Source organism: Streptomyces lusitanus (assembly GCF_042647945.1).
Classification (GTDB): Bacteria; Actinomycetota; Actinomycetes; order Streptomycetales; family Streptomycetaceae; genus Streptomyces; species Streptomyces pseudogriseolus.
Genome location: NZ_JBHRWL010000007.1, coordinates 1 through 55,919 on the forward strand (window position 1 = coordinate 1; position 55,919 = coordinate 55,919).

Sequence of the window (55,919 nt, forward strand, 5' to 3'; positions counted from 1 at the left end):
CGATCGGCGACGTCCGGTGGGTCGAGATCGACAACCACGACGACCTCGCCCGCGGACGGGAGATCGCGTGCCAGTACTGACCCGGCTCATCCCCTCGCCGGTCGTCGTCGACATCCGCCCCGGCGCCCTCGACGACCTGGCCTGCGTCCTGGCCGACGAGCGCATCTCGCAGTCCGGCCGGCTCGCCATCGCCGTCAGCGGCGGCTCCGGCGCCCGGCTGCGCGACCGCGTCGCGCCCTCGCTGCCCGGCGCCGACTGGTTCGAGGTCGGCGGCGGCACCATCGACGACGCGGTCCGGCTGGCCGGCGCCATCCAGGGCGGCCGCTACGACGCGGTGGTCGGCCTCGGCGGCGGGAAGATCATCGACTGCGCCAAGTTCGCCTCGGCGCGCGTCGGCCTGCCCCTCGTCGCGGTCGCCACCAACCTGGCCCACGACGGCCTGTGCTCGCCGGTCGCCACCCTCGACAACGACGCGGGCCGCGGCTCCTACGGCGTGCCCAACCCGATCGCGGTCGTGATCGACCTCAACGTCATCCGCGAGGCCCCGGTCCGGTACGTCCGCTCCGGCATCGGCGACGTCGTCTCCAACATCTCCGCCGTCGCGGACTGGGAGCTGTCCCACCGCGTCACCGGCGAGAAGGTCGACGGCCTCGCCGCCGCCATGGCCCGGCAGGCCGGCGAGGCCGTGCTCCGGCACCCGGGCGGCGTCGGCGACGACGGCTTCCTCCAGGTGCTGGCCGAGGCCCTGGTCCTCACCGGCATCTCGATGTCCGTCTCCGGCGACTCCCGGCCCTCCTCCGGCGCCTGCCACGAGATCAACCACGCCTTCGACCTGCTCCACCCGCAGCGCGCCGCCGCCCACGGCGAGCAGTGCGGCCTGGGCGCCGCCTTCGCGATGTACCTGCGCGGCGCGCACGAGGAGTCGGCGGCCATGGCCGAGGTGCTGCGCAGGCACGGGCTGCCGGTGCTGCCCGAGGAGATCGGGTTCACCGTCGACGAGTTCGTCCGCGTCGTCGAGTACGCCCCCGAGACCCGCCCCGGCCGCTTCACCATCCTCGAACACCTCGCCCTGACCCCCGAACAGATCAAGGACGTCTACGCCGACTATGTCAAGGCCATCGGTAGCTGAACTCCGTCCGGTCGTGCACCCCGCGGGGGTCAAGGACCGGCGCAGCGGTGAGCACTGGATGGGACGCCTCTACATGCGCGAGGTGTCCCTGCGGGTCGACCGCTACCTGGTGAACACCCGGGTCACCCCCAACCAGCTCACGTATCTGATGACCCTCTGCGGTGTCCTCGCCGCCCCCGCCCTCCTGGTGCCCGGCATCACGGGGGCGGTCCTCGGGGTGGTCGCGGTCCAGCTGTACCTGCTGCTCGACTGCGTCGACGGCGAGATCGCCCGCTGGCGCAAGCAGTACTCCCTCGGCGGCGTCTACATGGACCGCGTCGGCGCCTACCTGACCGACGCCGCCGTGCTGGTCGGCCTCGGCCTGCGCGCCGCCGACCTGTGGGGCACCGGCCGCATCGACTGGCTGTGGGCCTTCCTCGGCACCCTCGCCGCGCTGGGCGCGATACTCATCAAGGCGGAGACCGACCTGGTCGGCGTCGCCCGCCACCAGAACGGCCTGCCGCCGGTGAAGGAGTCCGCCTCCGAGCCGCGCTCCTCCGGCATGGCGCTGGCCCGCCGGGCCGCCGCCGCCCTGAAGTTCCACCGGCTGATCCTGGGCATAGAGGCGTCCCTGCTGATCCTCCTCCTCGCGATCCTGGACAACGCCCGCGGCGACCTGTTCTTCACCCGGCTCGGCACCGCCGTCCTGGCCGGCATCGCGCTGCTCCAGACCCTGCTGCACCTCGTGTCCGTCCTCGTCTCCAGCAGGCTGAAGTGAGCGCGGGCATGAAGGTCGGCGCGGTGATCATCACCATGGGCAACCGCCCCGACGAACTGCGGGCCCTGCTCGACTCGGTCGCCAAGCAGGACGGCGACCCCGTCCAGGTCGTGGTCGTCGGCAACGGCTCGCCCGTGCCGGACGTCCCCGACGGCGTGAAGACCGTCGAGCTGCCCGAGAACCTCGGCATCCCCGGCGGGCGCAACGTCGGCATCGAGGCGTTCGGGCCCGGCGGCCGGGACGTCGACATCCTGCTGTTCCTCGACGACGACGGCCTGCTCGCGCACACCGACACCGCCGAGCTGTGCCGTAAGGCGTTCGCCGAGGACCCCGCGCTCGGCATCATCAGCTTCCGCATCGCCGACCCGGACACCGGCGTCACCCAGCGCCGGCACGTGCCCCGGCTGCGCGCCTCCGACCCGATGCGCTCCTCCCGTGTCACCACCTTCCTCGGCGGCGCCAACGCGGTGCGCACCCGGGTCTTCGCCGAGGTCGGCGGGCTGCCGGACGAGTTCTTCTACGCCCACGAGGAGACCGACCTGGCCTGGCGCGCCCTCGACGCCGGCTGGATGATCGACTACCGGTCCGACATGGTGCTGTACCACCCGACGACCGCCCCCTCACGGCACGCGGTGTACCACCGCATGGTGGCCCGCAACCGCGTCTGGCTCGCCCGGCGCAACCTGCCCGCCCTGCTCGTGCCGGTGTACCTGGGCGTCTGGCTGCTCCTCACCCTCCTGCGCCGTCCCTCGGGCCCCGCGCTCAAGGCGTGGTTCGGGGGCTTCAAGGAGGGCTGGAGCTCGCCCTGCGGCCCCCGCCGTCCCATGAAGTGGCGTACGGTGTGGCGGCTGACCCGGCTGGGCCGGCCCCCGGTGATCTGACAAGCTTCGAGTCCGGGGACCCGGCGTCGCCCGGTCCCCGGCTCCGGCAGGCCCGCGCGGGCCACGCACATCGAGGACGAAAGTTATCCACCCGTGAGTGAGACAACGCACGACGGCACGGTCGCGGTCGGCGCGCCCGCGTCGCCCGACGAGGGCCTCCCGGCGGCCGAGCTGGCCGCCAAGTACGGGCTGTCCGTGAGCGGCGCCCGCCCGTCCCTCGGCGCGTACGTCCGCCAGCTGTGGGGGCGGCGCCACTTCATCCTGGCCTTCTCGCAGGCCAAGCTGACCGCCCAGTACAGCAAGGCGAAGCTGGGCCAGCTGTGGCAGGTGGCGACGCCGCTGCTGAACGCGGCGGTGTACTTCTTCATCTTCGGGCTGCTGCTGGGCGCCCGGCGCGGGATCCCGAGCGATGTGTACGTGCCGTTCCTGGTGACGGGCGTGTTCGTGTTCACCTTCACGCAGAGCTCGGTGCTGGCGGGCGTGCGGGCGATCTCGGGGAATTTGGGGCTGGTGCGGGCGCTGCACTTCCCGCGGGCGTCGCTGCCGGTCTCGTTCGCGCTCCAGCAGCTCCAGCAGCTGCTGTTCTCGATGATCGTGCTGGTCGTGATCATGGTGGCGTTCCGGAGCTATCCGGACCTGTCGTGGCTGCTGGTGCTGCCGGCGCTGACGCTCCAGTTCGTGTTCAACACCGGGCTCGCGCTGATCTTCGCGCGGATGGGCAGCAAGACGCCCGACCTGGCGCAGCTGATGCCGTTCGTGCTGCGGACCTGGATGTACGCGTCCGGCGTGATGTTCTCCATCCCGGCGATGCTGGCGGACAAGAACGTGCCGTCCTGGGTGGCGGACGTCCTCCAGTGGAACCCGGCGGCGATCTACATGGACCTGGTGCGCTTCGCGCTGATCGACGGGTACGGCTCGTCGTACCTGCCGCCGCACGTCTGGGCGTTCGCCCTGGGCTGGGCGGTGCTCGCCGGCGTGGTCGGCTTCGTCTACTTCTGGAAGGCAGAGGAGAGGTACGGCCGTGGCTGACGACACGACGGGCGCACGGGTGCCCACCGTCATCGCGGACGACCTGCACATCGTCTACCGCGTCAACGGCGCCCGGACCGGCAGAGGCAGCGCCACGGCGGCGCTCAGCCGGATCCTCAAGCGCGGCGAGGAGCGGGGCGTGCGCACGGTGCACGCCGTGCGCGGGGTGTCCTTCGTGGCCTACCGCGGCGAGGCCATCGGCCTGATCGGGTCCAACGGCTCCGGCAAGTCGACCCTGCTGCGGGCCATCGCCGGGCTGCTGCCCGCCGAGCGGGGCAAGGTCTACACCGACGGCCAGCCGTCCCTGCTCGGCGTCAACGCGGCCCTGATGAACGATCTCACCGGTGAGCGGAACATCATCCTCGGCGGGCTCGCGATGGGCATGTCCCGCGAGGAGATCAAGGAGCGCTACCAGGAGATCGTCGACTTCTCCGGCATCAACGAGAAGGGCGACTTCATCACCCTGCCGATGCGCACCTACTCCTCCGGCATGGCGGCCCGCCTGCGGTTCTCCATCGCCGCCGCCAAGGACCACGACGTGCTGATGATCGACGAGGCGCTGGCCACCGGCGACCGCTCCTTCCAGAAGCGCTCCGAGGCCCGTATCCGCGAGCTGCGCAAGCACGCCGGCACGGTGTTCCTGGTCAGCCACAACAACAAGTCCATCCGTGACACCTGCGACCGCGTGCTGTGGCTGGAGCGCGGTGAGCTGCGCATGGACGGGCCGACCGACGAGGTGCTCCGCGAGTACGAGAAGTTCACGGGCAAGTAGCCCGCTGAGCCCAGGGCCCCGCCGGAACGGTCCGGCGGGGCCCGGCGTCTGCAAAAGATGTGTCAACTCCTCGTGCACGGCGGAATCTTGACGCCGGGGGATGTGTTGTCGTGGTGCCCGGAAGACCCCCGTCGAGGAACGGCGCGTTGTACGACGTAAGCTGTACCGGTCCCGAAAGGCGGCAATCAGGGCCATAATGCCCGACACCATTCCTCGGCGCCGTCGGGTCGACGCCTGGGCGGCGTGTCCGAAATAGTGTGAATTGGGTCAGCAGTGTAGAACGGGAGATGTGACGGCAATGGCTTCGGAGACTCCCCGGCTGAACTCAGCATGCGCCGTCCTCTTCCCGGGCAGTCCGCGATGACGGCCGCCGGTCCGGCGCGCCCCGCCGACCTCGAACGGGCCACCCTCGACAAGGCCGCCGCCGAGAACTTCCCGGTGGCGCCCTTCTTCCTGCCCAGGGCCTGGCGCGACGACCTCATGGCCGTCTACGGCTTCGCCCGACTGGTCGACGACATCGGCGACGGCGACCTGGCCCCCGGCGGCGCCGACGCCCGCGCCCTCGGAGTCCCCGACGATGAGACGGACGACCGCCTCGCCCTGCTCGACGCCCTGGAAGCCGATCTCCACCGGGTGTTCGACCCGGCGGGACCGAGCCCCCGTCACCCCCTGCTGCGCCGCCTGGAGCCCACGGTCCGCCGCCGCGCGCTGACCCCCGCACCGTTTCTCGGCCTGATCGCCGCCAACCGCCAGGACCAGCTGGTCAAGCGCTACGAGACCTACGACGACCTGCTCGCCTACTGTGAGCTGTCGGCCAACCCGGTCGGCCGCCTCGTGCTCGCCGTCACCGGGACCGCCACCCCTGAGCGCATCCGCCGCTCCGACGCCATCTGTACCGCCCTCCAGATCGTCGAACACCTCCAGGACGTCGCCGAGGACCTCGGCCGCGACCGCATCTATCTGCCCGCCGCGGACATGAAACGCTTCCACGTCCAGGAGGCCGACCTCGCCGCGCCCACCGCCGGCGCCTCGGTGCGCGCACTCGTCGCGTTCCAGGCGCAGCGCGCCCTCGACCTGCTGGACGAGGGCGCGCCCCTGGTGGGCAGCGTCCGGGGCAGGCTCAGACTCCTGCTCGCGGGGTTCGTGGCGGGAGGAAGGGCGGCCGTCCGCGCGATCGCGGCCGCCGACCACGACGTACTTCCCGGCCCGCCCAAGCCCGGCACACCGCAGCTGCTGCGCGAGGCGGGCGTGACTCTGCGAGGAAAGGGGTGATCCGGACCGTGGAGTCGCAACCTTCCGCGTCCGCACCGGTACTCGCCGCCTACAGCTACTGCGAGACCGTCACCGGACAGCAGGCGCGCAACTTCGCCTACGGCATCCGGCTGCTGCCGACGCCCAAGCGGCGCGCCATGTCGGCCCTGTACGCGTTCTCCCGGCGCGTCGACGACATCGGCGACGGTCCGCTCGCCGACGACGTCAAGGTCGCCCGCCTCGACGACACCCGCGCGCTGCTCACCCGGATCCGCGAGGGCGCGGTCGAGGAGGACGACACCGACCCGGTCGCGGTCGCCCTCGCCCACGCCGCCGCGCACTTCCCGATCCCCCTCGGCGGTCTGGACGAACTGATCGACGGCGTCCAGATGGACGTACGCGGCGAGACGTACGAGACCTGGGACGACCTGAAGGTGTACTGCCGCTGTGTCGCGGGCGCCATCGGGCGGCTCTCGCTGGGCGTGTTCGGCACCGAGCCGGGCGCGCGCGGCGTCGAACGCGCCTCCGAGTACGCCGACACGCTGGGCCTGGCGCTCCAACTCACCAACATCCTGCGCGACGTCCGCGAGGACGCGGAGAACGGGCGCACCTACCTGCCCGCCGACGACCTCGCCAAGTTCGGCTGCTCCGCCGGCTTCGCCGGGCCGACACCGCCGGAGGGCGCGGACTTCGCGGGCCTGGTGCACTTCGAGGTGCGCAGGGCCCGTGCCCTGTTCGCCGAGGGCTACCGGCTGCTCCCGCTGCTCGACCGGCGCAGCGGCGCCTGCGTCGCCGCCATGGCCGGCATCTACCGCCGCCTCCTGGACCGCATCGAGCGCGACCCCGGCGCCGTGCTGCGCGGCCGGGTGTCCCTGCCCGGACGCGAGAAGGCGTACGTGGCGGTGCGCGGCCTGTCCGGTCTCGACACCCGGCACGTCGCCCGGCGCACCGTCGGGAGGCGCGCCTGATGGACACCCCGCACCCCAAGTCCCCGGACGAGAAGCGGCGGGCAACCCTCCGCCGCGCCGCCGCGTCCCTCACCGAGACGGCCGGCCGCGCGCTTCTCGCGCGGCCCGGCCGGGCAGGGGAGGGCGCATGAGCCACGGCACACGCGACGAGGGGGCCCCGCGCACGGACGGCCCGGTCCCGCCGGGCCGCCACGCCGTCGTGGTCGGCGGCGGACTGGCCGGCACCACCGCCGCCCTCGCCCTCGCCGACGCCGGGGTGCGCGTCACCCTGCTCGAGGGGCGGCCACGCCTCGGCGGACTCGCCTTCTCCTTCCGGCGCGGCGACCTGACCGTCGACAACGGCCAGCACGTCTACCTGCGCTGCTGCACCGCGTACCGCTGGTTCCTCGACCGCATCGGAGGAGCGGACCTGGCGCCGTTGCAGAACCGGCTCGACGTGCCCGTGGTCGACGCCGGGCGCCCCGAGGGGCGGCGGCTGGGCCGGCTGCGGCGCGACCCGCTGCCGGTGCCCCTGCACCTGGGCCGCAGCCTCGCCACCTACCCCCACCTCTCCCTCGCCGACCGGGCCAGGGTGGGCCGGGCCGCCCTCGCGCTCAAGGGCCTCGACCTTGACGACCCCGCCCTGGACGAGCGGGACTTCGGCAGCTGGCTCGCCGCCCACGGCCAGTCGCCGCGCGCCGTCGAGGCCCTGTGGGACCTGGTCGGGGTCGCCACCCTCAACGCCGTCGCGGGCGACTCCTCGCTGGCGCTCGCCGCGATGGTGTTCAAGACCGGCCTGCTCTCCGACCCCGGCGCCGCCGACATCGGCTGGGCCCGCGTACCGCTCGGCGACCTGCACGACCGGCTCGCCCGTAAGGCCCTCGACGCCGCCGGCGTACGCACCGGGACCCGCACCCGCGTCACGTCCGTCCGGGCCGGCGACGACGGCGGCTGGACGGTCGACGTCCCCGGCGAGACGCTCCACGCCGACGCCGTCGTCCTCGCCGTGCCCCAGCGCGAGGCGTACGACCTGCTGCCGGCGGGCGCGCTCGACGACCCCGAGCGGCTGCTCGGCATCAACACCGCCCCCATCCTCAACGTCCACGTCGTCTACGACCGCACGGTCCTCACCCGGCCCTTCTTCGCCGCCCTCGGCACCCCCGTGCAGTGGGTCTTCGACCGCACCGGCGCCTCCGGGCTGCGCCGCGGCCAGTACCTGGCGCTGTCCCAGTCGGTCGCCCACGACGACATCGACGCGCCCGTCGCCGCCCTGCGCGAGCGGTACCTGCCCGAACTGGAGCGGCTGTTGCCGCGCACCCGCGACGCCGAGGTCCTGGACTTCTTCGTCACCCGGGAGCGCACCGCCACCTTCGCTCCCGCCCCCGGCGTCGGACGCCTCAGGCCCGGCGCCCGCACCAAGGCACCCGGCCTGTACCTGGCCGGAGCGTGGACCGCCACCGGGTGGCCCGCGACCATGGAGAGTGCGGTCCGCAGCGGCGTCGGCGCGGCGGACGCCGCGCTGGGCGCCCTCGGCCGGCCCCGCCCGCGCCACCTCTTCGCCCTCGAGGAGGCGGCCTGATGCTGCAGCAGAGCGGCGCGGCAGGTCCCCGCACCCCCGGTACCGCAACAAGAGGAGAGACTGTGCCCACTGTGCCCCCGGCCTCGCAGGCCGCTCGAAGGACCGCGGTGGACGTGTCCGCGCTCCTGGAGCGCGGCCGGACCCTGGCCACGCCGGTACTGCGGGCGGCCGTCGACCGCCTGGCGCCTCCCATGGACACGGTCGCCGCCTACCACTTCGGCTGGATCGACGCCCAGGGCCGGCCCGCGGACGGCGACGGCGGCAAGGCCGTGCGCCCCGCCCTCGCCGTGCTGTCCGCCGAGGTCACCGGCGCCGCCCCGCAGACCGGCGTACCGGGCGCGGTCGCCGTCGAGCTGGTCCACAACTTCTCGCTGCTGCACGACGACCTGATGGACGGCGACGAGCAGCGCCGGCACCGCGACACCGTCTGGAAGGTGCACGGCCCCGCCCAGGCCATCCTGGTCGGCGACGCCCTGTTCGCCCTGGCCAACGAGGTGCTGCTGGAACTCGGCACCGTCGAGGCCGGCCGCGCCACCCGCCGCCTCACCCGGGCCAGCCGCGCCCTCATCGACGGGCAGGCCCAGGACATCTCCTACGAGCACCGCGACCGGGTCAGCGTCGAGGAGTGCCTGGAGATGGAGGGCAACAAGACCGGCGCCCTGCTCGCCTGCGCCAGCTCCATCGGCGCGGTCCTCGGCGGCGCGGACGAGCGCACCGCCGACGCCCTGGAGCGCTACGGCCACCATCTGGGCCTGGCCTTCCAGGCGGTCGACGACCTGCTCGGCATCTGGGGCGACCCGGAGTCCACCGGCAAGCAGACCTGGAGCGACCTGCGCCAGCGCAAGAAGTCCCTCCCGGTCGTGGCCGCGCTCGCCGCGGACGGCCCCGCCGCCGCCCGGCTCGGCGAGATCCTCGCCGCCGACGCCAAGAGCAGCGACTTCGCGAACTTCTCCGAGGAGGAGTTCGCGGCCCGTGCCGCCCTCATCGAGGAGGCCGGCGGTCGCGACTGGACCGCCGAGGAGGCACGACGTCAGCACACCATCGCCATCGAGGCCCTCGACCTCGTGGACATGCCCGACCGGGTGCGGGAACAGTTCACGGCGCTCGCGGACTTCGTCGTCGTACGGAAGAGATGATCACTATCGGTCGAATAGCCCTCGCGTAGTCGCCGGCCGGTGGGACGGGAGTACCCACCGGCCGACGGCGGACCCACAGCAGACGCACCACTTGCAGGACTGCACGAAGGGGAAGCCATGACAGCGACGACCGACGGAAGCACCGGGGCGGCCTCGCCGTCCCGGCTCACCGCGGCCAGCGAACACGACACCGACATCCCCGAGGCGGCCGGGGTACCCGACATCGCCGCCCGCGCCGTGCGGCGCGCCACCGACTTCCTGTTGTCCCGTCAGAGCGACGAGGGCTGGTGGAAGGGCGACCTCGAGACCAACGTCACGATGGACGCCGAGGACCTCCTGCTGCGTCAGTTCCTCGGCATCCGCGACGAGGACACCACCCGCGCCGCCGCCCTGTTCATCCGCGGGGAGCAGCGCGAGGACGGCACCTGGGCCACCTTCCACGGCGGCCCCGGCGACCTCTCCGCCACCGTCGAGGCGTACGTCGCGCTGCGACTGGCCGGCGACGCCCCCGACGCCCCGCACATGGCGAAGGCGTCGGCCTGGGTCCGTGAGCAGGGCGGCATCGCGGCGTCGCGGGTCTTCACCCGCATCTGGCTGGCCCTGTTCGGCTGGTGGAAGTGGGAGGACCTGCCCGAACTGCCGCCCGAGCTGATCTGGTTCCCCACCTGGGTGCCGCTCAACATCTACGACTTCGGCTGCTGGGCGCGGCAGACCATCGTGCCGCTCACCATCGTCTCCGCCAAGCGGCCGGTGCGGCCCGCCCCGTTCCCGCTGGACGAGCTGCACACCGACCCGGCCGACCCCAACCCCGCCCGGCCGCTCGCCCCGGCCCACACCTGGGACGGCGCCTTCCAGCGGCTGGACAAGGGCCTGCACGCGCTGCGCCGGGCCGTCCCGCGCCGGCTGCGCCGGGCCGCGATGAACACCGCCGCCCGCTGGATCATCGAACGGCAGGAGAACGACGGCTGCTGGGGCGGCATCCAGCCCCCGGCCGTGTACTCCGTCATCGCCCTGCACCTGCTCGGCTACGACCTCAACCACCCGGTGATGCGCGCCGGTCTGGAGTCCCTGGACCGGTTCGCCGTGTGGCGCGAGGACGGCGCCCGGATGATCGAGGCCTGCCAGTCCCCGGTGTGGGACACCTGCCTGGCCACCATCGCGCTGGCCGACGCGGGCGTGCCCGCCGACCACCCCCAACTGGTCAAGGCCGCCGACTGGATGCTCGGCGAGCAGGTGGTGCGGCCCGGCGACTGGTCCGTGCGCCGGCCCCATCTCCCGCCGGGCGGCTGGGCGTTCGAGTTCCACAACGACAACTACCCCGACATCGACGACACCGCCGAGGTGGTCCTCGCGCTGCGCCGGGTCAAGCACCACGACCCGGAGCGGGTGGACAACGCCGTCGGACGCGGGGTGCGCTGGAACCTCGGCATGCAGTCCAGGAACGGCGCCTGGGGCGCCTTCGACGTGGACAACACCAGCCCGTTCCCCAACCGGCTGCCGTTCTGCGACTTCGGCGAGGTCATCGACCCGCCGTCCGCCGACGTCACCGCGCACGTCGTGGAGATGCTGGCCGTCGAGGGCCTCGCCCACGACCCGCGCACCCGGCGCGGCGTGCAGTGGCTGCTCGCCGAACAGGAGCCGGACGGCTCGTGGTTCGGACGCTGGGGCGTCAACTACGTCTACGGCACCGGGTCCGTGGTCCCCGCCCTGACCGCGGCCGGCATCCCCACGTCCCACCCGGCGATCCGGCGGGCCGTCGCCTGGCTGGAGAAGGTGCAGAACGACGACGGCGGCTGGGGCGAGGACCTGCGCTCCTACCGCTACGCCAAGGAGTGGAGCGGGCGGGGCGCCTCCACCGCCTCGCAGACCGCCTGGGCGCTGATGGCGCTGCTCGCGGCGGGGGAGCGGGACTCCGAGGCCGTCGAACGCGGTGTCGTCTGGCTGGCGAACACCCAGCGGGAGGACGGCTCCTGGGACGAGCCGTACTTCACCGGCACCGGCTTCCCCTGGGACTTCTCCATCAACTACCACCTCTACCGTCAGGTGTTCCCGCTCACCGCGCTCGGCCGGTACGTCCACGGCGAGCCGTTCGCCACGAAGCCGGCCGGGGCGGCGGCCGCCTCCGGGCAGGCGCTCGCCGAGGCGAAGGGCAGCTGATGAGAAGCCGGCCCGCCCCCGCCCCGCTGCTGATCGCCTGCGCGCTCGGCATCGAACAGTTCGCGCTGCGCAGGGGCGAGCGCACCACCCCGGGCGGGCCGGTCACCGTGCTGCGCACCGGCATGGGGCCGGCGGCGGCCGAGCGGTCCGTCACCCGGGTGCTCGCCGACCCGGCGCTGCACGGGGCCGCCGTCCTCGCCACCGGCTTCTGCGCGGGCCTCGCCCCCGGCATGCACCCCGGCGACCTGGTCGTCGCCGAGGAGACCCGGGACCCGCGCGGCAGCGTGCCGTGCGTCGGCACCGAACTGCTGGTGAAGGAGCTGGTGCGCACGGTGCCCGGACGCACCGTGCACACCGGTCCCCTCACCGGCTCCGACCACGTCGTCCGCGGCCACGAACGCTCCGACCTGCTCGCGACCGGCGCGATCGCGGTGGACATGGAGTCGGCGGCCACGCTCCTGAGCGCCGTCCGCACGGCCGAGCGCCCGGTTGCGGCCGTCCGGGTGGTCGTGGACGCTCCTGAACACGAACTCGTCCGCATCGGCACGGTCCGCGGTGGAATATCGGCTTTCCGTGTCCTTCGTTCCGTACTTCCGGCTTTCTATGAATGGCACCGTTCCTTGCTGCTCCCCAGGAGGTGAGCCAGATGGCCATGCCGCTGCGTCAGTCCATCAAGGTCGCTACATACTTGGCCGAACAGAAGCTCCGCCGGCGGGACAAGTTCCCGCTCATCGTCGAACTGGAGCCGCTTTTCGCCTGCAACCTCAAGTGCGAGGGGTGCGGCAAGATCCAGCACCCGGCCGGTGTGCTCAAGCAGCGCATGCCCGTCGCGCAGGCCGTCGGCGCCGTCCTGGAGTCCGGGGCGCCGATGGTGTCGATCGCCGGCGGCGAGCCCCTGATGCACCCCCAGATCGACGAGATCGTGCGCCAGCTGGTGGCCCGCCGGAAGTACGTCTTCCTGTGCACCAACGCCATGCTGCTGCGCAAGAAGATGGACAAGTTCACGCCCTCGCCGTACTTCGCGTTCGCCGTGCACATCGACGGGCTGCGCGAGCGGCACGACGAGTCCGTCGCCAAGGAGGGCGTGTTCGACGAGGCCGTGGCGGCCATCAAGGAGGCCAAGCGGCGCGGCTTCCGGGTCACCACCAACTCGACCTTCTTCAACACCGACACCCCGCAGACGATCGTCGAGGTGCTCAACTACCTCAACGACGACCTCAAGGTCGACGAGATGATGATCTCGCCCGCCTACGCCTACGAGAAGGCGCCCGACCAGGAGCACTTCCTGGGCGTGGAGCAGACCCGGGAGCTGTTCAAGAAGGCCTTCGCGGGCGGCAACCGGCGCCGCTGGCGGCTGAACCACTCCCCGCTCTTCCTCGACTTCCTCGAGGGCAAGGTGGACTTCCCGTGCACCGCGTGGGCGATCCCCAACTACTCCCTGTTCGGCTGGCAGCGCCCCTGCTACCTGATGAGCGACGGATACGTGCCGACGTACCGGGAACTCATCGAGGACACCGACTGGGACAAGTACGGTCGCGGCAAGGACCCGCGATGCGCCAACTGCATGGCCCACTGCGGCTACGAGCCCACCGCCGTCCTCGCCACCATGGGCTCCCTCAAGGAGTCGCTGCGCGCCATGCGCGAGACCGTCTCGTCGAACAGGGAGTGACACAGATGACCGCAGTCTCCCTGGGCCTCCCCGAGGTCCCGGCCACGCTCGCCGTGCGCCGGAAGAGCCGGCAGATCCAGGTCGGATCGGTGGCGGTGGGCGGGAACGCCCCGGTGTCGGTGCAGTCGATGACGACCACGCGCACGTCGGACATCGGCGCGACGCTCCAGCAGATCGCGGAGCTGACGGCGTCGGGCTGCCAGATCGTGCGGGTGGCCTGTCCGACGCAGGACGACGCGGACGCGCTGCCGGTGATCGCGAGGAAGTCGCAGATCCCGGTGATCGCGGACATCCACTTCCAGCCGAAGTACGTGTTCGCCGCGATCGAGGCGGGCTGTGCGGCGGTGCGGGTGAACCCGGGCAACATCAAGAAGTTCGACGACCAGGTCAAGGAGATCGCCAAGGCGGCGAAGGACCACGGCACGCCGATCCGGATCGGGGTGAACGCGGGTTCGCTGGACCGGCGGCTGCTGCAGAAGTACGGCAAGGCGACTCCGGAGGCGCTGGCGGAGTCGGCGCTGTGGGAGGCGTCGCTGTTCGAGGAGCACGACTTCCGTGACATCAAGATCTCGGTGAAGCACAACGACCCGGTCGTGATGGTGGAGGCGTACCGGCAGCTGGCCGCGCAGTGTGACTACCCGCTGCACCTGGGTGTGACGGAGGCGGGTCCGGCGTTCCAGGGCACGATCAAGTCGGCCGTGGCGTTCGGTGCGCTGTTGTCGCAGGGGATCGGTGACACCATCCGGGTCTCGCTCTCCGCGCCGCCGGTGGAGGAGATCAAGGTCGGTATCCAGATCCTGGAGTCGCTGAACCTGCGCCGGCGGGGTCTGGAGATCGTGTCGTGCCCGTCGTGCGGGCGGGCGCAGGTGGATGTGTACAAGCTGGCGGAGGAGGTCACCGCGGGTCTGACCGGCATGGAGGTGCCGCTGCGGGTCGCGGTGATGGGCTGTGTGGTGAACGGTCCGGGTGAGGCGCGTGAGGCGGACCTGGGTGTGGCCTCGGGCAACGGCAAGGGGCAGATTTTCGTGAAGGGCGAGGTCATCAAGACCGTGCCGGAGTCGAAGATCGTGGAGACGCTGATCGAGGAGGCGATGAAGATCGCCGAGCAGATGGAGAAGGACGGTATCGCGTCGGGGGAGCCGGCCGTCACCGTGAGCTGAGCAGCACGGAACCGAAGGGGGCCCGAGCGTGACGATTCTGGAGAGCATTCGGCAACCACGTGACCTGAAGGCGCTGACCGAGGCGGAACTCGGCGAACTGTCCGACGAGATCAGGGAGTTCCTGGTGCACGCGGTCGCCAGGACCGGGGGCCACCTCGGACCCAACCTCGGGGTGGTGGAACTGACCGTCGCCCTGCACCGGGTCTTCGAGTCGCCGGTCGACCGCATCCTGTGGGACACCGGCCACCAGAGCTATGTGCACAAGCTGCTGACCGGTCGTCAGGACTTCTCCAAGCTGCGCGGCAAGGGCGGCCTCTCCGGCTACCCGTCGCGCGAGGAGTCCGAGCACGACGTCATCGAGAACAGCCATGCCTCCACCGCGCTCGGCTGGGCCGACGGGCTCGCCAAGGCCCGCCGGGTGCGCGGCGAGAAGGGGCACGTGGTCGCCGTCGTCGGCGACGGCGCGCTCACCGGCGGCATGGCGTGGGAGGCGCTGAACAACATCGCCGCCGCCAAGGACCGCCCGCTCATCGTCGTCGTCAACGACAACGAACGCTCCTACGCCCCCACCATCGGCGGCCTCGCCAACCACCTCGCCGCCCTGCGCACCACGGACGGCTACGAACGCGTCCTCGCCTGGGGCAAGCACGTCCTCCAGCGCACCCCTCTGGTCGGCCCGCCCGTCTACGAGGCGCTGCACGGCGCGAAGAAGGGCTTCAAGGACGCCTTCGCCCCCCAGGGCCTCTTCGAGGACCTGGGCCTGAAGTACGTCGGTCCGATCGACGGCCACGACATCCGGGCCGTGGAGTCCGCGCTGCGCCGCGCCAAACGCTTCCACGGCCCCGTCCTCGTGCACTGCATCACCGAGAAGGGCCGCGGCTACGAACCCGCCCTCGCCCACGAGGAGGACCACTTCCACACGGTCGGCGTGATGGACCCGCTCACCTGCGCGCCCCTCGTCCCCTCCGGCGGGCCGTCCTGGACGTCCGTCTTCGGCGAGGAGATCGTCAGGATCGGCGAGGAACGCGAGGACGTGGTGGCGATCACGGCCGCCATGCTGCACCCGGTCGGCCTCGCACCGTTCGCCGAGCGCTTCCCGGACCGGGTCTGGGACGTCGGCATCGCCGAACAGCACGCCGCCGTGTCCGCCGCGGGCCTCGCCACCGGCGGACTCCACCCGGTCGTCGCCGTCTACGCCACCTTCCTCAACCGCGCCTTCGACCAGCTCCTGATGGACGTGGCCCTGCACCGCTGCGGCGTCACCTTCGTGCTGGACCGGGCCGGCGTCACCGGCACCGACGGGCCCTCCCACAACGGCATGTGGGACATGTCGGTGCTCCAGGTCGTCCCCGGCCTGCGCATCGCCGCGCCCCGCGACGCCGACCAGCTGCGCGCCCAGCTCCGCGAGGCGGTCGCGGTGGACGACGCGCCGACCCTGCTGCGCTTCCCGAAGGAGTCCGTCGGCCCGGCGATCTTGGCGGTGGACCGGATCGGCGGCATGGACGTGCTGCACCGGGCCGACGACCCGGAGGTGCTGCTGGTGGCGGTCGGGGTGATGGCGCCGGTCTGCCTCCAGGCCGCGGACCTGCTCCAGGCGCGCGGGATCCGCTGCACCGTGGTCGACCCCCGCTGGGTCAAGCCCGTCGACCCCGCCCTCCCGCCGCTGGCCGCACGCCACCGGCTGGTGGCCGTCGTGGAGGACAACAGCCGTGCCGCCGGGGTCGGTTCGGCGGTCGCGCTGGCGCTGGGCGACGCCGAGGTCGACGTGCCGGTACGGCGGTTCGGCATTCCGGAGCAGTTCCTCGCGCACGCCAAGCGCGGCGAGGTGCTCGCCGACATCGGTCTCACGCCCGTCGACGTCGCCGGGCGGATCAGTACGAGCCTCGCCGCCGGGGAGAGCCTCGCGAAACAGTCACCGGACGCACAGGAGCACCAGGCATGACCACCGCGGAGTCCGCGTCGGAGTCGTCACAGGCCGGGAAGTTCGACCTCGGCGCGCTGCTGGCCGAGCGCGGGGCCGAGCGTTACGAGCTGCACAACCGGTACCTCAACCCGCAGCTCCCGCGCATGCTGCACACCATCGGCTTCGACAAGGTCTACGAGCGCGCCGAGGGCGCCCACTTCTGGGACGACGAGGGCAACGACCACCTCGACATGCTCGCCGGGTTCGGGGTGATGGGCCTCGGCCGCCATCACCCCGTGGTCCGCAAGGCGCTGCACGACGTCCTGGACCTGTCCCTGGCCGACCTCACCCGCTTCGACTGCCAGCCGCTGCCCGGCCTGCTCGCCGAGCGGCTCCTCGCCCACAGTCCGCACCTGGACCGGGTGTTCTTCGGCAACAGCGGCACGGAGGCCGTGGAGGGCGCCCTGAAGTTCGCCCGCTACGTCACCGGCCGGCCCAGGGTGCTGTACTGCGACCACGCCTTCCACGGGCTGACCACCGGCGCCCTGTCGGTCAACGGCGAGTCCGGCTTCCGGGACGGGTTCGCCCCGCTGCTGCCGGACACGGCCGTGCCGCTCGGGGACCTCGACGCGCTGGAGCGGGAGCTCCGCAAGGGCGACGTGGCCGCGCTGATCGTGGAGCCGATCCAGGGCAAGGGCGTGCACGAGGCCCCGCCCGGCTATCTGCGCGCCGCGCAGGAGCTGCTGCACCGGCACAAGGCGCTGCTGATCGCCGACGAGGTGCAGACGGGCCTCGGCCGCACCGGCGACTTCTACGCCTACCAGCACGAGGAGGGCGTGGAGCCGGACCTGGTGTGCGTGGCCAAGGCGCTGTCCGGCGGCTATGTGCCGGTGGGCGCCACGCTCGGCAAGGACTGGATCTTCAAGAAGGTCTTCTCCTCGATGGACCGGGTGCTGGTGCACTCCGCCAGCTTCGGCTCCAACGCGCAGGCCATGGCGGCGGGCCTCGCCGTGCTGTCGGTCATGGAGGACGAGCAGATCGTGGCGCACGTGCGCACGGTCGGGGACCTGCTGCGGACCCGGCTGGCCGCCCTGACCGACCGCTACGAGCTGCTCGCCGACGTCCGCGGCCGGGGTCTGATGATCGGCATCGAGTTCGGCCGGCCCCGCTCGCTGAAACTGCGTTCACGCTGGACCATGCTCCAGGCCGCCCGCAAGGGGCTGTTCGCGCAGATGGTGGTGGTCCCGCTGCTTCAACGGCACCGCATTCTCACCCAGGTCTCCGGGGACCATCTGGAGGTGATCAAGCTGATTCCCCCGCTGGTCATCGACGAGGGGGACGTGGACCGGTTCGTGGACGCCTTCACCGCGGTGATGGACGACGCCCACGAGGGCGGACTCATCTGGGACTTCGGCAGGACCCTGGTGAAACAGGCGGTCGCCAACCGCTGACCGCGCGGAAGCCGCCGCGACCTTGCCCCTGAGGCAAGAAAATTGCCCCAGGGGCAAGGTCGGGTGCTCAATGGAGGCATGAGCTCCTCCGAGACCGAGCCGCGGGACGAGCCTGTCGGGGCGCTTCCCGCGGTCGCCCCCCAGCTGCGCGCGCTGCGCCGGCGGGCCTCCCTGACGCTGGAGGCCGCCGCCCGGCAGGCGGGCCTGTCGCCCGCCCATCTCTCCCGGCTGGAGACCGGACAGCGCCAGCCCTCGCTGCCGATGCTGCTCTCCCTCGCCCGGATCTACGGTACGACCGTCTCCGAGCTGCTCGGGGAGTCGGCCGCAGACCGGGACGCCGTGGTCCGCGCCGACGACATGGAACCCACGGCGGCCGGCGGCTGGACGTACTGGCAGGCCGGAGCCGCCGGACGCGGCATGCAGGCGCTGCGGGTCCAGGTGCCGCACGGCTCCCAGGGCGACATCGTGCGGGTCCACCCCGGCGAGGAGTGGCTGTACGTGCTCAAGGGACGGCTGCGGCTGCGCCTCGGCGACACCCTGCACCGGCTGTCCCCGGGCGACAGCGCCCACTTCGACTCGCTCACCCCGCACCGCATCGCCGCGCAGGACGCCGACGGGGTCGAGCTGCTGTTCGTCCACACCCTGCTGCAGAGTCCCACGGCCGCCCTGTGCCTGGGCCCGACCCCTGGAGAGACCCCGTGAGCGGCAAGGACATGGAGGAGAAGTTTCCCCGGGCCCTGTGGGTCCGGCTGTTCGTCTACATCGTGGTCGGGCACCTGTTCGCGGCCTTCATCTACTTCCTCTTCGAGATCGCGCCGAAGAAGTAGCGCGGGCCGAGCGAGCAGGACACGCGGGGGCGGCGGAGGCGGTCGTCAGTCGAGCAGGCGCTCGCGCAGCCGCTCCCGGTGGGCCGGCGTGAGACCGAGCCCCTGCTCCAGGTAGGCGTCCACGCCGCCCCAGGTCTCCTCGACCGTCGCGAAGGCGGCCGCCAGATACTCCTCGCGCGCGTCGAAGAGCGGGCTGAGCAGCTCCATGACCTCGGGGGAGTAGGCGTCCGCGGAGGTGCCGCTGCGGCGCACCTTGTAGCGGCGGTGCTTGGCGTTGGACTTCAGGTAGTCCTCGACGATCGCGTCGCGCTCCACGCCCAGGGAGAGCAGGGTCACCGCCACCGAGAGGCCCGCGCGGTCCTTGCCGGCCGCGCAGTGCATCAGCGCGGGGACGCTGTCCTCGGCGAGCGCGCGCAGCACCTGAGCGTGCTCGGCGGTGCGCTCCTTGATGATCATGCGGTACGAGGTGATCATCCGGTCGGCGCCCTGGCCGTCGGCCAGGATCGCGCGCAGCTGGTCCAGGTCGCCGTCGCGCACCATCTTCCAGAACTCCGCGCCGTCGGCCGGGTCGCTCAGCGGCAGGTTGACGTTGCGCACGCCCGGCAGCGCGACGTCCGGCCCTTCCAGCTTCTGGTCGGCCGCGTTGCGGAAGTCGAACACGGTGTGCAGGCCGAGCGAGGCGAGGAAGGCGGCGTCCTCGGCGGTGGCGTGGGCGAGGTGACCACTGCGGAACAGCACCCCGTGCCGCACCCGCCGTCCGTCCACCGTGGGCAGCCCGCCCACGTCGCGGAAGTTGCGCACACCGGTCAGCCGGGGCTCGGTCGACGGGATCTCCTGCGTCACGGACGGCTCCTCCCACTCCGCGCCGTCGCCGCGGCTCGTCGACGGGCACCACTCGACGATACGACATACCTGCCTGGGGCAATGAGCTGCCGGCCGCCCTCACGGTGTTGGATTGTGTCGCTTTTTGTTCGCTCGCGGGAAGCGGGCCACGGGTCGCTGTCGCCAAGATCAAGATGTCGCGATTGTGGTGGCCGGCCCGTCCGACATCATCTTGATTGATGCGTTCTGTCCGATTGGGGCGTTTGAGGTTAACGTGCCCCTGTAGAAGGGGAATTGAGGATGGGTCGCGTGAGCATCGTCATACCGGTGACCGTGCGCTGTCGCCATGCTCACGTAATCCCCTTCCGTGACAAGGGAATTCGCCCGCCGCTCGTTTTCCAGATCGACGCACGGTGACGTCTTTTCCGCCTTTCGATCACGGAAAAAGCGGGTTCGCGGGAACACGCGCTTGTTTCGCCGCGTCGGGGTCGCTTACGTTCCCAACCGATCCGGACGGACGCCTAATCCTGCCGCCGCCCGGAGCCCGCACACACTGACCCGACGTACGGCAGGAGCGGGGGACCCACAGGTACAACTGCCTGTTCCGGACCCCGGAAACAGGCTTGGGGTTAAGCCGCGCAGCGACGCGGCCGGACATCTCCAGTCCGCACCCGACAGCTCACCTCGTAGGCGCCGGAGAGGAATTCGTCATGCCCGCGAAGGGTAAGCACCGCCGTACCAAGGCTCAGCGTTTCACCCGCTCCATCGCCGTCGCCGGAACCGGCGGCGCCGCTCTCGCCCTGCCGTTCCTCGGCGCCACCGGCGCGCACGCCGCGACGCCGGAGTCGGCCCCCCAGACGTCGGTCCAGTCGCTGTCCGTCACCGGCCAGCAGGCCAAGGCCGAACAGGGCGACGAGGCCCGCACGTACACCGTGAAGGCCGGCGACTACCTCGCCAAGATCGCCGAGTCCGAGCACGTCGACGGTGGCTGGAAGCAGCTCTACGCGGACAACCGCGAGGCCGTCGGTGACGACCCGTCACTCATCCACCCGGGTCTGAAGCTCTCCGTCGACGGCAAGGCCGCCGCCACGAGCACGCCGAAGCAGTCCACGGCGCCGCAGACCGCCAAGCCCGCCGCGCCCAAGGCCGAGGCGCCCGCCGAGAAGCCGGCCGAGCAGCCCGCGCAGCAGTCGTCCGAGGAGTCCTCCTCCGACGACACCGCCGCCCAGACCGCTCCGTCCTCCGGCTTCACCGCCCCGGTGTCCGGCGGCAGCGTCGGCACCGCCTACAAGGTGGCCGGCAGCATGTGGTCCAGCGGCTACCACACCGGTGCCGACTTCGTCGTTCCGACCGGCACCTCCCTGAAGGCCGTCGGCGCCGGCACCGTCGTCTCCGCCGGCTGGGGCGGCGCGTACGGCAACCAGGTCGTCATCCAGCTGAACGACGGCCACTACGCCCAGTACGCCCACCTGTCCTCGCTGTCCGTCTCGGCGGGCCAGACCGTGAGCGCCGGCCAGCAGGTCGGTCTCTCCGGTGCGACCGGCAACGTGACCGGCCCGCACCTGCACTTCGAGATCCGCACCACCCCGGACTACGGCTCGGACGTGGACCCGATCTCCTACCTCCGCTCCAAGGGCGTCTCCATCTGACCCCTTCGCGGCACCCTTCCTGACACGCGCGCCGAAGGCCGGACCCCGATCCACGGGGCCCGGCCTCCGGTGTGTCCGGGTCCGGGCGGCGGCTGCCCCCGGCCTGGCTCCCGACCCGGCTACCGGCCTGGCTATTCCGGGCTTGGCCAAAGCTTTGAGAGTGGCTTATCTCACCGCACGTCAACCCTCCCCTACGGTCGCGTAGGTCACATCGGAAGGTGAATCATGTCCGGCTGTGGCAGACGATTCGAAGAGTGACAAGGCAACAGTGATCGGGTCGTACGTGGCGGTGGGGGACAGCTTCACCGAGGGCGTCGGCGACCCCGGCCCCGACGGGGCGTTCGTCGGCTGGGCCGACCGCCTCGCCGTTCTGCTCGCGGACCGCAGACCCGAGGGCGACTTCGGTTACGTCAACCTCGCGGTGCGCGGCAAGCTGCTGGACCAGATCGTGGCCGACCAGGTCCCCCGGGCCGTCGAACTCGCCCCCGACCTGGTCTCCTTCTGCGCGGGCGGCAACGACATCCTGCGCCCCGGCACCGACCCGGACGAGGTGGCCGAGCGTTTCGAGAAGGCGGTCGCCCAGCTCGCCGCGGCGGCCGGCACGGTGCTCGTGACCACCGGGTTCGACACCCGCGGGGTCCCCCTGCTCAAGCATCTGCGCGGCAAGATCGCCACGTACAACGGGCACGTCAGGGCCGTCGCCGACCGGTACGGCTGCCCGGTGCTCGACCTGTGGTCGCTGCGCAGCGTGCAGGACCGCAGGGCGTGGGACGCCGACCGGCTGCACCTCTCACCCGAGGGACACACGCGCGTCGCGCTGCGCGCCGGGCTCGCCCTCGGCCTGAAGGTGCCCGCCGACCCGGAGCAGCCGTGGCCGCCGCTCCCGCCGCGCGGCACCCTGGAGATCCGCCGCGACGACGTCCACTGGGCCCGCGAGTTCCTGGTCCCGTGGATCGGCCGCCGCCTGCGCGGCGAATCCTCGGGCGACCACGTCACGGCGAAGGGGACGCTGTCCCCGGAGGACATCCGGTCGCGGATCGCGGCGGTCGCGTGACGGCGGGGGCGGATCCGGGGCCCCGGCGCCGGACCCGCCCCGCGGGCTTGTCCACAACCCGCCCCGGCTGTCCCGGCCGCCGCACATAATGGAAACTCCGATCGATTTCCTCTGGAGGTACCGTGGCCGCTTCTTCCGCCCCCGGAGCGGGGCCGCGTGCCCTGCGGCCGCAGGCCTTCGGCGCTGATCCCACCGGTGAGCGCATGGCGCGGATCCGCAGGTCCCCGCACTTCGCCGACGGCGTGTTCCAGAACCCGGGCGGGACGGCCCGTATGCGTCCCTCCGGGTCGGGCCGGGACCTCGCCAGGATCTACCTGGACAAGGACGCCCGCTCCCGCCGCGCCCCGCAGGGCGCCATCCCCGTGCACCCCACCACCCTCGCCGACCTGACCCGCCCGCCCGCGACCGGGCTGCGCCTGACGTGGATGGGCCACTCCAGCGTGCTCGCGGAGATCGACGGGCAGCGGGTGCTGTTCGACCCCGTGTGGGGCCAGCGGTGCTCGCCGTTCCCCTTCGCCGGGCCCAAGCGGCTGCACCCCGTGCCGCTGCCGCTGGCCGCGCTCGGACCGGTGGACGTCGTGGTGATCTCCCACGACCACTACGACCACCTCGACATGCCGACGATCAAGGAACTGGCCGGCACGGACACCGTGTTCGCCGTTCCCCTCGGCGTGGGCGCGCACCTGGAGCGCTGGGGCGTCTCCGCGGACCGGCTGCGCGAGCTGGACTGGCAGGAGTCGACACGGGTCGGCGGCCTCACCCTGACCGCGACCCCGGCCCGCCACTTCTGCGGGCGCGGCCTGCGCAACACCCAGCACACCCTGTGGGCCTCCTGGGTGGTCGCCGGCGAGCGGCACCGGATCTACCACAGCGGCGACACCGGCTACTTCGACGGCTTCGGCGACATCGGCGCCGCGCACGGCCCGTTCGACGCGACGATGATCCAGGTCGGCGCCTACTCGGAGTTCTGGCCGGACATCCACATGACGCCCGAGGAGGGCGTCCGCTCGCACCTCGACCTCCAGGGCGGCGAGCCGGGCGGCGCGCTGCTGCCCATCCACTGGGGCACCTTCAACCTCGCCCCGCACCCATGGGCGGAGCCCGCGGAGTGGATGACGGACGCCGCGGGGGCGGTCGGACAGGCGGTCGCCTTCCCGCGCCCGGGAGCGCCCTTCGAGCCGGGCGGGGACCTGCCCACCGAGCCCTGGTGGCGCTCGCTCACCCGGCCCGTCCCGCGCGTGTGGGACACCGGCAGCCTGCCGAGGGGCGAGGAGAAGGAGAGCCCCAAGGGCGACCTCGACCTCGCGGGCGACCGCTGAGCCGCAGGCATGGCCGGGGCGAGCCCGGGAGACGCTCCACGGCACGGGCCTGACTGTCACACCCCGCTGTCAGACTGTCGGCTGTGATGATCGACAGTCTTGACGTCTCGTACGGCGACATGTGGGGGTCCCACCAGGGGCCGACCCACCCGGACCCGATGCCGAGCGCGCTGGCGGCGCGCAGACACGCGGCCGGGATGCCGTACGCGGTCCTGCTGTCCTCGGGGGAGCGACCGCTGGCACTGATCGAAAGATGGCCGCGTGGGCGGTGGCGTCTGTATCTGTTCGACGACGCGTCCCGGCGCGCTCGGATGATCGACTTCGTGCCGTTGGGCACGGACAAGCTGTTGGGGGTCCGGAACACCCGGCTGACGTCCTCCGACGAGCAGGGCGACGAGGCGGGGTCCGAGTCCGGCGAAGGGCGGTCCCGGGAGCGCATCCCGCACTGCCTCGTACCCGAATTCGGGGACTGGCGGGTGTTCGCGCCGTTCCTCGCCCAGCAGGGCCACGAGCCCGCCGCCGACGCGGTCCTGAACGACGTGTCGGTGGAGGAGGGAGCGGGGCCGCTGCGCCCCACCGGCGTCGAGCGACTGTTCGTCCCGGGCTCGCGCGACACCCCGGACGGGCCGGCCGCCGTCGAGCTCGGCGACGCCGGCATGCTGCGCATCACGTCGGGGCAGCTGGCCGTCACGGACCCCGGCTTCGTCTCGAATCCGCGCACCGTCGCCGTGCCGCCGGGCGAGTACCCGGTCACGCTGTCGCTCCTGCGCACGGCACGCTCGGTCGAGGTCGCCGCGGCCAGGGTGACGTTCCACGACGCCCCGCCCCATGCGTGGGAGATGGCTCTCCGGCCCGACGAGGACCCGGGGCTGCTCGGCGAAGGTGAGTTCTACGGCGTCGGCGTCGACAGCGGCACGGTGGCCTTCATGGACGCGATCCGGGCGGTGGACGACGAGATGTTGGACGACGAGGTGCTGGACGAGCAGGTGTTCGTCCCCCTCTCCTTCGTCGACCGCCCCAGTGTCGAACTGCCCGGCACGGGGACCGGGCCGAACCTCGTCGCCTTCACGGCCGGCCGGGGCGACGGGTCGTATCCCGTCTGGATCGGCCGCACGGAGGACGGACAGGCCGCCTGCGTCGTGGTCGACTTCCGGCTCCACCCCACCGACCGGAAGCAGGGCGACACCGGCCCCTCGCCCGCGTAGGCACCGCCCGGCCCCTCCAGTGGCGCGCGGGCGGGCCGGAGGCACCCCTCCGGCCCGCCCGCTCTCCGCCTCACCCGCGCTCAGGGTGTCGACGTCACCGCCTTCGGGCCGGTCCCGGCTGCCTCCGCCGCCTCCGCCGCCAGTCGGCGGCGGCGCGTCGCGGGGCCGAACACCGCCAGGACCAGCGCGCCCAGCGTCCAGGTTCCCGCGATGACCATGAACACCGCCTGGTAGCCGATGCCGTTGTAGACGCCGGCGATCATCAGCGGACCCACCGCGTTCGACAGGCGCCCCAGGCCGTACGCGATGCTCGTGCCCAGCGAACGGCCCTCGGTGCCGTACAGCTCGGGGGCGTACGCGTACGCCAGCGCCGTGTAGCCGCGCTCGAACAGGTTGACCAGGAAGCCGAAGACGACGATCAGCACCGGGGTGAACGTCAGCCCGTAGAGCAGACCGGACGCGGCGATGACCAGGCCGAACACCACCAGGCACCACTTGCGCTCGAAGCGGTCGGTGACCATCGCCGCCAGGAAGGAGCCGAGCGGCGCGCCCACCGTCGTCAGCGCCACGTAGAAGATCGAGTCCTCGACGCTGACGCCCTCGGCGGCCAGCAGGGTCGGCGCCCAGCTGGAGTAGCCGAAGAAGCCGATGGTCTGGGTGATCCACAGGACCGACAGCAGGATCGTCGGGTACAGGAACTTCTTGTCCTTCAGCATGCCCAGGCCCGGCTTGACCGAGGGCCCCTTCGGCTTCGGCTGCTGCGGCTCGGGCAGCGGCCCGTGCTCGGCCGCCGCCAGGGCCTCGATGCGGGCCAGCCCTGCCTCCGCCTCCTCGTGCCGGCCGCGCGACTCCAGCCACTGCGGGGACTCCTCGAGCCGCCGCACGAAGAACAGGAACAGCGCGCCCAGCGACCCCCACAGGTAGACCAGCCGCCAGGACCAGTCGGACATCGGCACGACAGCCGAGGCGATCAGGTTGGTGACGGGCGTGCCGCAGATGCCGACGACGATGGCGTACGCCTGGAACTTGCCGCGCTTGGCGCTGGGGAACAGCTCGCTGATGCAGACGACGGCGACGACGGTCATCGCGGACAGGCCCGCCGACGTCAGCACGCGGAACACGCCGAGCGACCAGATGTCCCAGGCGAACACGCAGGCGAAGGACCACACCGTGAACCACAGGGTGGTCAGGGTCAGTGTCCTTTTCCGGCCCAGCCGGTCGGCCAGCCCGCCGGCCACGACCGCGCCGATGAACATGCCCACGAAGGACAGCGAGGTGACGTACGCGACCTGGTCGACGTCGGCGCCCCACTGCTCGCGCACCACGGGCGCCGTGATGGCGAAGGTGTTGATGTCCGCGAACTCGAAGAAGTAGGCGAACGCCACCGCGAGGACGGTCCGCTTGTGGAACTTCGTGATCGGCAGCCGGTCGAGCCGGTTCGCCGCGTTGGTGGTACGGATGTGCTGCACTGCACGCTCCTGGGAAGGGTGGACCCGTCTCACCGGGCCGGGGGTGACGTCAGCGGGCCACTTCGGGCCAGTACAGACGCGAGGGGTTGTCGACCAGCAGCGCCCGGCGGCGCTCGGCGGTGGTGGCGATGTGCGGGACGTGGTCGACCAGCAGACCGTCGTCAGGCATGTGGTTCTTCAGGTTCGGGTGCGGCCAGTCGGTGCCCCACAGCACCCGGCCGGTGAACTCCTCGACGACCCTGCGGGCGAACGGCACCACGTCCCGGTAGGCGTGCCGCTCCCCGTCGAGCGCGGGCGGTCCCGAGACCGTCAGCCGCTCGGGGCAGGACACCTTCACCCACACGTCGTTCGCCGCCACGAACCGCAGGAAGCGCGCGAACTCGGGGCCGTCGGGGTCGCGGGTGACGTCCGGGCGGCCCATGTGGTCGACGACCAGCGGCACCGGCAGGGAGGCGAAGAACGGCTCCAGGTCCGGCAGGTCCGCCGCCTCGAAGTACAGCACGACGTGCCAGCCCAGCGGCGCCACCCGGCGGGCCACGGTCTCCAGCGACTCACGCGGCGCCGCGTCCACCAGGCGGCGGACGAAGTTGAACCGCACCCCGCGCACCCCGGCGTCGTGCAGCCGGCGCAGCTCCGCGTCGGTGACGTCCGGGCGGACCGTCGCCACCCCGCGGGCCCGCCCGCCGGCCGCGCGCAGGGCGTCCACCAGGGCGCTGTTGTCCGCGCCGTGGCAGGTGGCCTGCACGATCACGCTGCGCTCGAAGCCCAGGTGGTCGCGCAGGGCGAACAGGTCGTGCTTGGAGGCGTCGACCGGCGTGTACTTCCGCTCCGGGGCGTACGGGAACTCGGCGGCCGGCCCGAAGACGTGGCAGTGGGCGTCCACCGCTCCCGGCGGCAGGACGAACGCCGGCTTGCTCGGTCCCCGGTACCGGTCGAGCCAGCCGGGGGTGACCGCGGTGTCGTGGTCGGTCATCGTGCTCCTCGGATTCAGTCGACGTAGGTGAGGCCGAGCTCGGCCAGCGGTCCGCGCATGCCGTACATGTCCAGGCCCAGCTCGCCGGCCCGGAACCGCTCCCGCTTGCCCTCCTCCGCCGCCTCGCGCCGCGCGGACGCCTCGGCGACCTCGGCGGCCCGGGCGGCCGGCACGACCACCACGCCGTCGGCGTCGGCGACGATCACGTCACCCGGGTTGACCAGGGCGTTCGCCACGACGACGGGCACGTTCACCGAACCCAGGGTGGCCTTGACGGTGCCCTTGGCGCTGACCGCCCGGGAGAAGACGGGGAAGTCCATCCGGCGCAGGTCGTCCACGTCGCGGCAGCCGCCGTCGATCACCAGACCCCGGGCGCCGCGGGCGCGCAGCGAGGTGGCGAGCAGCTCCCCGAAGAAGCCGTCCTCGCTCTCGGTGGTGCAGCCGGCGACCACCACGTCGCCCTCGCACACCTGCTCGGCCGCGACGTGCAGCATCCAGTTGTCGCCGGGCTGGAGCAGCACGGTCACCGCGGTGCCGCACAGCCTCGCACCCTCGTACACGGGCCGTATGTAGGGGCGCATCAGGCCGAGGCGGCCCATCGCCTCGTGCACGGTCGCGACCCCGAACCGCGACAGGGCCTCGACCGCGGCCGGGTCGGCGCGGTCGACGGTCCGGTGGACGACTCCGAGGTGGTGCATGGTGCGGCTCCTTGCTTCTGCGGGCATTCTCGGCCCGCGGGGGGACGGACTAGGGCGGCGGGGTCGGCGGCCCCCAGGGCGGTCAGCGGCCCCGGGCGGTCAGACGGGCGTCGAGGCGGGGGTAGACCCGCCGGGCGTTGCGCTCCTCGACGGCCGCCAGGTCCTCGGGGGTCAGGCCCGCCTTCTCGACGTAGCGGCGGGTGTCGTCGAAGTGGTGGCCGGTGCGCGGGTCGACGCCGCGCACCGCGCCGACCATCTCGGAGGCGAAGAGCACGTTCTCCACAGGCATCACCTGCAGCAGCAGGTCGATGCCGGGCTGGTGGTAGACACAGGTGTCGAAGAAGACGTTGCGCAGCAGCGACTCCTCCGGCTCGGGCCGGCCCAGCGCCTGCGCCAGCCCCCGGAAGCGGCCCCAGTGGTAGGGCACCGCGCCGCCGCCGTGCGGGATCACCAGCCGCAGGCCGGGGAAGTCGGCGAACAGGTCGCCGGTGAGCAGCTGCATGAACGCGGTGGTGTCGGCGTTGAGGTAGTGCGCCCCGGTGGTGTGGAAGGCCGGGTTGCAGCTGGTGGAGACGTGCACCATGGCGGGCACGTCCAGCTCGACGAGCTTCTCCCACACCGGGTACCAGGACCGGTCGGTCAGCGGGGGAGCGGTCCAGTGACCGCCGCTCGGGTCCGGGTTGAGGTTGACGGTGACCGCGCCCAGCTCCAGCACCGCCCGCTCGATCTCCGGGACCACGGTCGCCGGGTCCACGCCCGGGGACTGCGGCAGCATCGCGCCCGGCACGAAGCGGTCCGGGTACAGCTCGGACACCCGGTGGCACAGGTCGTTGCAGATCCGCGCCCAGGCGGCCGAAGTGGCGAAGTCGCCGATGTGGTGCGCCATGAACGAGGCGCGCGGGGAGAAGACGGTGACGTCGATGCCGCGCTCGTCCATCAGCCGCAGCTGGTTGGTCTCGATCGACTCGCGGATCTCGTCGTCGCCGATCACCGGCCCCGCCGGGTCGGGCGCGCGCAACGGGTCGCCGAGCGCGGCCACCTGCGCGTCCCGCCACTGCCCGAGCGGGGCGGGGGCGGTGGTGTAGTGGCCGTGGATGTCGATGATCACGCGAGCTTCTCCTGACGGGCGGGAGCGGGGTCCCAGACGGACCGGGGGACGAGCAGGTCGCCGGCCATGAGCAGGCGGGCGGTGCGCAGCAGCGCGGAGCGGGTCACCCGCTGCGGATCGGCGGGGGCGAGGCCGAGAGTGACGCCGAACTCGCCGGACGGGTGCTCGACGGAGACGGTGGGCTCCGTGCCGGACACCCCGGCCGCCACGTCCCGGGCGACGGTGCCCTCGATGACGCAGGCGGTGGCCGCGGTGACGGCGGCCAGCACGCCGATCGACCGGTGGCAGACGCGGGGGATGAGACTGCGGGTGGTGAGGGTGCCGCCGTGCCGGGGCGGCGCGACCAGGGTCATCTTCGGATAGTTCCGGCCGCCGACGTCACCGAGGCCCATCGCCTCCCCGCACACCAGGCGCAGCGCCTCCACGCGCGCCTTGAGCGCCTCGTCGGCGTCGATCTCGGCGGGGGACTCGTACCCCGTGGCGCCCAGGCGGGCGGCCTCGACGATCACCAGCGGCTGGCCGTTGTCGATGAGGGTGACGTCCACGGCGCCCACCCCCGGCACCTGAACGGTGTCCCGGACGCGCCCGGTGGGCAGCAGGGCCCCGGCGACGGAACCGGCGGTGTCCAGGAAGCCGATCTCGACCGGGGCGGCGGTGCCGGGGACGCCGTCGATACGGGCGGCGCCCTCGTAGGCGACGTGCCGGGTCCCGTCCGCGCCGGCCGGGGTGGCGACGGTGATCTCGGCGACCATCCCGGTGTTCCGGGTCAGCACCCGGGCCGTCGTACGGTCGCCCGCCGGCACCACCATGCCGGTCTCGACGGCGAAGGGCAGCACGGCGGCGAGCATGTTGCCGCAGTTGGCCGACGTGTCGACCGTGTCCCCGTCGGGCTGCACCTGGGCGAAGGTCCACTCCACGTCCACGCCGGGCTCCGTCCCCGGACGCACCAGGCCGATTTTGCTGGTCAGCGGGTGCGCGCCGCCGACGCCGTCGATCTGCCGCGGGTCGGGCGAGCCCATCGCGGCCAGCAGGACGGCGTCCCGCAGGGCGGGGTCGTCGGGCAGCAGCCGCGCGTCCAGGAACGGCCCGCGTGACGTGCCGCCCCGCATCAGCAGACACGGGATCGCGGTCTGGGAGCCGCGACGGGCGACCTCGGGGACCGGGGCGGCTGCGACGGCGGACATGGTCGCTCCTTCGGTGGACGGGATCACGGGGAACCGGATCACGGCGGACGGAATCGCGGTGTACGGAATCGCGGCGGGCGGTGCGCCCCGCAGCGATGCGAAGATGCCTGGAAGCTAAATCATCAACGAGATTGTTGACAAGATGTTCCGACGAAAATGTTCACTTGAGGGGATCCCGGGTGCGGACGCCTCCGTCCCGCGCACTAGGGTTCTCCCAGCGAGAGCCGCCCAGAACGGACGACGGAAGACGAGGAAGAGGTCGACGGAGTGACGGACAAGCTTACGGGCGCTGCCGGCCGCGAGTATGTGGCGAACGCCATCAGGCAGGCCCTGCGCGCCGGGGACCTGGTGCCCGGACAGCGGCTCGTCGAACTCGACCTCGCGGAGGCCTACGGGACCACGCGCGGCGCCGTCCGCGAGGCGCTCCAGGACCTCGCGGCCGAGGACATCGTCGAGATCGTCCCCCGCCGCGGCGCGCGGATCCGCGCGGTGTCCGTCGAGGAGGCCGTGCAGATCACCGAGTGCCGGTCGGCGCTCGAGCAGCTCTGCGCGCGCAAGGCGGCCGGCCGGGCGAGCGAGGAGCAGCGCGCGGAGCTGCGGCGGATCGGCGCGGACATGCGGCAGGCCGTCGCGGACGGGGCCTGGGAGGCGTACTCCGCCCTGAACCAGCGGCTGCACGAACTCGTCATCGAGGCCGGCGGGCAGGAGGTCGCCCGCCGTCAGCTCGAGCGGCTGAACGGGCCGATGGTCCGCTTCCAGTTCCGGCTCGCCCTGCGCCCCGGACGCCCCGCGCAGTCCCTGCCGCAGCACCTGGCGATCATCGACGCGGTCGCCGGCGCCGACCCGGAGGCGGCGGCACGGGCGGTGGCGGCGCACCTGAACGACGTCATCGAACAGCTGCGGGCGTCCGCGCCCCGCATGTGACGGGTGTCGGCACCCGCGATTCGCTACTCAGTGTGATGTTCTGGCCGGAGGGGTGGGGCGCCCTTCGGCCCGTTCCGGGCTCTCGTGGGGGCGCACCCCGTCCGATTCGCGCCCCCTTCCGCACCTCCGCGCCCCGAAGCGTCTCCGGGTGTCTCGAACACGCTCACGACCGCTTCTGAACAGCACTGATCGGCCCGCGATCACTTCCGCCGCACCCGGCCGAACGGTTATCGGTCTGTCGTACGACGCCTCATACCAGAGCGCGATGCTGTCCGCACGAGTTTGTCAACTGCCCACCGCACATGATGCGGTGGCGACTACGGTGAGTGTCGGTCGCCCGGCGTGACGGCTCGCGACGGATCGTGTCGCAGGACGCCTCGCGCCGAGGGCCGCGTCGGTGAGGATCGGGATCAGGGAGCGGGGACCGGCACGTGCAGCCACAAGGCGGACGAGGGAGCCGACGGGGCGTGGAGCCCCGACAGCCGGGGACGGCCGGCGCCACGGTCGTGGCCCGCGCACCCCGCGCCGGCGCCGCCCCGACGACCCCCGGCCCCGGCGCCCGCCGCGACGGCGCCGCCGCCCGGCCGGAGCGGCGCGAGTCGGGGTCGGGACGCCACGGACGTCCGCCGTCCCGTCCCGCGCGTACCGCGCCCGGCCTGCCCGAGTCGCACATACGGTCCCAGCTGCTCCGGCTCGCCGTGCTGCCGCCCGTCGCGGTGGCCCTGAGCGCCTGCGCCGCCGTGCTGTTCACCGTCCGCTCCAGCGGCATGCGGCCGACCGGCGCCCTGTGGGCGGTGCTCGGCGGCGCCACCGCCGTGACCCTCGCCGGCATCGTCATCGCCGCCGTGGCCGCCGAGCGCGCGGCCCGCGCCGTGCACGACCGCGTGGGCGTCCTGCGCCGCGGCACGGCACGGCGCGAGGCCGACCTCCACGCCCTCGTCGAGGCGCTGCGCAACGGCGAGCCGCCGCCCCCGCGCGCCCGGCGCAGCCAGCACACCGCCGACGGCGACGAGTTCGACCAGCTCGCCGCCGACCTCGCCCGGGCCCACGACGGCGCGGTCACCGCCGTGGTGCAGGCGGCGCAGCTCTCCAGCCAGGCGGGCAGCGAACAGAAGCTCGAGGTGTTCGTCAACCTCGCCCGGCGGCTCCAGTCCCTCGTCCACCGCGAGATCTCCATCCTCGACGAGCTGGAGAACGAGATGGAGGACCCCGACCTGCTCAAGGGGCTCTTCCACGTCGACCACCTCGCCACCCGCATCCGCCGCCACGCGGAGAACCTCGCCGTGCTCGGCGGGGCCGTCTCGCGCCGCCAGTGGAGCAACCCGGTGCCCATGACCGAGGTGCTGCGCTCGGCGATCGCGGAGGTCGAGCAGTACTCGCGGGTCAAGCTCGTGCCGCCGGTCGACGGCACCCTGCGCGGGCACGCGGTCGCCGACGTCATCCACCTGCTCGCCGAACTCGTCGAGAACGCCACGGTGTTCTCCGCCCCGCACACCCATGTGCTGCTGCGGGCGAACCTGGTCACCTCCGGACTGGCCGTCGAGGTCGAGGACCGCGGCCTCGGGATGCCCGTCGGCGAGCAGGACCGGATGAACGCGCTGCTCGCCGACCCCGACCAGGTGCACGTCGCCAGCCTGCTGGCCGACGGCCGGATCGGCCTGTTCGTGGTCTCCCAGCTCGCCCGGCGGCACGGCATCCACGTCCGGCTCCAGACCAACATCTACGGCGGTGTCCAGGCCGTGCTGGTGGTGCCGCAGGCCCTGCTCGGCGGGGAACCGGCCGCCGTGACCGGCGCGGTCGTCCCTCCGGCGGACAGCGGCACGGGGCCGACGGGCCGTCACACACCGGCGCTGTCCGGCGCCTTGGACGCCGCGGTGGGCGCCCCGGCGGACGCGCGGGCGGACGCGCCGACGCACCCCCCGACGCACCGCTCGGCGCACACCGCGACGGACTCCTCCGCCGGGGGAGACACGGCCGCCGGACACACCGCCCCGAGCACCCTCCTCACCCCCGCCGCCCACCCCGGCCGCCCCCCGGCCGCGTCCCCCGGCGACGGCGCCGTACCCCCGCCGCTTCCGCTGCGCGGCGCCCGTACCGCCCGCCCCACCCCCGCCGAGGCCGTCCCCGGCGTCCACCACACCGGGCACGACGGACCGGACGCGCCCCCCGCGGCCGGCGACCCGCCGCCCGCCCCGCTCGTCCCGCGCACCACCCCGGTGCGCGGCACCATGGGCAAACCCCACCTGCCCCGCCGCCGCGCCCAGGAGCACATCGCGCCGCAACTGCGCGACGGGCCCGCGCCCCGGCAGGACAGCGAGCACGTCGCCGGCCACGACCCCCAGCTGATGGCCGCCTTCCAACGGGGCGTCAGCCTCGCGGAGTCCCAGCCGGAGTCCCCCGCGCCCGCGCGGCCGGCCGTGCCCGCACCCCGTACCGACCACACCGCCCGGCACGACGGGAGCGCGTCCGCCGGATGACCACCCCCACCACCCGCGCTCCAGCAGACCTTCGTACCCCAAGGAGTCGATCCACCATGGCGAGCGATGCGCCGACCGCCCAGGTATCCGACCTCGACTGGCTGATGAGCGGCCTCGTGCAACGCGTACCGCACACCCGGAGCGCCGTCCTGCTGTCCTGCGACGGACTGGTGAAGTCCGTCCACGGCCTCGACCCGGACGCCGCCGACCACATGGCCGCCCTCGCCTCCGGCCTGTACTCCCTCGGCCGCAGCGCCGGCATCCGCTTCGGCGACGGCGGCGACGTCCGGCAGGTCGTCGTCGAGCTCGACTCGACGCTGCTGTTCGTCACCACCGCAGGGTCCGGCACCTGCCTCGCCGTCATGGCCGGCCGCGAGGCCGACGCGGCCGTGCTCGGCTACGAGATGGCGATGCTGGTCAAGTCCGTCCGGCCGTACCTGATGACCGCTCCCCGGCAGCAGGGCGTCGAGCCCCCTGCGATGAGGCCTTGAGCGTGCGGGCGGCCGGGGACGGGCCGTGGCTCGACGACGCGGCCGGCCGGCTGGTGCGCCCCTTCACGGTCAGCAACGGCCGGACCCGGCCGACCGTCGCCCTCGACCTGATGTCACAGGTCCGGGCCACCGGCGCCACCCCGCTCGGCTACCTGGGCCCCGAGCACGCACAGGCCCTCGACCTGTGCCGCGCCCCCGTCCCCGTCGCCGAGGTCGCCGCCCATCTCGGGCTGCCGGTGGCCGTCACCAAGGTGCTGCTGGCGGACCTCGTCGACTGCGGGGCGCTGACCGACAAACCCCCCGCGTTCCACCACAACCCCACGGACCGGGCCCTTCTGGAGGCAGTGCTCGATGGACTACGACGACAGCTCTGACGGCGCCGGGCACGGCGACGACCTGTTCCCGAACGCCCTCAAAATCCTGGTGGCGGGCGGGTTCGGGGTGGGCAAGACCACCTTCGTCGGCGCCGTCAGCGAGATCGCGCCGCTCAGCACGGAGGAACTGCTGACCACCGTCAGCGCCGCCACCGACAAGCTCGACGGCATCGAGAACAAGGTCGAGACCACCGTCGCCATGGACTTCGGCCGCATCACCCTGGATGCCGCGCACGTCCTGTACCTGTTCGGCACGCCCGGCCAGGAACGCTTCTGGTTCATGTGGGACGAGCTGTGCGAGGGCGCGCTCGGCGCGGTCATCCTCGCCGACACCCGGCGCCTGGAGGAGTGCTTCGCCGCGGTCGACTTCTTCGAGCAGCGCGGCCTCGGCTTCGTCATCGCCGTCAACGAGTTCGACGGCGCCTACCGCTACGACCCCGAGGAGGTGCGCGCCGCCCTCGACCTCCCCGAGGAGGTGCCCGTCGTCCCCTGCGACGCCCGGATCTCCAGCTCCGGCGTGCAGACCCTGCTCACCCTCGTCCGCCACCTCCTCGCGCACGCCCCCGCCACACCCACCGGGTACGGCGCGCCCATGTGATCCCCGCACACCCCACGGAGCCCGTCCATGAACTTCGCCCACGCCCCGGGAGCCCGCCCATGAGCTACGACCCGCCCCGCCCGGCCGGTCGGCTGCTGCTCACCCCGGAGGACCGGCAGGCCCCGGAGCGCACCCGCAGGCTGCGCCGGCTGGGACTCGGGGAGCGGCCCGATCCCGAGCTGGACGCCTTCGCCCGCGGCCTCGCCGAGCTCACCGGGGCGCCGTACGCCGTGGTCAACCTCCCCGGCGAGCACGGGCAGTTCTTCGCGGGCCTGCACACCCCGGGCGTCGCCCCCGCCCTCCGCAGCGACGGCACCGGCGCGCTGCTGGGCCGGACCCTGCCCCGCGACCACGGCTTCTGCCCGCACGTGATCGCCCGCGGCAGGGCGCTGGTGCTGGAGGACGTGACCGACTACCCGCGGTTCGCGGGCAACGCGGTGGTCGACGAGTTCGGCGTCCGCTCCTACATGGGCGCGCCGCTCACCGACGGCACCGGCCTGGTGCTCGGCACCGTCGCGGTCAGCGACGTACGCCCCCGCGGCTGGGGACAGCCCGGCCTCGCCGCCATCAAGGCGCAGGCCGCGGAACTCGCCGCACGGCTGGAGCGCCGGGAGAGCGACGGGCTGCCGCTGTGACACGGGGCGCGCGCCCGCGCCCGGACGGGTGACGCGTGAAGCAAAGCTGTGGCCGCGCTTAAGAAATCCTCGATGGACCGGTGAGGGTGTTGTACGGCAGATTGCAGTCGATTCCACTCCTCTTCCCGGACCGGGCCGCCTCGGCATGCCCGGACCCGGGACTCACCCTCAGGAGCCGTACCGTTGAAGGCGCTGGTCAAGGAGAAGGCGGAGCCCGGGCTGTGGCTCGTGGACGTCCCGGAGCCCGCCGTCGGACCCGGCGACGTGCTGATCAAGGTGCTGCGCACCGGTATCTGCGGCACCGACCTGCACATCCGTAACTGGGACGGCTGGGCGCAGCAGACCATCGACACCCCGCTGGTCCTCGGGCACGAGTTCGTCGGCGAGGTCGTCGAGACCGGCCGGGACGTCCCCGACGACATCAAGACCGGTGACCGGGTCAGCGGCGAGGGCCACCTGGTGTGCGGCAAGTGCCGCAACTGCCTGGCCGGCCGCCGCCACCTGTGCCGCGCCACGGTCGGCCTCGGCGTGGGACGCGACGGCGCGTTCGCCGAGTACGTCGTGCTCCCCGCCACCAACGTGTGGGTGCACCGCGTCCCCGTCGACCTCGACGTCGCCGCGATCTTCGACCCGTTCGGCAACGCGGTGCACACCGCGTTGTCCTTCCCCCTGGTCGGCGAGGACGTCCTGATCACCGGCGCGGGGCCGATCGGCCTGATGGCCGCCGCCGTGGCCCGGCACGCCGGCGCGCGCAACGTCGTCATCACCGACGTCAGCGAGGAGCGCCTGGAGCTCGCCCGCAAGATCGGCGCGACCCTGGCGCTGAACGTGGCCGGGACGACCATCGCCGACGGGCAGCACACCCTCGGCCTGCGCGAGGGCTTCGACATCGGCCTGGAGATGTCCGGCCGCCCCGAGGCGATGCGCGACATGATCGCCAACATGACGCACGGCGGCCGCATCGCCATGCTGGGCCTGCCCGCCGAGGAGTTCCCGGTCGACTGGGCCCGGATCGTCACCTCCATGATCACCATCAAGGGCATCTACGGCCGCGAGATGTTCGAGACCTGGTACGCCATGTCGGTGCTGCTGGAGGGCGGACTCGACCTCGCCCCCGTGATCACCGGCCGCTACTCCCACCGCGACTTCGAGGCCGCCTTCGAGGACGCCGCCGGCGGCAAGGGCGGCAAGGTCATCCTCGACTGGACCGCGTAAGCCGACCGCGTCAGCCATCTGCCTTCCAAGGAGCTTCCGAGATGTTCGACTCCGTGCGCGACGACCTGCGCGCCACCCTCGACGAGATCCGCGCCGCCGGACTGCACAAGCCCGAGCGCGTCATCGGCACCCCGCAGTCCGCCACCGTGAACGTCACCGCCGGCGGCCGCCCCGGTGAGGTCCTCAACTTCTGCGCCAACAACTACCTGGGCCTCGCCGACCACCCCGAGGTGATCGCCGCCGCCCACGAGGCCCTGGACCGCTGGGGCTACGGCATGGCGTCCGTCCGCTTCATCTGCGGCACCCAGGAGGTGCACAAGGAGCTGGAGGCGCGCCTCTCGGCGTTCCTCGGCCAGGAGGACACGATCCTCTACTCCTCCTGCTTCGACGCCAACGGCGGCGTGTTCGAGACGCTGCTCGGCCCGGAGGACGCGGTGATCTCCGACGCGCTGAACCACGCGTCGATCATCGACGGCATCCGGCTGTCCAAGGCCCGCCGCTTCCGCTACGCCAACCGCGACATGGCCGACCTGGAGCGCCAGCTGAAGGAGGCCGCCGAGGGCGGCGCCCGCCGGAAGCTCATCGTCACCGACGGCGTCTTCTCCATGGACGGCTACGTCGCCCCGCTCGACGAGATCTGCGACCTCGCCGACCGGCACGGCGCCATGGTCATGGTCGACGACTCGCACGCCGTCGGCTTCGTCGGCCCCGGCGGCCGCGGCACCCCCGAACTGCACGGGGTGATGGGCCGCGTCGACATCATCACCGGCACCCTCGGCAAGGCCCTCGGCGGCGCGTCCGGCGGCTATGTCGCCGCCCGCGCGGAGATCGTCGCCCTGCTGCGCCAGCGCTCCCGCCCGTACCTGTTCTCCAACACGCTCGCCCCGGTGATCGCGGCCGCCTCGCTGAAGGTCCTCGACCTGCTGGAGTCCGCCGACGACCTGCGCGTCCGGCTGGCCGGGAACACCGCCCTGTTCCGCCGCCGGATGACGGAGGAGGGCTTCGACATCCTCCCCGGCGACCACGCCATCGCCCCCGTGATGATCGGCGACGCGGCCCGCGCGGGCCGCATGGCGGAGCTGCTGCTGGAGCGCGGGGTGTACGTGATCGGCTTCTCCTACCCGGTCGTCCCGCAGGGCCAGGCCCGCATCCGCGTGCAGCTCTCGGCGGCGCACTCCACGGACGACGTGAACCGCGCCGTCGACGCCTTCGTCGCGGCCCGTGCGGAGCTCGACGCCTGACCGTCGCGCACCGCTGCATTTGAGACAATCGATCCCATGATCGAAGCGCGGCGGCTCCACATCCTCCGTGCGGTGGCGGACCATCGCACGGTCACCGCGGCGGCCGCCGCGCTGTACCTCACCCCCTCGGCCGTCTCCCAGCAGCTCACCGCGCTGGAGCAGGAGACCGGCCACCGCCTGGTCGAGCGCGGCGCCAAGGGCGTACGGCTGACCCCCGCCGGGGAGATCCTGCTCAGCCACGCCAACGCGGTCCTCGCCCAGCTGGAGCGCGCCGAGGCCGAGCTGGCCGCGTACGGGGCGGGGGAGGCCGGCACCGTCACGGTGGCCGCGTTCGCCACCGGCATCGCGCAGGTCGTCGCTCCCGCCGTGGCCCGGCTCGCCGCCACGGCGCCCGGCATCCGCATCCGGGTGCAGGACGCCGAGGGCGACGCCAGTCTCCCGATGGTGCTGGACCGGCAGGTCGACGTCGCCGTGGCGGTCGAGTACCGCGGGGCGCCGCCCGCCGACGACCCGCGCCTCACCCATGTCCCGCTGTACGCCGAGCCGTTCGACGCGGTCGTGCCCGTCTCCCACCGCCTGGCCGACGGCCCCGAGGTGCCGCTCGCGGAGCTGGCCAAGGACCCCTGGATCGGCCCGTACCCCGGCAACCCCTGCCATGACGTGGTCGTGCTGGCCTGCGAGAACGCCGGGTTCCAGCCCCGGCTCGAACACCTCTCGGACGACTTCCGCGCGGTCGTCGCCCTCGCCTCCGCGGACGTGGGCGTGGCCCTCGTCCCCCGCTCGGCGCTGCGCGGCACTGACCTCACGGGCGTGGTGGTGCGCCCGGTCGACGGCGTGCCCCCCACCCGCCGCGTCTTCGCCGCCGTACGCCGTGGCGCGGAGGGCCACCCCCTGATCCGCCCGGTCCTGGACGCGCTCCACGCGGCGGCCGGGGACGCGTGAGCGACCCTTCCAGGCCGCTCATATCCGGGATATCGTCCCGCATATGAAGCAACAGGAGGTCGCCCCCGCCCCCGATCCTGTCGACGTGCGCCTCGGAGCGCGGCTGGCCGAACTGAGGGCCGAACACGGCTGGTCCCTGGGGCAGTTGGCGGAGCGCAGCGGTGTCAGCAGGTCCACGCTGTCGCGGGCCGAGCGGGCCGAGACCAGCCCCACCGCCTCCCTGCTCAACCGGCTCTGCGCCGTCTACGGCAGGACGATGTCCCAGCTGCTCAGCGAGGTCGAGGCGGAACCGGCGCCGGTGGTGCGCGCCGCCGACCAGCCGGTGTGGCAGGACCGTGCCTCCGGCTTCGTCCGCCGCTCCGTGTCCCCGCCGCACGCCGGACTGCGCGGCGAACTCGTCGAGGGCCGCCTGACCGCCGGCGCGGACATCCCCTACGACCGGCCGCCGGTACCGGGCCTCGAACAGCACATCTGGGTGCTCGAAGGCGCCCTCGCCGTGACCGCCGGAGGCGCCGAACACCGGCTCGACGCGGGCGACTGCCTCCGGCTGCGCGTCTGGGGACCCACCCGCTTCCGCTGCCCCGGCCCCGGGGACGTCCGCTACGTGCTGGCGGTGGTGCGGCCGTGAACGTCGAACGCCCCGGCGCCGCCCGCCTGCTGGAGCTGACCGGCACACTGGCCGACCTGCTGACCGACACCGTGGCGAGCGGCGCGTCCGTCGGCTTCCTCGCCCCGCTCGACCGTACGGCGGCCCTCACCTGGTGGACCGAGCGGTGCGCGGACGTCGCCGCCGGCCGCCTCACGGTGTGGACGGCGTACGAGGAACCCGGCCGGGTGCTGGGCACCGTCAGCCTCGCCCTGCCCGCCGGCAAGCCCAACAGCGCGCACCGCGCGGAGCTGGTGAAGCTGATGGTGCACCGCACGGCCCGCGGCAAGGGACTCGGCCGCCGACTGCTTGCGGTGGCGGAGGAGGCGGCGGCCGCCGACGGCATTACCCTCCTGCACCTGGACACCGAGACCGGCAGCCCCGCCGAACACCTGTACCGCACGTCCGGCTGGACAGCGGTCGGCGCGATCCCCGACTACGCGGCGAACCCGGCCGGGGCACTGCGCCCGACGACGATCTACTACAAGCGCCTGGCCGCAACGCGCCTTCAGGGGCGCGGGGAACTGCGCGAACGGGGGCCCGGGGGCGGAGCCCCCGAGAACGGGACCGCAGGCACCGCCAGGTGACTGTCGGTCCCACCCGCTACCGTGCCTGCCATGCCGGATGCCGAAGACGTACGACGGATCGCCCTGTCCCTGCCGGACACGACGGAGAAGATCGCCTGGAGCATGCCCACGTTCCGGGTGGCGGGGAAGATGTTCGCCACCTTGCCGGAGGACGAGACGTCGATCGCCGTGCGCTGCCCGAAGGAGGAGCGGGACGAACTGGCTCTCGCCGAGCCGGGGAAGTTCTGGATCGCGGACCACGAGGCGCAGTTCGCCTGGGTGCGGGTCAGGCTCGCGGCGCTGGAGGACGAGGGCGAGCTGCGGGACATCCTCGCCGACTCCTGGCGCCAGGCGGCCCCGTCGCGGCTGCTCGAGGCGCATCCCCGGCTGGGGCTGCCGCCGGAGGGCTGACGGAGTCGGGGCCGTGCGGCCCCCTCCCGTTGTCAGTGCCCCGTGGCATGATCCCGATCACGCGTGGCCGCCGGGTCCGGAGGGGGATCCCGGCGGCCGCACCGCGCGTACGCCGCTCCCGGGGCATGCGGGTCAGACGCCGGAGGGCACGGCGGTGAACCGGGTGATCCGCTCGCGCAGCGACCGCGCGTCCAGTCCGTGCGCCGCGAGATGCTCCTCGAACTGCCCGTAACGGCGCAGCTCGGCCCGCCCCACGCCCAGCCCCAGCACCCGGTGCGGCACATCGGCCAGCGCGTCGTTCGCCGCGGCCGTCGACGTCCCCGCCAGGTACGGCTCCACCAGTACGACGTCCGTCCCCGCGGTCGCGGTGGCCCGGCGCAGCGCGTCCGCGTCGAAGGGGCGCACGGTGGTGGCGTACAGGACGGTGACGTCCAGGCCCTCCGTCGCCGCGAGCGCGGCGTCCAGCATCGGCCCCACCGCGACCACCACGCCCGCGCGTCCCTCCCGGACCGTGAGGAACCGCTGCCCGTGCACGGGCCGCCCGGTCGCGTTGGACTTCAGGGACAGCCGCACGTACACCTTGTCGTCGCCGGCGGCGACCGCGTGCCGCAGCAGCGTCTCGGCCTCGTCCGGATGACCCGGCACATGCACCGTCCACCCGTCCAGGGTGTCGAGCAGCGCCACGTCCCCCGGCGCCATATGGGTGTGGCCGCCGGCGGGCCAGTCGAAGGACGCGCCGGCGCTCACCAGCACCGCGCCGGCGTCCTGGTGTCCGAGGTCCAGCTTGACCTGCTCGAACGGCCGCTCGACGAGAAAGCTGGCGAAGGTGTGTACCACGGGCCGCAGCCCGGTCAGCGCCATCCCGGACGCGGCGCCGACCAGCAGCTGTTCCCGGATGCCGACGTTGACCACCCGGTCCGGGTGACGGCGCAGCGCCTCGGTGAAGCGGTCCGCGCCGACCTCCGCGAGGACCAGGGCGACCCGCGGGTCCTCGTCCAGCAGCCGGGTGACGACGGGGGAGAAACGATCACGCATGGTGTCCACGGAAATCGTCCTTTCGAAAAGTGAGGTGACGAGAAGGGAGGGAGGCGGCGCTCACGCGTTCTTGGGCTCGACCCGGGCCACGACCACCAGCGGCCTGCCCGGGTGCGGGGCGGTGAACGCGGCGTACAGCGCCTCGTGGTCACGGCCGTCGACCGTGCGGGCGGACCATCCGGCCGCCTCGAACCGCGCAGCGATCCCGCCCGGACGGGCGTACGACGCCGAGGAGTTGTCGACGACGACCGTGTGCAGCCGGTCGAGGTTCGCGGGACCGGCGAAGGCGATCGCCTCGTGGTTGCTGCCCTCGTCCAGTTCGGCGTCCCCGACCAGCGTCCACACCGCCGGGTCGTGCAGTCCCTGGGCGCGCAGCCCGAGGGCCGTGCCCACCGCGATCGGCAGCCCGTGCCCCAGCGACCCGCTGCCGATCTCCACCCCCGGGACCAGCGTCCGGTCCGGGTGATGGCCGAGCGGGGAGTCGTAGGAGCCGAAGCCGGGCAGCCACTCGGCCGGCAGGTACCCCTTGGCGGCGAGGACGGCGTAGTACGCCATCGGCCCGTGCCCCTTCGACAGCAGGAACCGGTCCCGTCCGGGGTCGTCGGCGCTCTCCGGCCCGACCCGGAGCACCCGGTCGTACAGGACCCACAGCACGTCCAGCGTGGACGTCGCGGCGGGCCCGTGCTTCTCGTCGCCGGTCATCAGTCCCATCAGGCGCGGGAGATCGGCGTATCCGTAGGTCTGCGTGCGCTGTTCGGTGATCGTCATGGGAGCGATCGTGCGACCTCAACCAAACTTGAGGTCAAGTGCCGACCGGAGGCGCCGTGCGCGGAGAAACGGATGCGCGCTCACCGGCCCGAGTGCGGTATGGTTTCCGTGCGCGTTCGGCCGGGGGAATCCCCAGGTCAGGCGGGCAACGGGACGTGGCGCAGCTTGGTAGCGCACTTGACTGGGGGTCAAGGGGTCGCAGGTTCAAATCCTGTCGTCCCGACTTGATACAAGTCGCAGTTCAGGGCCGGTTTCGGATCATCCGAGACCGGCCCTGACCGTTTTGGCGCCGGTGGACGCGGCGGTGTCAGGCGGGGGCGCCGAGGGGCGGGTGCTCGAGCACCCGGGGCCGGTACTCGACCAGCTGGAGGCCGCCCTCGAAGGTGCGGTGTCCGGTCATCTCCAGGGCCACGTCCGGATAGCCGTCGTAGATGCGCTCCGCGCCCGTGGCCCCGGTGATCACCGGGAACATCACGACCCGGAAGCGGTCGACGAGACCGGCGCTCAGCAGGGACCGGCACAGGCTGACGCTGCCGATCGTGCTGAGCAGCCCCGCGTCGCCCGCCTTCATCGCGCGGACCGTCTCGACGGCGTCGTCGCGCACGAGCGTGCAGTTCGCCCACTTCAGCGGGTCCTCCAGCGAGGAGGAGAACACCACCTTGGGCGCCTGCGTGAGCTCGTCGACACTCTCCTGCTCCTCGGGCCGGAACTCGTCCTGCCCGGCCGGGACGTTGCCCGCGGCGAAGCCTGACATCAGACGGTAGGTGTTCGCTCCCATCAAGTAGGTGACCTGCGGCTGCTCGCCGAGCCACGCGAGGTACTCCGGGCTCTCCAGACCCCAGAAGCCGGGCCATCCCTCTGCTGACGCGTAACCGTCGAGGGAGGTGATGAAATCGACGAGGAGCTCCGACATGGCGCTGTCCTTTCCTGAGGTGTCACGAGTGCGGACCGGCCGGGAGCCGAGAACTCATCGGTCCGGGCGCCCGGAGCGCTGCCCGGCCCCCGCCGACGGGTGCGCGCAGCCTGAAGAATCGTAGGCGTATGTCCTTGATGTCGCTTTCGTCACTATCTAACGTTCCGCCGGGGAGACACCGTCCTGGGTTCCGAGGCCCGTGACGCCGTCCCGGAAGCGAGGTGTGGAGCGAGTGCACGCGAGGTGCGGACGTCACCGGAGGCCGCGACGCGCACGGGCGCTGCTCGCCCTGACCGTGCTCGCCTCGGCGCTCGCCGCCTGCGGCGGTGACGACGAGGGGTCCCGCCCCACCCTCAACTGGTACAACTTCCCCGACGACTCCGGCGCCCTCCAGGAGGCCGCCGACCGGTGCACCCGGGAGTCCGGGGGGCGTTACCGGATCGTCTACAACAAGCTGCCCCGCGCGGCCGACGGCCAGCGGCAGCAGATGGTGCGGCGGCTCGCCGCCGAGGACGACTCCCTCGACATCCTGGGCCTCGACGTCACCTGGGCCGCCGAGTTCGCCGAGGCCCGCTGGATCAAGGAGTGGACCGGCGAGAACAAGCGCCGGGCCACCGAGGGCACCCTCGACGTGCCGCTCCAGACGGCCACCTGGAAGGGCAAGCTCTACGCCGTCCCGTACAACACCAACATCCAGCTGCTCTGGTACCGCAGGGACCTCGTGCCGAAGCCGCCCACGACCTGGGCCGAGATGCTGGACATGTCCCGCGACCTCGCCCGGCAAGGCAAACCGCACTACGTCGAGATCCAGGGCGCCCAGTACGAGGGCCTCACCGTCTGGTTCAACTCCCTGATCAACAGCGCCGGCGGCACCATCCTCAACCCGAGCGCCACCGAGCCCTCCCTCGGCCCGCCCGCCGTACGGGCCGCCTCGATCATGCGGGACCTCGCCCGCTCCCCGGCCGCCGACCCCTCCCTGCCCAACCAGATGGAGGACCAGAACCGGCTCGCCATGGAGTCGGGGGTGGCCGCCTTCGAGATCAACTACCCGTTCGTCTATCCGTCGATGAAGAGCAACAACCCGGCCCTCTTCAAGAACTTCCGCTGGGCGGTCTACCCCCGCGTGGACGCCGGACGCCCCTCCCGCCCCACCATCGGCGGCATCGACCTCGCCGTCAGCGCCTACTCCCGCCACCCCGACCTGGCCTTCGACGCGGCCCTGTGCCTGCGCAACCGGGAGAACCAGCTCACCGCGGCGCTCAAGGGCGGACTCCCGCCCACCCTGCGCTCCCTCTACGACGAGCCGGACTTCATGGAGCAGTACCCCTTCTCCAAGGAGGTCCTGGCCTCCCTGGAGTCGGCGAGCGTACGGCCGCTCACCCCCGCCTACCAGAACGTGTCGATCGCCGTCTCGCACACCCTGTCCCCGCCCTCCGGCATCCAGCCGGAGAGCGACGTCGCCACCATCAGGGAACAGATCGACAAGGCCCTGCGATCCGAGGGTGTGATCCCGTGAGCACCATGGCAGAGCCGGCGAAGGACAAGGCGCAGGCGCAGGACACCAAGGCGCTGTCGGCCGGCGCCCGGCAGGAGAGGCGACTCGGCTGGCTGCTGTGCGCGCCCGCCGTGATCGTCATGATCGCCGTGACCGCCTACCCGATCGGCTACGCGGTCTACCTGTCCCTCCAGCGCTACGACCTGCGCTTCCCGGCCCGCGCCGAGTTCATCGGCCTGAGCAACTACGGGGCCGTGCTGACCAGCCCTTTCTGGTGGGACGCCTTCTGGGTCACGGTGTTCCTCACCGCCGTGTCCGTGGCCATCGAACTCGTCCTCGGCATGGGCCTCGCCCTGGTCATGCACCGCACGATCTTCACGCGCGGCACGGTCCGCACCGCCGTCCTCATCCCGTACGGCATCGTCACCGTCGTCGCCGCCTTCTCCTGGCAGTACGCCTGGACCCCCGAACTCGGCTATCTCGCCGGGCTGCTGCCCAGCGGGGACGCCCCGCTCACCGAGCAGTGGCCCGCGCTGTGGCTGATCATCCTGGCCGAGGTGTGGAAGACCACGCCCTTCATGGCGCTGCTGCTGCTCGCCGGCCTCGCCCTGGTCCCCGAGGAGACGCTGAGAGCCGCGATGGTCGACGGAGCCACCCCCTGGCAGCGGTTCACCAAGGTGATGCTGCCGCTGATGAAACCGGCGATCCTGGTCGCCCTGCTCTTCCGCACCCTGGACGCCTTCCGGATCTTCGACAACATCTACATCCTGACCGCGGGCGCCCACGGCACCGGCTCGCTGTCCATCCTCGGCTACGACAACCTGTTCACCGCGCTGAACCTGGGCATCGGGTCGGCGATCTCGGTCCTGATCTTCATCTGCGTCGGGATCATCGCCTTCACCTTCGTCAAGCTGTTCGGCGCCGCAGCACCGGGCGCGGAGGTGAAGCGCTGATGGCCGCCGTCGGCAGGTCGCACGCGACGCGATGGGGCGTCGTCAACGTCGTGGTGGTGCTGTACGCCCTGTTCCCCGTGTGGTGGATCGTCGCCCTGTCGTTCAAGGCGCCCAGCACCCTCACCGACGGCAGCTACGTCCCCACCGACTGGACCTGGGAGAACTACCGGGGCATCTTCCAGACCTCCGAGTTCACCCGCGCCCTGATCAACTCCATCGGCATCGCGCTCATCGCCACCGCGATCGCGGTGATCCTGGGCACCATGGCCGCCTACGCGGTGGCCCGGCTGCGCTTCCCCGGCAAGCAGGTGCTCATCGGGATGTCGCTGCTGATCGCCATGTTCCCGCCGATCTCCCTGGTGTCCCCGCTCTTCAACATCGAGCGGAGCATCGGCATCTTCGACACCTGGCCCGGCCTGATCATCCCGTACATGACCTTCTCGCTGCCGCTGGCGATCTACACGCTGTCGGCGTTCTTCCGGGAGATCCCCTGGGACCTGGAGAAGGCCGCCAAGGTGGACGGGGCGACGCCCGCGCAGGCGTTCCGGCTGGTCATCGTGCCGCTCGCCGCGCCGGGCGTGTTCACCACCGCCATCCTCGTGTTCATCTTCTGCTGGAACGACTTCCTCTTCGCGATCTCGCTGACCTCCACCGAGTCCGCGCGCACGGTGCCCGCCGCGATCGCGTTCTTCACCGGCAGCTCGCAGTTCCAGCAGCCCACCGGATCGATCGCCGCGGCCGCCGTGGTGATCACCGTCCCGATCATCATCTTCGTCCTGCTCTTCCAGCGGCGGATCGTCGCCGGCCTGACCTCCGGCGCGGTCAAGGGATGAGCCCGAAGGCAAGGAGGCAGCACCCATGGCCGAGATCGTCCTCGAGGGAGTCACCAAGCGCTATCCCGACGGATCCCTCGCCGTGCGGGACGTGAACCTCGACATCGCCGACGGCGAGTTCGTGATCCTGGTCGGCCCGTCCGGGTGCGGCAAGTCGACCACCCTGAACATGATCGCGGGCCTGGAGGACATCACCGAGGGCACCCTGCGCATCGGCGGGCAGGTCGTCAACGACCTCGCGCCCAAGGAGCGGGACGTCGCCATGGTCTTCCAGAGCTACGCCCTCTACCCGCACATGAGCGTGCGGGAGAACATGGGCTTCCCGCTGCGGCTGGCCAAGGTGGACAAGGCCACCATCGACCGCAAGGTGGACGAGGCCGCCCGGGTGCTCGACCTCGTCGAGTTCCTGGACCGCAAGCCGGCCAACCTCTCCGGCGGCCAGCGCCAGCGGGTGGCGATGGGCCGGGCCATCGTCCGCGACCCCAAGGCGTTCCTCATGGACGAACCGCTGTCCAACCTGGACGCCAAGCTCCGTGTGCAGATGCGCACCCAGATCTCCCGCATCCAGCGCCGCCTGGGCACCACCACCGTCTACGTCACCCACGACCAGACCGAGGCCATGACTCTCGGCGACCGGGTCGTCGTGATGCGCCAGGGCGTGGTCCAGCAGGTCGGCACCCCCGCCGAGCTGTACGACATGCCGCGCAACCTGTTCGTCGCCGGGTTCATCGGCTCCCCGGCGATGAACTTCGTCCAGGCGTCCCTGACCCCGGACGCCCTGCGCACCCCGCTCGGCGACCTGCCGCTGGACGACCGGATGCGCCGGGAGCTTCAGCGGCGGGACGCGCCCCGGGAGGTCATCGTGGGGCTGCGGCCCGAGGCGTTCGAGGACGCGAGCCTGGCCCGCGACACGGGCGGCCCGGTCGTCACCGCCACCGTGGACGTGCTGGAGTCGCTGGGCTCCGACGCCTACGTGTACTTCAGTGCCGAGGGCGGCCCGGTGAGCACCGCGGAACTGGACGAACTGGCCTCGGACTCGGGTCTGAAGGACACCGGCGCCGGGGCGGACCAGCAGATCGTGGCCCGGCTGGACGCGGCCACCCGCGCCCGGGAGGGGGCGCCCGTCGAGCTGCGCGTGGACCTGTCGAAGGCGCACGTCTTCGACCCGTCGAACGGCGCCAACCTCACCCACCCGGAGGCCTGAGCCCCACGCCGTACACACCACGCCGTACGGACCGTGCCCGCCGTACGGACCGTGCCCGCCGTACGGACCGTGCCCGCCGTACGGACCGCCTCGCACGGGACGGTCCGTACGGCGGGGCGCGTCAGATCACGCAGCCCGCGTGCGCCAGCGCCTGCTTCAGCAACACCCCGTGCCCGCCCGGCATCTCGCTCTGCACCGCCCGCGACACGGCCTCCTGCGGGGTGAACCACACCAGGTCCAGCGCGTCCTGCCGGGGCCGGCAGTCACCGGTCACCGGCACGATGTACGCAAGCGACACCGCGTGCTGCCGGGGGTCGTGGAACGGCGTGATCCCCTGCGTGGGGAAGTACTCCGCGACCGTGAACGGCTGCAACGACGCCGGGACCCGGGGCAGCGCCACCGGACCGAGGTCCTTCTCCAGATGACGCAGCAGCGCGTCGCGCACCCGCTCGTGGTGCAGCACCCGGCCGGAGACCAGGGTCCGGCTGACCGTCCCGTCGGGCCCGATGCGCAGCAGCAGACCGACACTGGTGACCTCACCACTGTCGTCCACACGCACGGGGACGGCCTCGACGTACAGGATCGGCATCTGGGCGCGTGCCTGCTCCAGGTCGTCGGAGGACAACCAGCCCGGCGTGGTCTCGGTCATGTCAGACATTGCTTGATCATACTTTCGAGGGTCAGGGCTTCACGGCCACCGCGCCGTACTGGGGCACCGGAGTGGCGCCGGGCTCGGCGTGCCACTGCGAGCAGGAGACCAGGCCGGGTTCGAGCAGCTCGAGTCCGTCGAAGAACGCGGTGATGTCCGCCGCGCCGCGGGCGGTGATCGGGGGAGTGGCGTTCGCGTTCCAGAACTCCATCGCGGGGACCTGGAGTTCGCCGCCCACCTCGGGGTCGAACGTGGGGTGGGTGAGCGCCAGGAAGCTGCCGGAGGGCACCTCGGCCATGATCCGGCGGACGATCTCCCGGGCCTTCTCCGTGTCCAGCACGAAGTTGAGGATGCCGAGCAGCATCACCGCGACCGGCTTCGAGAAGTCCAGCGTCGCGGACGCCCGCTCCACGATGGCGTCCGGGTCGTGCACATCGGCGTCGATGTAGTCGGTGGCGCCCTCGGGCGTGCCGGTCAGCAGGGTCCGGGCGTGGACGAGGACGATCGGGTCGTTGTCGACGTAGACGATCCGCGCGTCCGGCGCGATGCGCTGCGCGATCTCGTGGGTGTTGTCCGCCGTCGGCAGCCCGGTGCCGATGTCGAGGAACTGCCGCACCCCGCGGTCGCGTGTCAGATACGTCACCGCGCGGCCCAGGAAGTCCCGGTCCGCGCGGGCGATGTCCCGGATGATCGGGTTGATCGACGCGACGTGGTCCCCGACCTGCTGGTCGACCTCGTAGTTGTCCTTGCCGCCGATCCAGTAGTTCCACACGCGCGCGTTGTGCGCCACACCGGTGTTCAGCATCGCCGAGCCGCTCGTCGGGGTGTGGCTCTCACTCACGGTCTCTCCCTCTCCCTTGCCCGCGTCCGGCCCGTGCGGGCCGCCCCGGCCATTGTGCCTCGCGGTGATCACATTGTCCCGGGAACGGACCGGGTCGCCCCGTGAACAACCGGGGCGACCCGAAGGCAAGCTGAGGGTGGGTCAGCGGAACTCCGCTCTGCGCAGGGTGTCCTCGACGACGTGCTTGTCCAGCGCCGCGCGCACCAGCGCCGAGGACAGCGCGGCCGGTTCGGTGCGGCCCGCGAGGCCGAGCAGCCGGTCCGGGTCCTCCGGCAGCCCGAGCCGCCGCGCGCCCTGGAGCGCCTTGGCGTCCACCAGCGGGGCCGCCTCCGGCCACACCGACTGCACCTCACGCAGGAAGATGGCCGCGCCGGACGGGCCGACGCCGGGGAACTCCTGGAGCAGACGCCGCAGTTCGTCCACGTCGCCGTCCGCCTCCGCGCGCAGCCGGCGCAGGTCGCCGCCCCAGCGGTCCAGCAACAGCTCGGCCGCCTCGCCGAGTTGCGTGGCGGTGCGCTCGTCGTAGCGCCGGTAGCCGCCCCGGCCGAGGGCGTCGACCCGCTCCTGCCAGCTCGCGGCGGCCATCCGGCGGGGGTCGCGCAGCCCCGCCTCGTGCAGGGCACGGGCGGTGGCCACGGCGACCGAGCCGCGGATGCGCGCGCTGAGCAGATGGGCCAGCACCAGCAGCCGGTACAGCGGCTGGGGCGTGTTGCGCAGGGCGATGCCCGCCTCGTGCGCGTACGTCTCGCCGTGCGCGTCGACGAGGACGCGCACCACGGCCCGTCCGTCCGCCCGTTCGTCGTCGTGGCCGGTCACGGTCACGCCTTGAGCGGGTCGTGGCCCAGGGTCATCAGACGGTGGCGGCGGGCGGTGTCCCCGGCCACCGGCTCGTTCTCCGGGTCCGTCTCCTCGGCGACGGCGTCCACGACCTCCTCCATGACCCGCAGATCCTCCTCGGTGAGGTCGGTGCGGCGCTTCTGGAGGATGGCCAGGACGTGCTGTCCCGCGTCGCTGCCCGCCCGGTCCGGCAGCGGCTCCGTCGTCTCGCCGGCGTCACCCACCCGCAACCACGCGGCCAGCTCCGCCGACGTCATGTTCACCGCGCGGTGGAAGTCCTCCCACAGCGCGTCCATCTCGAGGGCGTCGGTCATCGTGTGCCCCTTCGTTCCCGTCTGTCGTGCACCCGGGTGCCTAGGACTCCCGGGGGTGGTTCTCCGCCTCGAACATCCAGCGCTGCTTCTCCAGGTCGGCGGTGATGGAGATCAGCAGGTCCTGCGTGACCAGGTCGGCCTTCTCGGTGGCGTCGATCCGCTCGCGCAGCCGCGTGATCGCCGCGCCGAGGGCGTCGGTCATCACCTCGACGGCCTGCGAGTCGCGCAGCCAGCCCTCCGCGGGCGCCGGCAGGGAGAAGACCTTGGCGATCGTCCCCGGGCGGCCGTCCGGCGGCACGCCGATGGCCGCGGCGCGCTCCGCCACCGTGTCCGCGTGCGTGCGCGCGGCCGAGACCACCTCGTCCAGCTGGAGGTGGACCGAGCGGAACCGCGGGCCCACGACGTTCCAGTGCGCCTGCTTGCCGATCAGGGACAGTCCGAGCAGGTCGATCAGGGTGTCCTGGAGGGCCTCGCCGGAGATCCGGCGGGCCTCGTCCGGAAGTGTGCTCCTCACGACGGTCATGAAGTGGTGTTCCTCCCAGTCGATGCGCTCGTGGCGCGAGGGTGCGGACCCGCGGGCGATACCGCCGCGCGGGCCGCGCTCCGCGACCACTCCGTGAACGCGCGGGTGCCCCCCGCCCTCCGGGACAAACCCGGCCGGCGGTACGGCGGGAGCGGCCATGACCTCCAGGATCTTCCCCGGGGAGGCGGGCGGTGTCTTCCCCGGGAGGGGCCCGGCGGTCTATAGTCCGAAACTAGCGGTGCTAATTAAGTGCGCCTCGGTGAGCCGCCGAGCGGCAGCCCGCCGTCGGCTTGTCGGATCAGGAGTCCCCCGTGCGTCCCGTCCACTTCGCGGCCGCCCGCCGCACCCCCATCGGCAAACTGCGCGGAGCCCTCTCCGGCGTACGGCCCGACGACCTCGCCGCCGCGGTGATCCGCGGCCTGGTCGCCGACGTGCCCGCGCTGGACCCGGCCCGCGTCGACGACGTCTACTGGGGCGCCGCCAACCAGGCCGGCGAGGACAACCGCAACGTCGCCCGCATGGCCGCCCTGCTCGCCGGCCTCCCCGAGTCCGTCCCCGGCGCCACCGTCAACCGCCTGTGCGCCTCGGGTCTGGAGGCCGTCACCACCGCCGCCCGCACCATCGCGGCCGGCGAGGCCGACATCGTGATCGCCGGCGGCTCCGAGTCCATGAGCCGCGCCCCCTTCGTCCTGCCCCGCCCCGACGAGGCCCTCCCGCACCGCATCGAGACGTACGACACGCGGCTCGGCTGGCGGCTCGTCAACCCGGCGATGAAGGAGCTGCACGGCCTGCTGGCGATGGGCGAGACCGCGGAGGAGGTCGCCGGCAGGTACGGCATCCCGCGCGAGCGGCAGGACGAGTTCGCCCTGCGCAGCCACCGGCGCGCCGCCGAGGCCCGCAGATGCGGCCACTTCGACGACGAGCTGCTGCCGGTGACCCGCCCGGACGGCGTGGTCGTCGACGCCGACGAGTGCGTCCGCGAGGACACCTCCCTCGAGAAGCTCGGCCGGCTGAAGCCCGTGTTCCGCGCGGGCGGCTCGGTCACCGCGGGCAACGCCTCCCCGATGAACGACGGCGCCGCCGGACTGATCCTGGTCAGCGAGGAGGCCCTGAACGACCTCGGCCTGGAGTCCCTCGGCCGCTACGTCGCCGGCGGCTCCGCGGGCGTCCACCCGGACGTCATGGGCATCGGCCCCGTCCCCGCCACCCGCAAGGTGCTCGCCCGCGCCGGCTGGGACATCGGCGACGTCCAGGAGGCCGAGTTCAACGAGGCGTTCGCCGCCCAGGCCCTGGCCTGCGTCGACCAGCTCGGCATCGATCCGGAGCGGGTGAACCCCGATGGCGGCGCCATCGCCCTCGGCCACCCGCTGGGCTGCTCCGGCGCCCGCATCCTCACCACCCTCCTGCACCGCATGCGCCGCACCGGCGCCGAACGGGGCCTCGCCACCATGTGCGTGGGGGTGGGGCAGGGCAGCGCGGTGCTGGTCGAACGCCACTGACGGGCGGCCGGCGCGGCGGCCGCCCGGACGGTCACCAGGTGGGACGCGCCTTACCGGCGGCCGATACCTGCACGTAGCATCGGTCGCCGCATGAACACCTTGACCCTCTGGGACCTCACCGGCTGGGAATTCGCCGCGCTGGCCTTCGCGGCCCTGCTCGTCGGGTTCTCCAAGACCGCCGTCAGCGGGGCGAACACGGTGAGTCTCGCCGTGTTCGCCGCCGTCCTGCCCGCCCGCGCGTCCACGGGCGTCCTGCTTCCCATCCTGATCGCCGGGGACGTCCTCGCCGTGCTGACCTACCGGCGGCACGCCCACTGGCCCACCTTGTGGCGGCTGTTCCCCGCCGTCGCGGCGGGCGTGGTCGTCGGCACGGTCTTCCTCCTGTGGGCGGACGACGGGATCGTACGGACCTCGATCGGGGCGATCCTGCTGCTGATGGCCGGGGTGACGGTGTGGCGCCGGCGCCGCGCCGACGCCGCCGCCGAGGACGAACCCGACGGGGTGGTCACCCGGGCCGGCCGCCTCAAGGCCCGCTCCTACGGCGTCCTCGGCGGCTTCACCACCATGGTCGCCAACGCGGGCGGCCCGGTGATGTCGATGTACCTGCTCTCCGCGGGCTTCCGGAAGCTCGGCTTCCTGGGCACGTCGGCGTTCTTCTTCCTCATCGTCAACACCTCCAAGCTCCCGTTCAGCGCGGGCCTCGGCCTCATCGACGCGGACTCGCTGCTGCTGGACGCGGCACTGGTGCTGTTCGTGGTGCCGGGGGCGTTTCTTGGTAAATGGGCGGTGACGCGGATCAACCAGCGGCTGTTCGAGCAACTGGTCATCGCGGCGACGGTGGTGGGGGGATTGCAGCTGCTCCTGCGGTGAGTGCCCGGGTTCACACCCGGGCGGCTGTCCTGTCACCGGTGTCCGTGGGCGCCGTTTCGGAGGCTTCGCCCCCGGGCCCCCGTTGCGCAGTTCCCCGCGCCCCTGAGGGTCGCCGGACGTGGCAGCGCCCCGACAGGGGCGCGGGGAGCTGCGCGAACGGCGGTACAGGGCGCGGCGCCCTGAATCGCACCGCTGCGTCGCCCCGCCGTGCGGGAGGGCGGCGTCGCGGTGCCCGCCCGGGGCGCCTGCTCAGGTGTCCGACGGGCCTGTGTCCGACGGGCCGCCCGGGGGTGTCGTCCGGCGGTGGTCCTCCGGGTGACGTGACCTGGGGCGGGGCCGGTGGAGGTGGGTGGGGGCCGCCGTGCGGCCCACGGTCGCGGCCAGTTTGCGCAGGCGGCGCCAGTCCAGGCGGGGCGGGCCGGGGGCGACCCCGGGGCGTTTGCGCGGGACGCGCACCCGTAGAGCGCCCGGTGCGATGCGGCAGCGGACCGGCGCGGGCAGCACCATCGCCTCGCCGTCGACGCCCGCCTCGATCTTGTCCCGGTCCGCCTCGATCACCACCTCCGGCGCGGTCAGCACCGTCAGCCCCGACGGTTCCGGGTTCAGCAGCAGCGCGGCCGCGCTGATCGCGCCCTCCACCTTCACCCCGAGGACGCCCAGCGTCCCCGAGTCCAGCCGCTCGCGCCGGCCGAGCCCGAACGGGTCGCCGGTGCGGTACGGGTTGTTGCTGACCAGCACCGCCTGCGGCGCGGTCAGCGTGTGGTCCCCGGCGCGGGCGACAAGGCGGGGCCCCTGCTGCCCGGTGAGCAGGTCCGGCAGCATCTCCAGGCTTGTGCCGATCTTGTCGTCCCGGTACGCAGGGCTCTGCACGATCGCCGCGTACGCCCCGAACGAGGCGTTGTTGACGAACGGCTGGTCCCCGGCGAACCCCAGGTCGACCCGGAGCTCCACCCCGTCCGTCAGCGCGTCCAGGCACGCCGCCGGGTTCCCCCGGTCCAGGCCGAGGTCCAGCGCGAAGTGGTTGCGGGTGCCCGCGCTGATCACCAGGAACGGTATGCCGTGCTCCGCGGCCACGGCCGCGACCAGCGCCTGGGTGCCGTCGCCGCCCGCCGCGCCCAGCAGGTCCGCGCCGTCCGCGACGGCCCGCCGGGCCAGCTCGGTCACGTCCGTCTGCTGCCCCGGCTCCAGCAGCACCACCCGCGCGCCCAGCCGCTCCGCCTTCTCCCGCAGCCGGAACCGGCCCACCTTGCCGCCGCCCGACCGCGGGTTCATGATCAGCACCGGCTTACGGGGCGGCGGCAGCCGCCGCTCCCGCACCGGGAGGTGACCGCCCGTCCCGCGCAGCGCGTACCTGCCGCTCCACACCGCCAGACCCCACAGCGCCAGCGACACCAGCAGCGCCCAGAACAGCGTCACCGCGAACAGCGCCAGCAGCCCCGCCGGCACGCACACGGCGACCACCGCGGCCCCCCACCGCAGCGGCCCGCGCACGGTCAGCATCCACCACACGGCCGCCGCGCTCAGCCCCAGCCCGGCCACGCCAAGGACCAGGAGCAGCAGTCCGCGCAGTCCGCCGTAGACCAGAGGGGTCGCCACCGCGAGCGCCGCCGCGAGCAACGCCCCCCGCGCCGCCCACCGCTGGGCGTGATAGCCCCGCCTGCTCCAGTCCACGGCCATGACTCCTTAGGTCGCCCGGCGTCATCGTAGGGCGAACGGCACACGCGTGCGGGCCGACGGCGATCTTCGTCGGACGGGCCGCCGCCGGACGCCGTGCCCGGCCGCCGTACCCTCGGCACATGTCCCCGCACGTGCTGATCCTCGGCGGCACCACCGAGGCGCGCCGGCTCGCCGCCGCGCTGGCCGCGCGCCCCGGATTCCGGGTGACGACCTCGCTCGCGGGTCGGGTGACCCGGCCGGGCGCGCTCGACGGCGAGGTGCGCGTGGGCGGCTTCGGCGGCCCGGACGGACTCGCGGCCTGGCTCCGTGAGGAGAGCGTGGACGCCGTCGTCGACGCGACCCACCCGTTCGCCGCGACGATCACCGCGAACGCGGCCACCGCCACCGCCGCCGCGCGCGTCCCCCTGCTGGTGCTGCGCCGCCCCGGCTGGGAGCCCGGCCCCGGCGACCAGTGGCACCCGGTGCCCTCCCTGGACGCGGCCGCCGCAGTGCTGCCCGGGCTCGGCCGCCGGGTGTTCCTGACCACCGGGCGCCTCGGCCTCGCGGCCTTCGCCGGGCTCACGGAGCTGCGCTTCGTCGTACGGTCGGTCGAGCCCCCCGAGCCGCCGCTGCCCCCGCACACCGACGTGCTGGCGGCCCGCGGCCCGTTCACCGTGGCGGACGAGACGGCGCTGCTGCGCGAGCACCGCGTCGACGTGCTGGTGACGAAGGACAGCGGCGGCGCGGCGACCTCCGCGAAACTCACCGCCGCCCGCGACCTCGGCCTCCCCGTCGTGGTCGTCCGCCGCCCGCCCCTGCCGGAGGGGATCACCGCGCTTTCGGACGTGCCGGCGGTGCTGGAGCGGTTGGACGAAGCCCT

Annotated in this window: 56 protein-coding genes, 1 tRNA gene, 1 pseudogene and 1 riboswitch (1 of these 59 running past the window's edge); of the genes and pseudogenes, 43 read left to right on the forward strand and 15 right to left on the reverse strand. The window is 72.7% G+C overall.

Annotated elements, in window-relative coordinates; translation table 11 throughout:
* From ACFOSY_RS11735 to ACFOSY_RS11825, 19 genes and pseudogenes are all read left to right on the forward strand, one after another.
* A pseudogene (locus tag ACFOSY_RS11735) lies at window positions 1-80 on the forward strand (phosphocholine cytidylyltransferase family protein); the annotation flags it as partial.
* Window positions 68-1,129 carry an iron-containing alcohol dehydrogenase family protein gene (locus ACFOSY_RS11740; protein WP_394306709.1) on the forward strand — a complete coding sequence of 354 codons (1,062 nt, stop codon included), beginning with the start codon at window positions 68-70 and terminating at the stop codon, window positions 1,127-1,129. The pseudogene ACFOSY_RS11735 and the gene ACFOSY_RS11740, both read left to right, overlap by 13 nt.
* 13 nt (window positions 1,130-1,142) lie before the next feature.
* Entirely contained in the window at window positions 1,143-1,886 is a 744-nt protein-coding gene (locus ACFOSY_RS11745; RefSeq protein WP_039987642.1) for a CDP-alcohol phosphatidyltransferase family protein, read from the forward strand.
* An 8-nt stretch (window positions 1,887-1,894) separates the two neighbouring features.
* Window positions 1,895-2,767, forward strand: a complete 873-nt coding sequence (locus tag ACFOSY_RS11750) for a glycosyltransferase family 2 protein (protein ID WP_394306710.1) — start codon at window positions 1,895-1,897, stop codon at window positions 2,765-2,767.
* A 93-nt stretch (window positions 2,768-2,860) separates the two neighbouring features.
* Window positions 2,861-3,796: an ABC transporter permease gene (locus ACFOSY_RS11755; RefSeq protein ID WP_394306711.1), complete on the forward strand. Its 936-nt coding sequence runs from the start codon at window positions 2,861-2,863 to the stop codon at window positions 3,794-3,796.
* Window positions 3,789-4,568 (forward strand): ABC transporter ATP-binding protein, encoded by a 780-nt coding sequence (locus ACFOSY_RS11760; RefSeq protein WP_394306712.1) that lies wholly within the window; start codon window positions 3,789-3,791, stop codon window positions 4,566-4,568. Before ACFOSY_RS11755 ends, ACFOSY_RS11760 begins: the two co-directional genes overlap by 8 nt.
* 360 nt (window positions 4,569-4,928) lie before the next feature.
* A complete protein-coding gene (hpnC, locus tag ACFOSY_RS11765; RefSeq protein WP_394307346.1) occupies window positions 4,929-5,840 on the forward strand; it encodes a squalene synthase HpnC in 912 nt (303 codons plus the stop codon).
* Window positions 5,837-6,787, forward strand: a complete 951-nt coding sequence (hpnD, locus tag ACFOSY_RS11770) for a presqualene diphosphate synthase HpnD (protein WP_394306713.1) — start codon at window positions 5,837-5,839, stop codon at window positions 6,785-6,787. The genes hpnC and hpnD overlap by 4 nt, the downstream gene beginning before the upstream one ends.
* Window positions 6,787-6,918: a DUF6380 family protein gene (locus ACFOSY_RS11775; RefSeq protein WP_394306714.1), complete on the forward strand. Its 132-nt coding sequence runs from the start codon at window positions 6,787-6,789 to the stop codon at window positions 6,916-6,918. Before hpnD ends, ACFOSY_RS11775 begins: the two co-directional genes overlap by 1 nt.
* Window positions 6,915-8,345: a hydroxysqualene dehydroxylase HpnE gene (hpnE, locus tag ACFOSY_RS11780; protein WP_394306715.1), complete on the forward strand. Its 1,431-nt coding sequence runs from the start codon at window positions 6,915-6,917 to the stop codon at window positions 8,343-8,345. Before ACFOSY_RS11775 ends, hpnE begins: the two co-directional genes overlap by 4 nt.
* A 71-nt stretch (window positions 8,346-8,416) precedes the next feature.
* Entirely contained in the window at window positions 8,417-9,481 is a 1,065-nt protein-coding gene (locus ACFOSY_RS11785) for a polyprenyl synthetase family protein (RefSeq protein WP_394307347.1), read from the forward strand.
* Between the two features lie 117 nt (window positions 9,482-9,598).
* The gene (shc, locus tag ACFOSY_RS11790; protein ID WP_394306716.1) at window positions 9,599-11,638 is read left to right on the forward strand and encodes a squalene--hopene cyclase; all 2,040 of its coding nucleotides are present in this window, start codon (window positions 9,599-9,601) and stop codon (window positions 11,636-11,638) included.
* Complete coding sequence (locus ACFOSY_RS11795) at window positions 11,638-12,279, forward strand: 5'-methylthioadenosine/S-adenosylhomocysteine nucleosidase family protein (RefSeq protein ID WP_394306717.1); 642 nt, start codon at window positions 11,638-11,640, stop codon at window positions 12,277-12,279. Before shc ends, ACFOSY_RS11795 begins: the two co-directional genes overlap by 1 nt.
* 5 nt (window positions 12,280-12,284) lie before the next feature.
* A complete protein-coding gene (gene hpnH / locus ACFOSY_RS11800) occupies window positions 12,285-13,307 on the forward strand; it encodes an adenosyl-hopene transferase HpnH (RefSeq protein ID WP_189409708.1) in 1,023 nt (340 codons plus the stop codon).
* A 5-nt stretch (window positions 13,308-13,312) separates the two neighbouring features.
* Complete coding sequence (gene ispG, locus ACFOSY_RS11805) at window positions 13,313-14,467, forward strand: flavodoxin-dependent (E)-4-hydroxy-3-methylbut-2-enyl-diphosphate synthase (RefSeq protein WP_394306718.1); 1,155 nt, start codon at window positions 13,313-13,315, stop codon at window positions 14,465-14,467.
* 28 nt (window positions 14,468-14,495) lie between these two features.
* Window positions 14,496-16,409, forward strand: a complete 1,914-nt coding sequence (dxs, locus tag ACFOSY_RS11810) for a 1-deoxy-D-xylulose-5-phosphate synthase (protein ID WP_394306719.1) — start codon at window positions 14,496-14,498, stop codon at window positions 16,407-16,409.
* Window positions 16,406-17,821 carry an aspartate aminotransferase family protein gene (locus ACFOSY_RS11815; RefSeq protein WP_394306720.1) on the forward strand — a complete coding sequence of 472 codons (1,416 nt, stop codon included), beginning with the start codon at window positions 16,406-16,408 and terminating at the stop codon, window positions 17,819-17,821. Before dxs ends, ACFOSY_RS11815 begins: the two co-directional genes overlap by 4 nt.
* Window positions 17,822-17,899: 78 nt before the next feature.
* Window positions 17,900-18,523, forward strand: a complete 624-nt coding sequence (locus ACFOSY_RS11820) for a helix-turn-helix domain-containing protein (protein WP_394306721.1) — start codon at window positions 17,900-17,902, stop codon at window positions 18,521-18,523.
* Window positions 18,520-18,648: a DUF6126 family protein gene (locus tag ACFOSY_RS11825; protein WP_006133820.1), complete on the forward strand. Its 129-nt coding sequence runs from the start codon at window positions 18,520-18,522 to the stop codon at window positions 18,646-18,648. The genes ACFOSY_RS11820 and ACFOSY_RS11825 overlap by 4 nt, the downstream gene beginning before the upstream one ends.
* A 45-nt stretch (window positions 18,649-18,693) precedes the next feature.
* Here the strand turns inward: ACFOSY_RS11825 and ACFOSY_RS11830 are convergent, their stop codons facing one another.
* A complete protein-coding gene (locus ACFOSY_RS11830) occupies window positions 18,694-19,491 on the reverse strand; it encodes a tyrosine-protein phosphatase (protein WP_394306722.1) in 798 nt (265 codons plus the stop codon).
* A gap of 520 nt (window positions 19,492-20,011) precedes the next feature.
* A riboswitch (cyclic di-AMP (ydaO/yuaA leader) is annotated at window positions 20,012-20,176 on the forward strand.
* A gap of 4 nt (window positions 20,177-20,180) precedes the next feature.
* Here ACFOSY_RS11830 and ACFOSY_RS11835 point away from each other — a divergent pair.
* From ACFOSY_RS11835 to ACFOSY_RS11850, 4 genes are all read left to right on the forward strand, one after another.
* Window positions 20,181-21,119 carry a M23 family metallopeptidase gene (locus ACFOSY_RS11835; protein WP_394306723.1) on the forward strand — a complete coding sequence of 313 codons (939 nt, stop codon included), beginning with the start codon at window positions 20,181-20,183 and terminating at the stop codon, window positions 21,117-21,119.
* A 268-nt stretch (window positions 21,120-21,387) separates the two neighbouring features.
* On the forward strand, window positions 21,388-22,173 hold the full coding sequence (locus ACFOSY_RS11840; RefSeq protein ID WP_394307348.1) for an SGNH/GDSL hydrolase family protein: 786 nt from the start codon (window positions 21,388-21,390) through the stop codon (window positions 22,171-22,173).
* 122 nt (window positions 22,174-22,295) lie between these two features.
* Window positions 22,296-23,492, forward strand: coding sequence for an MBL fold metallo-hydrolase (locus ACFOSY_RS11845; RefSeq protein WP_394306724.1), 1,197 nt, complete (start codon window positions 22,296-22,298; stop codon window positions 23,490-23,492).
* Window positions 23,493-23,578: 86 nt separating this feature from the next.
* Entirely contained in the window at window positions 23,579-24,697 is a 1,119-nt protein-coding gene (locus ACFOSY_RS11850; RefSeq protein WP_394306725.1) for a DUF4241 domain-containing protein, read from the forward strand.
* 80 nt (window positions 24,698-24,777) lie between these two features.
* Here ACFOSY_RS11850 and ACFOSY_RS11855 read toward each other — a convergent pair whose 3' ends face one another.
* From ACFOSY_RS11855 to ACFOSY_RS11875, 5 genes are all read right to left on the reverse strand, one after another.
* On the reverse strand, window positions 24,778-26,166 hold the full coding sequence (locus ACFOSY_RS11855) for an MFS transporter (protein WP_394306726.1): 1,389 nt from the start codon (window positions 26,164-26,166) through the stop codon (window positions 24,778-24,780).
* Between the two features lie 49 nt (window positions 26,167-26,215).
* Window positions 26,216-27,139 (reverse strand): amidohydrolase family protein, encoded by a 924-nt coding sequence (locus ACFOSY_RS11860; protein WP_394306727.1) that lies wholly within the window; start codon window positions 27,137-27,139, stop codon window positions 26,216-26,218.
* A 14-nt stretch (window positions 27,140-27,153) separates the two neighbouring features.
* Window positions 27,154-27,837: a 4-carboxy-4-hydroxy-2-oxoadipate aldolase/oxaloacetate decarboxylase gene (ligK, locus tag ACFOSY_RS11865; RefSeq protein ID WP_394306728.1), complete on the reverse strand. Its 684-nt coding sequence runs from the start codon at window positions 27,835-27,837 to the stop codon at window positions 27,154-27,156.
* An 82-nt stretch (window positions 27,838-27,919) separates the two neighbouring features.
* Complete coding sequence (locus tag ACFOSY_RS11870; protein WP_394306729.1) at window positions 27,920-28,945, reverse strand: amidohydrolase family protein; 1,026 nt, start codon at window positions 28,943-28,945, stop codon at window positions 27,920-27,922.
* The gene (locus ACFOSY_RS11875; RefSeq protein WP_394306730.1) at window positions 28,942-30,129 is read right to left on the reverse strand and encodes a 4-oxalomesaconate tautomerase; all 1,188 of its coding nucleotides are present in this window, start codon (window positions 30,127-30,129) and stop codon (window positions 28,942-28,944) included. The genes ACFOSY_RS11870 and ACFOSY_RS11875 overlap by 4 nt, the downstream gene beginning before the upstream one ends.
* Before the next feature lie 267 nt (window positions 30,130-30,396).
* Here ACFOSY_RS11875 and ACFOSY_RS11880 point away from each other — a divergent pair, with 267 nt between their 5' ends.
* The 12 genes from ACFOSY_RS11880 to ACFOSY_RS11935 all read left to right on the forward strand — a co-directional run bounded on the left by ACFOSY_RS11880 (window position 30,397) and on the right by ACFOSY_RS11935 (window position 40,649).
* Window positions 30,397-31,053, forward strand: a complete 657-nt coding sequence (locus ACFOSY_RS11880; protein WP_394306731.1) for a GntR family transcriptional regulator — start codon at window positions 30,397-30,399, stop codon at window positions 31,051-31,053.
* A 467-nt stretch (window positions 31,054-31,520) separates the two neighbouring features.
* Window positions 31,521-33,530, forward strand: coding sequence for a sensor histidine kinase (locus ACFOSY_RS11885; protein WP_394306732.1), 2,010 nt, complete (start codon window positions 31,521-31,523; stop codon window positions 33,528-33,530).
* Between the two features lie 56 nt (window positions 33,531-33,586).
* On the forward strand, window positions 33,587-34,021 hold the full coding sequence (locus ACFOSY_RS11890) for a roadblock/LC7 domain-containing protein (RefSeq protein ID WP_006130361.1): 435 nt from the start codon (window positions 33,587-33,589) through the stop codon (window positions 34,019-34,021).
* A 2-nt stretch (window positions 34,022-34,023) separates the two neighbouring features.
* Window positions 34,024-34,395, forward strand: coding sequence for a DUF742 domain-containing protein (locus ACFOSY_RS11895; RefSeq protein ID WP_006130360.1), 372 nt, complete (start codon window positions 34,024-34,026; stop codon window positions 34,393-34,395).
* On the forward strand, window positions 34,373-34,993 hold the full coding sequence (locus tag ACFOSY_RS11900) for a GTP-binding protein (protein WP_394306733.1): 621 nt from the start codon (window positions 34,373-34,375) through the stop codon (window positions 34,991-34,993). Before ACFOSY_RS11895 ends, ACFOSY_RS11900 begins: the two co-directional genes overlap by 23 nt.
* A gap of 59 nt (window positions 34,994-35,052) precedes the next feature.
* Complete coding sequence (locus tag ACFOSY_RS11905; RefSeq protein ID WP_394306734.1) at window positions 35,053-35,628, forward strand: GAF domain-containing protein; 576 nt, start codon at window positions 35,053-35,055, stop codon at window positions 35,626-35,628.
* Window positions 35,629-35,811: 183 nt separating this feature from the next.
* Complete coding sequence (gene tdh, locus ACFOSY_RS11910; RefSeq protein ID WP_394306735.1) at window positions 35,812-36,843, forward strand: L-threonine 3-dehydrogenase; 1,032 nt, start codon at window positions 35,812-35,814, stop codon at window positions 36,841-36,843.
* A 41-nt stretch (window positions 36,844-36,884) separates the two neighbouring features.
* A complete protein-coding gene (locus ACFOSY_RS11915) occupies window positions 36,885-38,084 on the forward strand; it encodes a glycine C-acetyltransferase (protein WP_394306736.1) in 1,200 nt (399 codons plus the stop codon).
* Window positions 38,085-38,120: 36 nt separating this feature from the next.
* A complete protein-coding gene (locus ACFOSY_RS11920) occupies window positions 38,121-39,026 on the forward strand; it encodes a LysR family transcriptional regulator (protein WP_394306737.1) in 906 nt (301 codons plus the stop codon).
* Window positions 39,027-39,069: 43 nt separating this feature from the next.
* On the forward strand, window positions 39,070-39,654 hold the full coding sequence (locus ACFOSY_RS11925) for a helix-turn-helix domain-containing protein (protein ID WP_394306738.1): 585 nt from the start codon (window positions 39,070-39,072) through the stop codon (window positions 39,652-39,654).
* The gene (locus ACFOSY_RS11930; RefSeq protein ID WP_394306739.1) at window positions 39,651-40,259 is read left to right on the forward strand and encodes a GNAT family N-acetyltransferase; all 609 of its coding nucleotides are present in this window, start codon (window positions 39,651-39,653) and stop codon (window positions 40,257-40,259) included. The genes ACFOSY_RS11925 and ACFOSY_RS11930 overlap by 4 nt, the downstream gene beginning before the upstream one ends.
* A gap of 30 nt (window positions 40,260-40,289) precedes the next feature.
* Window positions 40,290-40,649, forward strand: a complete 360-nt coding sequence (locus tag ACFOSY_RS11935) for an MmcQ/YjbR family DNA-binding protein (RefSeq protein ID WP_394306740.1) — start codon at window positions 40,290-40,292, stop codon at window positions 40,647-40,649.
* A gap of 132 nt (window positions 40,650-40,781) precedes the next feature.
* On the opposite strand, the gene ACFOSY_RS11940 is transcribed toward ACFOSY_RS11935, so the two are convergent.
* Together ACFOSY_RS11940 and ACFOSY_RS11945 are read right to left on the reverse strand one after the other, a co-directional pair.
* Window positions 40,782-41,693, reverse strand: a complete 912-nt coding sequence (locus ACFOSY_RS11940; RefSeq protein ID WP_394306741.1) for a transketolase family protein — start codon at window positions 41,691-41,693, stop codon at window positions 40,782-40,784.
* 51 nt (window positions 41,694-41,744) lie between these two features.
* The gene (locus ACFOSY_RS11945) at window positions 41,745-42,452 is read right to left on the reverse strand and encodes a transketolase (RefSeq protein ID WP_394306742.1); all 708 of its coding nucleotides are present in this window, start codon (window positions 42,450-42,452) and stop codon (window positions 41,745-41,747) included.
* Between the two features lie 149 nt (window positions 42,453-42,601).
* Here ACFOSY_RS11945 and ACFOSY_RS11950 point away from each other — a divergent pair.
* Window positions 42,602-42,675 (forward strand) — tRNA-Pro (locus ACFOSY_RS11950).
* A gap of 84 nt (window positions 42,676-42,759) precedes the next feature.
* Here the strand turns inward: ACFOSY_RS11950 and ACFOSY_RS11955 are convergent.
* On the reverse strand, window positions 42,760-43,365 hold the full coding sequence (locus tag ACFOSY_RS11955) for a dihydrofolate reductase family protein (protein ID WP_394306743.1): 606 nt from the start codon (window positions 43,363-43,365) through the stop codon (window positions 42,760-42,762).
* A gap of 232 nt (window positions 43,366-43,597) precedes the next feature.
* On the opposite strand from ACFOSY_RS11955, the gene ACFOSY_RS11960 reads away from it, so the two are divergent.
* From ACFOSY_RS11960 to ACFOSY_RS11975, 4 genes are read left to right on the forward strand one after another with little or no spacing between them, the layout of a single operon-like run.
* Entirely contained in the window at window positions 43,598-44,881 is a 1,284-nt protein-coding gene (locus tag ACFOSY_RS11960) for an ABC transporter substrate-binding protein (protein ID WP_394306744.1), read from the forward strand.
* A gap of 5 nt (window positions 44,882-44,886) precedes the next feature.
* The gene (locus tag ACFOSY_RS11965) at window positions 44,887-45,813 is read left to right on the forward strand and encodes a carbohydrate ABC transporter permease (RefSeq protein ID WP_394307349.1); all 927 of its coding nucleotides are present in this window, start codon (window positions 44,887-44,889) and stop codon (window positions 45,811-45,813) included.
* Window positions 45,813-46,646 (forward strand): carbohydrate ABC transporter permease, encoded by an 834-nt coding sequence (locus ACFOSY_RS11970; protein WP_394306745.1) that lies wholly within the window; start codon window positions 45,813-45,815, stop codon window positions 46,644-46,646. Before ACFOSY_RS11965 ends, ACFOSY_RS11970 begins: the two co-directional genes overlap by 1 nt.
* Before the next feature lie 25 nt (window positions 46,647-46,671).
* On the forward strand, window positions 46,672-47,850 hold the full coding sequence (locus ACFOSY_RS11975) for an ABC transporter ATP-binding protein (RefSeq protein ID WP_394306746.1): 1,179 nt from the start codon (window positions 46,672-46,674) through the stop codon (window positions 47,848-47,850).
* Window positions 47,851-47,971: 121 nt separating this feature from the next.
* Here the strand turns inward: ACFOSY_RS11975 and ACFOSY_RS11980 are convergent, their stop codons facing one another.
* The 5 genes from ACFOSY_RS11980 to ACFOSY_RS12000 form a co-directional block, all read right to left on the reverse strand.
* Window positions 47,972-48,499, reverse strand: a complete 528-nt coding sequence (locus tag ACFOSY_RS11980) for an NUDIX hydrolase family protein (protein WP_006130344.1) — start codon at window positions 48,497-48,499, stop codon at window positions 47,972-47,974.
* 31 nt (window positions 48,500-48,530) lie between these two features.
* The gene (locus ACFOSY_RS11985) at window positions 48,531-49,340 is read right to left on the reverse strand and encodes an SAM-dependent methyltransferase (RefSeq protein ID WP_394306747.1); all 810 of its coding nucleotides are present in this window, start codon (window positions 49,338-49,340) and stop codon (window positions 48,531-48,533) included.
* Window positions 49,341-49,481: 141 nt separating this feature from the next.
* Complete coding sequence (locus ACFOSY_RS11990; protein ID WP_394306748.1) at window positions 49,482-50,162, reverse strand: endonuclease; 681 nt, start codon at window positions 50,160-50,162, stop codon at window positions 49,482-49,484.
* Window positions 50,159-50,491 carry a DUF3140 domain-containing protein gene (locus ACFOSY_RS11995; RefSeq protein ID WP_394306749.1) on the reverse strand — a complete coding sequence of 111 codons (333 nt, stop codon included), beginning with the start codon at window positions 50,489-50,491 and terminating at the stop codon, window positions 50,159-50,161. The genes ACFOSY_RS11990 and ACFOSY_RS11995 overlap by 4 nt, the downstream gene beginning before the upstream one ends.
* Window positions 50,492-50,531: 40 nt before the next feature.
* On the reverse strand, window positions 50,532-51,014 hold the full coding sequence (locus ACFOSY_RS12000; protein WP_394306750.1) for a Dps family protein: 483 nt from the start codon (window positions 51,012-51,014) through the stop codon (window positions 50,532-50,534).
* A gap of 311 nt (window positions 51,015-51,325) precedes the next feature.
* Between ACFOSY_RS12000 and ACFOSY_RS12005 the strand changes: the two genes are divergently transcribed.
* Both ACFOSY_RS12005 and ACFOSY_RS12010 read left to right on the forward strand, forming a co-directional pair.
* The gene (locus ACFOSY_RS12005) at window positions 51,326-52,513 is read left to right on the forward strand and encodes a thiolase family protein (protein ID WP_394306751.1); all 1,188 of its coding nucleotides are present in this window, start codon (window positions 51,326-51,328) and stop codon (window positions 52,511-52,513) included.
* A 90-nt stretch (window positions 52,514-52,603) separates the two neighbouring features.
* Window positions 52,604-53,383: a sulfite exporter TauE/SafE family protein gene (locus ACFOSY_RS12010; protein WP_394306752.1), complete on the forward strand. Its 780-nt coding sequence runs from the start codon at window positions 52,604-52,606 to the stop codon at window positions 53,381-53,383.
* 249 nt (window positions 53,384-53,632) lie between these two features.
* Here the strand turns inward: ACFOSY_RS12010 and ACFOSY_RS12015 are convergent, their stop codons facing one another.
* Window positions 53,633-55,060, reverse strand: a complete 1,428-nt coding sequence (locus ACFOSY_RS12015) for a diacylglycerol/lipid kinase family protein (protein WP_394306753.1) — start codon at window positions 55,058-55,060, stop codon at window positions 53,633-53,635.
* A gap of 119 nt (window positions 55,061-55,179) precedes the next feature.
* Between ACFOSY_RS12015 and ACFOSY_RS12020 the strand changes: the two genes are divergently transcribed.
* Window positions 55,180-55,919 carry the 5' portion of a cobalt-precorrin-6A reductase gene (locus tag ACFOSY_RS12020; protein ID WP_394306754.1) on the forward strand. 16 nt of this gene lie beyond the right edge of the window, so 740 of the gene's 756 nt are visible here — the first part of the coding sequence; it begins with the start codon at window positions 55,180-55,182; the stop codon falls past the right edge of the window.

Coding starts and splice junctions, on each gene's coding strand:
- shc (WP_394306716.1), top strand. CDS start 9,599: ATGACAGCGACGACCGACGGAAGCACCGGGGCGGCCTCGCCGTCCCGG.
- hpnE (WP_394306715.1), top strand. CDS start 6,915: ATGAGCCACGGCACACGCGACGAGGGGGCCCCGCGCACGGACGGCCCG.
- ACFOSY_RS12000 (WP_394306750.1), bottom strand. CDS start 51,014: ATGACCGTCGTGAGGAGCACACTTCCGGACGAGGCCCGCCGGATCTCC.
- ACFOSY_RS11820 (WP_394306721.1), top strand. CDS start 17,900: ATGAGCTCCTCCGAGACCGAGCCGCGGGACGAGCCTGTCGGGGCGCTT.
- ACFOSY_RS11835 (WP_394306723.1), top strand. CDS start 20,181: ATGCCCGCGAAGGGTAAGCACCGCCGTACCAAGGCTCAGCGTTTCACC.
- ACFOSY_RS11815 (WP_394306720.1), top strand. CDS start 16,406: ATGACCACCGCGGAGTCCGCGTCGGAGTCGTCACAGGCCGGGAAGTTC.
- ACFOSY_RS11875 (WP_394306730.1), bottom strand. CDS start 30,129: ATGTCCGCCGTCGCAGCCGCCCCGGTCCCCGAGGTCGCCCGTCGCGGC.
- ACFOSY_RS11915 (WP_394306736.1), top strand. CDS start 36,885: ATGTTCGACTCCGTGCGCGACGACCTGCGCGCCACCCTCGACGAGATC.
- ACFOSY_RS11795 (WP_394306717.1), top strand. CDS start 11,638: ATGAGAAGCCGGCCCGCCCCCGCCCCGCTGCTGATCGCCTGCGCGCTC.
- ACFOSY_RS11935 (WP_394306740.1), top strand. CDS start 40,290: ATGCCGGATGCCGAAGACGTACGACGGATCGCCCTGTCCCTGCCGGAC.
- ACFOSY_RS11925 (WP_394306738.1), top strand. CDS start 39,070: ATGAAGCAACAGGAGGTCGCCCCCGCCCCCGATCCTGTCGACGTGCGC.
- ispG (WP_394306718.1), top strand. CDS start 13,313: ATGACCGCAGTCTCCCTGGGCCTCCCCGAGGTCCCGGCCACGCTCGCC.
- ACFOSY_RS12010 (WP_394306752.1), top strand. CDS start 52,604: ATGAACACCTTGACCCTCTGGGACCTCACCGGCTGGGAATTCGCCGCG.
- ACFOSY_RS12015 (WP_394306753.1), bottom strand. CDS start 55,060: ATGGCCGTGGACTGGAGCAGGCGGGGCTATCACGCCCAGCGGTGGGCG.
- ACFOSY_RS11945 (WP_394306742.1), bottom strand. CDS start 42,452: ATGACGATCACCGAACAGCGCACGCAGACCTACGGATACGCCGATCTC.
- ACFOSY_RS11920 (WP_394306737.1), top strand. CDS start 38,121: ATGATCGAAGCGCGGCGGCTCCACATCCTCCGTGCGGTGGCGGACCAT.
- ACFOSY_RS11775 (WP_394306714.1), top strand. CDS start 6,787: ATGGACACCCCGCACCCCAAGTCCCCGGACGAGAAGCGGCGGGCAACC.
- ACFOSY_RS11850 (WP_394306725.1), top strand. CDS start 23,579: ATGATCGACAGTCTTGACGTCTCGTACGGCGACATGTGGGGGTCCCAC.
- ACFOSY_RS11955 (WP_394306743.1), bottom strand. CDS start 43,365: ATGTCGGAGCTCCTCGTCGATTTCATCACCTCCCTCGACGGTTACGCG.
- ACFOSY_RS11970 (WP_394306745.1), top strand. CDS start 45,813: ATGGCCGCCGTCGGCAGGTCGCACGCGACGCGATGGGGCGTCGTCAAC.
- ACFOSY_RS11905 (WP_394306734.1), top strand. CDS start 35,053: ATGAGCTACGACCCGCCCCGCCCGGCCGGTCGGCTGCTGCTCACCCCG.
- ACFOSY_RS11750 (WP_394306710.1), top strand. CDS start 1,895: ATGAAGGTCGGCGCGGTGATCATCACCATGGGCAACCGCCCCGACGAA.
- ACFOSY_RS11995 (WP_394306749.1), bottom strand. CDS start 50,491: ATGACCGACGCCCTCGAGATGGACGCGCTGTGGGAGGACTTCCACCGC.
- ACFOSY_RS11975 (WP_394306746.1), top strand. CDS start 46,672: ATGGCCGAGATCGTCCTCGAGGGAGTCACCAAGCGCTATCCCGACGGA.
- ACFOSY_RS11965 (WP_394307349.1), top strand. CDS start 44,887: ATGGCAGAGCCGGCGAAGGACAAGGCGCAGGCGCAGGACACCAAGGCG.
- ACFOSY_RS11890 (WP_006130361.1), top strand. CDS start 33,587: ATGGCGAGCGATGCGCCGACCGCCCAGGTATCCGACCTCGACTGGCTG.
- ACFOSY_RS11900 (WP_394306733.1), top strand. CDS start 34,373: ATGGACTACGACGACAGCTCTGACGGCGCCGGGCACGGCGACGACCTG.
- ligK (WP_394306728.1), bottom strand. CDS start 27,837: ATGCACCACCTCGGAGTCGTCCACCGGACCGTCGACCGCGCCGACCCG.
- ACFOSY_RS11860 (WP_394306727.1), bottom strand. CDS start 27,139: ATGACCGACCACGACACCGCGGTCACCCCCGGCTGGCTCGACCGGTAC.
- ACFOSY_RS11980 (WP_006130344.1), bottom strand. CDS start 48,499: ATGACCGAGACCACGCCGGGCTGGTTGTCCTCCGACGACCTGGAGCAG.
- hpnC (WP_394307346.1), top strand. CDS start 4,929: ATGACGGCCGCCGGTCCGGCGCGCCCCGCCGACCTCGAACGGGCCACC.
- hpnH (WP_189409708.1), top strand. CDS start 12,285: ATGGCCATGCCGCTGCGTCAGTCCATCAAGGTCGCTACATACTTGGCC.